This window comes from Streptomyces sp. NPDC005202 (assembly GCF_040608235.1).
Lineage (GTDB): Bacteria > Actinomycetota > Actinomycetes > Streptomycetales > Streptomycetaceae > Streptomyces.
This window is the reverse complement of record NZ_JBEXHW010000001.1, coordinates 252,372-308,415: the sequence shown is the minus strand read 5'-3', so window position 1 is coordinate 308,415 and position 56,044 is coordinate 252,372. Positions and strand designations below refer to the sequence as shown.

Here is a 56,044-nt window from a genome sequence, read left to right as displayed (position 1 = left end):
GGCTACGACCTGCTGCCCGCGGCGAGCTGGCTGCTGCTGCGGATCAAGAAGTACGGCGAGGTGGAGCCGGCCGTGCTGGCCGAGCGCAGCTCCGTCCCGCTGCACGTCATCATCGAGGCCGCCCGCCAGGTCGAGGAGCGTCGGCTGGCCGAGCGCCAGGGCCTCGACCTCGTCCTGACGGACCGGGGCCGCGAGGTCGCCGAGCGGCTGGCGCAGGCCCGCGAGGAGTCGCTGGCCGAACTGCTCGGCGACTGGTGGGGACCGGACCGGCCGACCGACCTGGTCCAGCTGGTGAAGGAGCTGACCGACGAGCTGTGCGGGTCCGACTCCGAACGGCCGCACGACGAGCGGGCGGTGACGCGGCTGCCCTGAACCGGGACCTACCCGACGTACAGCCGAACCGTCCCGTCCCCGACAGCCTCCACCCGCACCTGCGTCAGGTCGCGCACCACCACGTCCGGCCCGTGGAATCCGGCGCGCGGGCCGACGCCCACCACCCGCATCCCCGCGGCGCGCCCCGCCGCGATCCCCGCCCCGGAGTCCTCGAAGACCACGCAGTCGGCGGGCGTGACGCCCAGTTCGGCGGCGCCCTTCAGGAAGCCTTCGGGGTCGGGCTTGCTCGCGCCGACGGACTCGGCGGTGATGCGCACGTCGGGCAGGGGGAGACCTGCGGCGGCCATACGGGCCGTGGACAGGGCGACGTCGGCGGAGGTCACGAGCGCGTGCGGCACGCCCCACAGCGAGGCGAGGAACTCCGGCGCCCCGGGAACGGGGACCACGCCGTCCATGTCCGAGGTCTCCTCGGCGAGCATGCGCGCGTTGTCGGCGAGGTTCTGCTCCACGGGCCTGTCCGGCAGCAGCAGCGCCATCGAGGCGTGCCCCTGACGCCCGTGCACGACCTTCATCACCTCGTCGCCGTCCAGCCCGTGGCGGTCGGCCCAGCGGCGCCAGACCCGCTCGACGACGGCGTCCGAGTTGACGAGGGTGCCGTCCATGTCCAGCAGGAGGGCACGGGCGGTGAGCACGGCGGTGGCCGTCATCGGCAGCTCCAAGGCATGGCGAGGGGGCGTACGGGCGGACCCCCGGAGGGACAAGGCGGCCCCGCCCGCCGGTCAGGGAAAGCGGGCGGGAGCCACTTTGTTCCTCCACGGTACAAAACAACTCCGGCCCCCGCCACCGCCGTTCGCAAGCCTTCACCTTCCGTTCAGCTCAGCCCGCCACGGCCTCCCACAGGCTCCACACCCCGAGCGCCAGCATCAGCAGGGCCGCGATCTTGGTGATCAGCCCCAGCGGCACCCGCCTCATCAGCGCCTTTCCGCCGACGATGCCGAGCCCGGCCACCGCCCACAGTCCCAGCACCGCGCCCAGGCCCACCGACAGCGGGTCGTCGTAGCGGGCCGCGAGGTTCGCCGTCATGATCTGGGTGAGGTCGCCGAACTCGGCGACGAGGATGAGCGTGAACCCGGTCCCGGCGACCTTCAGGAAGGACTGGTCCTCGGGCCTGCGGACCTCCTCCTCACCGTCGCCCTTGTGCAGCAGCAGCATCACCGCGCCGGCCAGGAAGAGCACGCCCGTCAGCGCGTGCACGATCCGCTGCGGCAGGAGCGTCAGCACACTCCCGGCCGCCACGGCGAGCACCACGTGCACCAGGAAGGCGGCGGCGACGCCGGCGAAGACGTACGAGGCGCGGTAGCGGGTGCCCAGGACGAGCCCGGTGAGCGCTGTCTTGTCCGGCAACTCGGACAGGAAGATGACGCCGAACGTGAGCGCCAGGACGCTGAAGCTGATCACGATCCCTCAATCGGTCGGGGCCGCCCCGCCGAGAGTGCTGTAACAAGCGATGAGACACCTCGGCACGGCAGCACACGGGTCACCCGGTGCCGTACGGCACGGGCGTGCACTGCTTGCCGAAGGTCTCGCTGGCCGACCTCGTGATCGAGGTCCGCCTCCGGGCGCCGGCTCAGGCGAGCTGAGCAGTATGTCGACGGTCCGGCGAAGAGCTACTCCCCTTCTGCGCCCCCCATGGTACGGGACAGCCCGGGCGACCCCGCCGGGGCCGAAAGTCCCGTCGCACCCCTTGTTGTGTCATGCACGCGTCATTAGCTTCTAACCGAACGCACACCTCCCCGCAACGCGGCGCCACGAGCATTCCCCTGCTCGCGCCCAACACCCCACACCCTCACGGGAGTTCGCATGCCGAAGCTCTACGCGCGTCGACGGCTCAGCATACTGGCGGCGCTCACCGGACTCATAGCCTCCGTCGGGCTGTTCAACGGCCCGACCGCCTCCGCCGCCCTCCCCACCCCGGTCAGCGCGGCCACCGCCCGCAGCTACCTCGCCTCCCTCACGGTGGCGACCGAGAACCGCACCGGCTACAGCCGCGACCTGTTCCCGACGTGGATCACGATCAGCGGCACGTGCAACACGCGCGAGTACATCCTCAAGCGCGACGGCACGAACGTCGTCACCGACTCCTCCTGCGCGGCGACCAGCGGCAGTTGGTACTCCCCCTACGACGGTGCGACCTGGAACGCCGCCTCCGACGTCGACATCGACCACCTCGTCCCGCTGGCCGAGGCCTGGGACTCCGGCGCGAGCCAGTGGACCACCTCGCAGCGCCAGGCCTTCGCCAACGACGTCACCCGCCCGCAGCTGCTCGCCGTCACCGACAACGTCAACCAGGCCAAGGGCGACCAGGACCCGGCCACCTGGGTGCCGTCCCGGTCGGCGTACGTGTGCACGTACGTACGCGCCTGGGTGCAGGTGAAGTACTACTACAACCTCTCGGTCGACTCGGCGGAGAAGAGCGCGCTGCAGAGCTACCTCGCGAACTGCTGACCGCCGGGACCTCCCCGCTGACCTCCGTCGTTCCGTACCGTACGGGGCGACGGAGGAGGGGATCACCATGGCCGGACTGCGCCTGGGACCACTGCTGAGGTACACCGACGGCGCGTCCGCGACCGTCTGGATCGAGGCGAGCCGCCCGTGCACGGCCGAGGTGCGCTGCTCCGACGGTGCCCGGGGCGAGGCCCGCACCTTCCAGATCGAGGGCCACCACTACGCGCTGGTGCCGGTGACCGGCCTGACGCCCGGCACGGCAGCCTCGTACGAGGTCCTCCTCGACGGTGCCCGGGTGTGGCCACTCCCCGACTCCCGATTCCCGCCCTCCGTCATCCGCACGCCCGCCGACGGCGACGGCCTCCGCGTCGCCTTCGGCTCCTGCCGCTGGGCCGCCCCTGCGGCCGACGGCCACGACCCGGTGGGACCCGACGCCCTGGACACGCTGGCCGCCCGGATCGCCGCCGACCCCGAGGGCGAACGCCCCGACGTGCTGCTGCTGTTGGGCGACCAGGTGTACGCCGACGAGACCTCCGACGCGACCCGCCGCTGGCTCGCCGCCCGCCGCGGTCCGACCGGCCCTTCGCCACGTTCTCGCCTCCGCTCGAACAGGGAAGACCCCATCGGCAGCGAGGTCGCGGACTACGAGGAGTACACCCGGCTCTACTACGAGTCCTGGCTCGACCCGGAGGTGCGCTGGCTGCTGTCCACCGTGCCCAGCTGCATGATCTTCGACGACCACGACGTCGTCGACGACTGGAACACCTCCGCCGCCTGGCTCACCGACATGCGGGCCACCGACTGGTGGCAGCATCGGCTGCTGAGCGGCCTGATGTCGTACTGGGTGCACCAGCACCTGGGAAACCTCTCGCCGGACGAGCTGGCCGCCGACCCCCTGTTCGCCGCCGTGCGGGCCACCTGCGACGGCACCGAAGTGCTGCGCGCCTTCGCCGCCGAGGCCGACGCCGACCCCGCCGCGGCACACTGGAGCTACCGGCGCGACTTCGGCCGCGTCCGTGTGCTGATGGTGGACTCCCGGGCCGCCCGCGTCCTGGACGAGGACAGCCGGGCGATGCTGCACCCGGGTGCCGCCAAGTGGTTGCGCGAGCAGGCGCTGGACGGGCCCGGCTCCTACGACCACCTCCTCATCGGCACCTCGCTGCCCTGGCTGCTGCCACACCTGGTACACGACGCCGAAACGTGGAACGCGGCGCTGTGCCGGGGCGAGAAGGGCGCGCGCTGGGCGCGGTTCGGGGAGGACATGCGGCGGCGGGCCGACCTGGAGCACTGGGCGGCGTTCCCGGCGTCCTTCGAGGCGCTGGCCGAGCTGATCGCCGAGGCCGGCTCGGGGCCGGGGGCACCGGCGACGGTGTGCGTGCTGTCCGGGGACGTGCACCACGCCTACATCGCCGAGGCGGAGTGGCCGTCCCCGGCGGGACGCGGCTCCCCCGACGCCCGCGTCCTGCAGCTGACCTGCTCCCCCGTCCACAACTCCGTGCCCCTGTCGATGCGGCTCGGCTTCCGCTTCGGCTGGAGCGCGGCGGCCCGCGCGCTCGGCCGCCGGTTCGCCCGGCACGGGCGCTGCCCGCGGCCGCCGGTCAACTGGCGCAGGGCGGGCGGGCCGTGGTTCGGCAACCAGCTCATGACGCTGACACTGCACGGGCGTTCGGCCCGGCTCCGGCTGGAGCAGGCGGTGCGGGGCGGGCGGCCACGGCTGAGGACGGTCGTGGAGTCGGAGCTCGCCCCGTGATCCACCTGGTGCGGCCGGCCGACGGAACCGCAAACGGAACCGGCATCGTGGCCAAATGTTGAACTTGCAAGCATCAATGAGGGTCATCACCTAACCTGGGGCACTCGTTCGGATCCGCCCCCAGACCGGTCCGCCCGGACCGGCCCGACCGAAGGAGACCCCCCGCATGACCGGCTTGACCGGACGCCTCAACTCCGCGCAGCCGTACGCCCTCGGCCTGTTCCGCATCGTCGTGGGCCTGCTCTTCGCCTGCCACGGCGCCGCCTCCCTTTTCGGCGTGCTCGGCGGTGCGATGGGCACCCACGGCGGCACGATCCCGGCCGGCACCTGGCCGGGCTGGTACGCGGCAGTGATCCAGCTGGTCGGCGGCGCCCTCGTCCTGCTGGGCCTCGGCACCCGGGCCGCCGCGTTCATCGCCTCGGGCTCCATGGCGTACGCGTACTTCGACGTCCACCAGCAGGCGGCCCTGTGGCCGATCCAGAACGGCGGCGAGCTGTCGGTCCTGTTCTGCTGGTCCTTCCTGCTGCTGGTCTTCACCGGCTCCGGCGCGTTCGGCGTGGACGGGCTGCTGGCGAAGCGCTCGACACAGGACTCGACACAGGAGAAGCAGCCGGCGGCCGAGCGGGCGCCGGTGGCGGCCTGACGGCACACGGAACAGCGCCCTCTTCGGCGATACGCCGGAGAGGGCGCCGCCGTGCCGGACGTACCGCGACGTCGGCCCTGGTCGCCCAACCCGGACTACCCGGCCAAGGGGCTGAGCCGAACACCTGAGCCCCCGTGAAACTCCTGTCACACCCCCGGCGTACGCTGTATGGCTGTCACAGGCCGCCCCTGCCGCTCCCCCGCGACATCGCGGCACGGTCCGGTCCACGGGGGACACGGGGAGTTTCGGTGCTGGAGAATCTGGCGAGGGTGGGGTCGCTCACCGGCACTCCGTGGATCTACGTCGTGGTGGCTTTGTCCGTCCTGCTCGACGTCTTCCTGCCGCTGCTGCCCAGCGGTGTCCTGATCATCACGGCGGCCACGGCGGCGGCCGCGGGCTCGGGCGCGGCAACAGGCCACGTCCCGCACGGCGTCCCCGGCATCCTGGCCCTGACCCTCTGTGCGGCCACGGCGTCGGTGCTGGGCGACCTCGTGGCGTACCGCCTGGCCCGGCGCGGCGGCGAGCGTCTGGACCGCGCGATCTCCCGCTCGCGCCGCCTGAGCACGGCGCAGGAACGACTCGGCGCGGCCCTGTCCCAGGGCGGCGGCGCCCTGGTCGTCCTCGCCCGTTTCGCCCCGGCCGGCCGCTCGGTCGTCTCCTTCAGCGCCGGCGCCACGCACCGCCGCGTCCGCGAGTTCCTCCCCTGGTCCGCCCTCGCCGGCCTCTCCTGGGCCACCTACAGCGTCGCCCTCGGCTACTTCGGCACCCGCTGGCTGGGCGCAGCCTGGCTGGCGACGGGGGTGTCGGTGGCGGTCCTGTTCGCGGCGGGCGCGGTGGCGGCGTACCTGATGCGGAGGGCACCGGAGCCGGCGGAGACTCCGTAGGGTCGCTCCGCGGCGGCTCCTGTCGAGCGTGTTGAGCAGGTGGCCGGGTTGGGGGTCTACCCGGCCTTTCGGCCCCCCCGCACCTCCAATCCGGCCAACAGCTCCGCCGTAGCCCCCGCAATCACCTCGACGGCGTGATCGAAAACCTCCCGGTTGTGGGCAGCAGGCGCCCGGAACCCGGAAACCTTCCGCACGAACTGCAAAGCAGCCGCCCGGATCTCCTCCTCCGTCGCCTCCTCGGGCAACGCAGGCGGACGCAGTGTCTTGATACTCCGGCACATACCCCCAGTCTCCCCCCGGCGGGAATACCCCCGCCCCTCCTCCACTTGCACGCGTGAACCCCCGTGCGAAACTCGCCACCCCAAATCGAACAGGCGTAGCATTGTGCCGTGGCTAAGACCTATGACTTTCCGAGTGACCTCCTCGCCGGTCAGGAGGAGCTGCATCAGGTCCGGGCCGAGCTGTCGGCCCTGCTCAAGCGGCTCCCCTGGTCGGTCGAGCCGCTGGACGGCTTCAGCGACGACAACGGCTGGCGCAAGGTGGAGCGCCCCGCCTCCCCGGGCTGGACGGCCGACGAACAGGCCGAGGTGGAAAAGCTCCGCCGGCGGGAGCGCGAGCTCGCCGTCTTCGTCAGCACCCACCGCTACTGGTCGGAGCTCAGCGGCCCGGACCGGATCGACGCCCGCACCCGGCTGAAGCACGCCCACGAGGCGCCGGAGACGGAGGAGGCCTGACGAGCCCGGAACACCGCACACACGACGAAGACCCCGGCGGGAATCCGCCGAGGTCTTCCCCGTTTGCAGGCTTACCAGAACACGACGAGGTAGCCGTTGCCGCCGTTGGTGCCGGGGCCGCCCGAACCGCCGGGCGAGGTGCCGCCTGTGCCGCCGACGCCGCCGTTGCCGCCCTTGCTGCTGTTCGTCGGGGGCAGCTGGACGATGCCGTCGACCGCTTCTCCGCCCTCGCCGCCCTGCGCGCCGCTCTCACCGGTCTCACCCGTGCGGTTCACGGCGGTGAGGCTGTTGCAGGTGCCGGTGCCGCCGGCGCCGCCGGCGCCGTTGGTGCCGGGGGTTGCGCTGCCGCCGCCACCGGCGCCACCGCCCGCGCCGCCCGTGGCGGTGAGCTGGACCCCGTAGCTCGGGGCGGACAGCATCGTCGCGGTCCCGGCCACACCGTTGGTACCGGCCGCTCCGGGGTTGCCGCCAATGGCACCGCCGGCACCACCGTTACCGCCGCCACCGCTGACGCCCAGGGTCACCGGGTAGCTCCGGCCGGGCTGGACCGGGATGACACACCAGGTGAAGCCACCGGAGCCGCCGCCACCGCCGGTGCCGCCGGGGCCCGTCCGCGGAGCACTGGCGCCGCCGCCACCGCCGCCGCCACCGCCGCCCGCGCCCCAGGCCTGGACGTGCACCGAGGTGACGCCCGGCGGGGGCGTGAAGGTCCCGTTCGTGGTGAAGTCCCGCACACCGTGGATCACGGAGGGCGGCTTGGGATGGTGGGTCGCGCTGCTGTCGTCCGCCTGAGCGGGCGACAGGGTCAGCAACTGGCTGGAGAGGGCCGCCGCTGCCGCGACGGAGGTGAAGAGGGCCCGGCGACGCGTTCGGGATCGCCGAGGAGTGATGCTCTGATTGTTCACGTCCTGGTTTCCTTCCCCGCGGCGGGCCCACAGCTGTCGCGGAGTGCGATGGGATATGAACTACGGATCGGCCCGCGACCTCATCGCACCGTCGGTCGCCGAGGCCCGCACTCGGAGGAGGCGAAGGGTGGTCCGCGCAGGTGATCAACTTGGTCCGCACAGGTGATCGACTGGGCCGGCCGAGGGAAAGACCAAGGCCCAGGCCGCCGGGCAACACCCGCTGGCCTGGGCCTCGATCACGTCCTGAGACTGGTGGGCGCGGACGGTTTCGAACCGCCGACATCCTGCTTGTAAGGCAGGCGCTCTACCCCTGAGCTACGCACCCGAGACGAGTCGACAGCCTACCTTGCCCGGGGCGCTGTTCTGCAAACGCCTGTCGCGGGTCGGTCCCGGACGACCGGTTGCGGGGGTTTTCCCCACCCCCGGTCCGGGAGTGCTCCGGATTCTCCCCCGGGGCGCGCGCCCCTACGGTCGACAGGAGAGCCGAAGGGGCTCGTCGTCCGTTCAGGGGGAGACCGTCATGACCCGTATCGTTCCCGTCCGCGCCACCGCCGTCGCCGGCGTCGTCGTGGCCCTCGTCGCCACGGCCACCGCATGCGGTGCCTCCGCCGGGGACGACAAGGATCCCGATCACCGGTCCTACGCGCTGCACGGACACACCCTCACCGTGGACTCCGACGACTCGGCGCTGGAGATCGTCGCCGCGGACGCGAACAAGGCGGGGACCGTCGAGGTGACCCGGTGGTTCCAGGGCTCCGTGGTCGTCGGCGGCGACCCCCGGGTGACCTGGTCCATGAAGGACGACCGGCTTGTGCTGCGGATGAAGTGCTCCGGGATCGTCGCCGACTGCGCCGCCAGGCACCGCATCGAGGTGCCCCGCGGGGTCACCGTCAAGGTCGAGGACGGGGACGGAAGCGTACGGGCACGGGGGTTCAGGGATGCCCTGAGCATTCGTACGGCCGACGGGTCCGTCCACGTCACCGACTCCTCCGGGCCCCTGGAGCTGCGCTCCAGCGACGGCTCCGTGCGCGCGGAGGTCTCCTCGCGCCAGGTGCGGGCCGGCACCGACGACGGCTCGATCCACCTCGAACTCCGCGCCGTACCGGACCTGGTGGACTCGCGCTCCAGCGACGGCTCCGTCACCGTCGCGCTGCCCCGCGCCACGTACCGGGTGACGACAAAGACCGGCGACGGCTCCGTCGACGTCTCCGTGCCCCGGGACGACTCCAGCTCGCATGTGGTGTCCGCCCGCACCGCCGACGGGAAAGTAACGGTGTACACGGCGAACTGACCGGCTCGTGTGTTCGTCCTCCACGGGTGGGAGAATGACTCCACGCAGGGCGAATCACAGCACGGGAGAGGGATGTGACGGCGACACCGGCGACACCTTCGCGGCCGTACTCGCCGTGTCCACGGCCCCGGCACCTCTCCGCAGCCGTCCGTGGCGTCCTCACCCTCGTCGGCCTGCCCGTCCTGGCCGCCCTCGCCCTACCCGCCGCCTTCGCCGGCGGCGGCACCCGGCGCTGGTTCGGCGGCCGGGCCGAGAGCCAGCGGGCCGAGGCACAGGCCGCGAAGGACGACGCCGCGGCCGCGTTCTACGAGCTGGACACCGCCCAGCGCGACCTGCGGATCTCGATAGAGACGATCACGGCCGTCGACGACTCCCCCGCGGCCCGCCGCGCGGTCGCCGACTTCGAGGCGATCGGCAGGCGCATCGACGAGGCCAGCCGGCGCTACATCCAGGCCGTCGACGCGCACGACCTCGACCGGGACGACCTCGAGGCCTCCGTCGCCGCCCGGGCGCGCACCGAGCTGATCGCCGCCAAGGACGAGCTGGTCCGGGTCAAACAGGAGCTGGACCGTTTCGGCAGCAGTCTCGGGCCGCTGCTCGGCAAGGCCGAGACCCAGCTGGCCCGCCTCGCACCCGCCGTGGAGCGCGCCCGCCAGGCCCTGCTCGCCGCCAGCAACGCGCTGGACGCCGTGCGCGTCTCGGGGCTCAAGGCGGACGTCCTCGCCGCCCGGCTCGCCGCCCTCTCCCCCGAGCTGACGAAGCTGAACCAGGGCGCGGGGCAGCACGGCGTGGCGCAGACGCTGGAGCGCGCCGAGCGGGTCGCCCGGGAGGCGGAGGCGATCCGGGCCGAGGCCGAGCGGCTGCCGGAGAAGGCCGCCGAGATCGACCGCCGGCTCGTCTCGCTGCGGACCCGGGCCGAGGCGCTGACCACGCGCGCCGGGCAGGTCGAGCCGGTGCTGAGCGAGCTGCGGCGCCGGTTCGCGGCCGCCTGCTGGCAGGACCTGCAGCACGTGCCGGACCTGGCGGTGGAGAACGTGCGGCAGGCCGAGCTGAAGCTGAAGGAGGCGCAGGCCGCGCGGGACGCCCAGCGCTGGCCGGACGCGACCGCGCTGCTGTCGACCGTACGGGCGCTGCTGAACACCGCCGACGAGGCCGTGTCGGCCGCCGGGGACCGCCTCAGGCGGCTGAACGCCGTGCAGAAGGACCCGCAGCAGGAGATCGAGCGGACCCGGTTCGCGATCCGGGACGCGCAGCGGCTGGCCATGACGGGACGGACGACGCCCGACCCGCGGCACGCCCGCCCGCTGGACGACTCCGTGGCCCGGCTGGAGCGGGCGATCGCCACGCTGGAGGGCCGGCACCCCGACTACTGGCACTTCCTGACGGAGACCGAGGCGGTACGGCAGACGGTGGCCCGGGTGGTGGCGCAGATACGGGAGGAGCGGGGAGCCGGTCACTGAGTCCCGGCTCCCGCCCCGGAAGGACACCGCTCAGGTGCGGTAGGCGTAGTACGCCGCGTTCGGGTACGACGCGATGATGCTTGCCACCGACCTGTTGTAGGTGTTGGTGGAGTGGTACGTCAGGTACGGCACGCCCTGGGCGCTCCGGGACGTGACGATCATCGTGTGGTCCTTGGACCCGTCCTTGTTGAAGTCCATCTGCAGCACGTCACCGACGTCCAGCTGGTAGACGTTGGCGAGGCTGGTGACCCGCTTGGAGGACAGGGCGAACCAGGAGAACTCGTTGACTCCGACGAACGAGTCCGACTGGATCTCGGAGTTGCCGAACCACTTGTGGAAGTCCGACGTATAGCCGGGGACATGCTTCCAGCCGCCCGCCTTCAGGGACTGGCTGACGAAGTTGGTGCAGTCGCCGCCGGCGCCCTGCCCGTTGAAGTTCGGGTAGTCCGGGTTGTAGTTGTTCCAGTATTTCTTCGCGTACGCCGCCATGGCCTGGTAGTCGTAGCCGGAGGCGGAGAAGTTCTTCGGCTTGGCCGGCGCGGGCCACGTGGTGGCGGAGCGGGTCGCCTCGGGCGGGTTGTCGTCGGCGGCGGTGTCCGGTGCGGCGACGGGCGGCTTGGCGACCTGGTTGACCGCGACGCCGTCGTCGGTGTCACGGATACCGGTCAGCTGCCAGTTGCCCTGCCGGTCGGCCTGGAACGTCAGCTCGTGGTGGGCCTGGAAACCGGTGGTCTTCGGCTCGGTGCCCTTGACCTTCTCGTACGTCAGGGTCGTGGTCTCGGTGACGTCGACCTTGGCGTGCCGGCCCTTCACCCGCGTGGCGTCCAGCGTGACGCTGGTGCTGGCCGCGCTGTACTTCTCGCCCAGCTTCGCGAGGCGGGACTTGCGGCCGCGCAGCTCGTTCAGCGCGGAGCTCTCCTCGCGCGACTGCGTGCCGGACAGACGCACCTTGCCGGAGAAGCCGGACGTGCGCTGCTGGTGCCCCCCCTTCTTCCCGCTCTTGGCGTCGTCCACCAGAGCCTGCGTGCGGTCGGTGAAGACCGCGTCGGCCAGCCGCTGGAAGGTGGCCTTGGTCGCCGGGTCCACCGTCGGGTCGCCGGTGACCGCCGCGCCCGCGCTCCAGTTGGGCACCAGGGCCACACCGGCGACCACCGAGGCGGCCGCCGCCGAGACTATGGTGGCGCGACGCCGCTTACGGCTCAATCTTCTTGATTTCAATGCTGTTCCCCTCTACGCCGGTACACCTACCGGGCGACGGCATCTTCGCACGGCGTGTGTGTCGGTTGTGAAGGGGGATGCACAAGTGGAATCAGCAGGCTGCGGGCGTCACTTCACCACCGTCGACCAGTCCGGCGACTGCGCCGGATCCAGGCTGCGCAGCCGCTGCAGCGTCTCGGGCTTCTGCACGTCGAGCCAGTCGGCGAGTTCCTTGAAGGACACGCACTTGACGCCCTTCTTGGTGCACACGTTCTTGACGACCTGGTCGATGGCCTTCATGTAGACGCCGCCGTTCCAGTCCTCGAAGTGGTTGCCGATGAACAGCGGTGCCCGGCTGCCGTAGTAGACGCGGTTGAAGCCGTCCATGTAGGAGTCGACCGCCTGCTGTTCCCACTCGGGATACTTGGCCGGGTCGCCCTTGGTCTCGCCGTCGGACTGGTTGTAGAGGAAGTTGAAGTCCATCGACAGGCCCTGGTACTTGCCGTTCTCGTACGGCAGCATCTGCAGCGGGAAGTCCCATATGCCGTTCTTCTTCGTGGGCCATATCTGGAAGTCGCCCGGCGAACTGGCGTCGTAGCGCCAGCCGTAGCTCTTGATGGCCTTCAGCAGGTTCGGCTGGCCCTCCAGGCAGGGCGCGCGGCCGCCGGTGACCTCCTTCCTGAAGTCGAAGGGCAGCGGGGGGATGTCCGTGAAGCCGGTGTTGGTCTTCCACTTCTCCACGAAGTCGTAGAACTGGTCGATCTCGCTCTTCCACTCCTCGACACTCCAGTCGCCGCCGCCCTTGGCGCCGCAGAAGTGGCCGTTGAAGTGGGTGCCGATCTCGTTGCCCTCGTCGTACGCCTTGCGCAGCTGCTCCAGCGTGGTGCGGATGTGGTCGTCGGTGGCGTAGTCGATCGCCGCGGCGCCCGCCGGATGCTGCGGCGGGTGGTAGAGGTCCTTCTTGCTCTTGGGCAGCAGGTAGATGCCCGTGAGGAAGAAGGTCATGTGGGCGTCGTACTCCTTGGCCAGCTCCCGGTAGTGCGAGAAGAGGTGGTCGCTGCCCTCCAGGGCGCCGTCCCAGGAGAAGACGACGAACTGGGGCGGCTTCTCACCCGGTTTGAGCGGCTCCGGCTTCAACTCGCCCTTCTGCGGCCCGGTGTACGAGGTCGAGCCGTCCCCCAGCACCTTGGTTCTGCCGTCCCACCGGGGCTCCTTGCTCGCCTTCGACGAGGCGGAGCCGCCCTTGCCGCCGGCGGACGCGGTCGGCGCGGTGCTGTCCGGACGGGTCAGTGCCAGGAAGCCCGCCACGACCGACGCGACGACCAGGAGGGCCGCCAGGGTCACGAACTCGGGGCGGGCGGTGCGGCGGGGCGCGCGGGCCTTGCGGCGGCGGCCGGGTGTCGACTTCATGGGCGGCTCAATCTGCGAGGGGGCTTCGGTGCGGGTGCGGTGCGGCCGGGACCGCCGGGGTCAGCCGAGCGGACTCATGGCGCCGGCCCAGATGCCGTACGGGACACTGTCGGCGGAGGTGCCGGCGAGGCCCTTCAGCGGCAGCGGTTCGAGGCTCTTGGCCAGATCCATCCGGTAGACGACGACCGCGGTCGACACGGACTTCGCGGTGCCGACGTACCAGGCGGCGGTGTCGTCCGCGGTGGTGCCGGCCTTCCCGGCCACCGCGGCCGTGGCGGGGGCCGCGGTCGGGTGGGCGCCGTGGAAGGAGTCGCTGAGCGCCTGGGTGACCTCCTCGGCCACGCGGGCCCCGACCGCCCGGCGCGCGGCCGGGATGTCCAGCTTCACGGCAGAGCCGTTCAGCGTGATCCTGCGCACCGAGTACGGCTCGGTGTGCTCGCCCGCGGCGGCGAAGGTGGCGTAGCCGCTGGCCATGCGGATCGCGCTCGGCGTGGAGCTGCCCAGCGACAGCGCGGGCACCTGCGGGCCCATGCTGGAGGGCAGCAGGCCGACCGCCTCGGAGGTCTGCCGCACGTTGTCCAGGCCGGTGTCCATGCCGAGTTGCATGAAGGGCGTGTTCACCGACTCCGCGAGCGCCTTGCGCAGGCTGATCCGCCCCCAGGACTTCTTCCCGTCGTTGTGGGCGACGACCTTCCGGCCGCTGCGGTCCCAGTAGGGCCCCTCGGGCGTGATGACGGGCACGCCGTCGTCGCCGTTGTAGACGGACTCCGGAAAGACCTGCTGCCGGGGCGCGCCGCGCTCCTTGGTGACGCCGTGCTCGAGGCCGGCCGCGTACACGAACGGCAGGAAGGCCGAGCCGGCCGGCACGGTAGTGGCGTTGGACTCGTTGAAGCCCTGCGTACGGTGGTCGGGGCCGCCGTAGACGGCGAGGATCCGGCCGTCGGTGGCCACCGATGCGGCGCCGTAGTGCGCGGTCCTCGCCGTGCCGGGGTCGGCTTCCTTCGCCTTCTTGCGGGCCTTGGTGACGGCGTCGGTGAGCGCGGACTCCCGCTTGCGGTCGAAGGTCGTGTAGATCTGGTAGCCGCCCAGGTCGAACTGCTGGTCCGAGATGTGCGCGGCCTTCTTGGCGTACTGCGCGGCCAGCTCCACCAGGTAGTCGCTCTGCTCGCCGGTGTCGTAGAGCGGGTTCCGCTTGAGCGGCTCGGGGAACGTGTTGTACGTGGCCCGCTCGGACGGCGACAGTTTGCCGATCTTGACCATGCGGTCGAGGATCCAGTTCCAGCGCTCGACGGCCCGGTCGTGGTTGGCCTTGCTCAGGGTGGGGTCGTAGAGTCCGGCGCCCTTGAGCAGGGAGGCGAGGAAGGCGGCCTCGCCGGCGTCGAGTTTGCTGACGTCCTTGCCGTAGTAGGCCTGGGCGGCGCGCTGGATGCCATAGGTGCCGCGGCCGAACCAGCTGGTGTTCAGGTAGCCCTCGAGGATCTTGTCCTTGCTCATCCTGTTGTCGAGCTTGAGGGCGATCATCGCCTCGGTGAATTTGCGGCTGATCGTCTGGTTCTGCGTCAGGTAGACGTTCTTCACGTACTGCTGGGTGATGGTGGAGCCGCCCTCGGTGTCCCCCTGACCGACCGTCCGCCACAGGGCGCGGGTGATGCCCTTGACGGAAATGCCGGGGTCGGAGTAGAAGCTCTCGTTCTCCGCCGCCAGCACGGCCCAGCGGACGTCCTCGGGTATGTCCTTCAGCGGCATCGCCTGCCGCTGCACCCAGCCGGTGCGGGCCATGGGCGTGCCGTCGGACCAGAAGTAGACGTTGTCCTGCTGGGTGGCGTACGTGTTCAGGTTCTCCGGTATGTCCGTGGCGGCGTAGGCGACGACCAGGAACAGGCCGGTCAGGCCCACGGCACTGAGCGACGCGCCCAGCCACTGCCGCCAGGAGGGCACCCAGCGGCGCCAGCCGGTGCGGCCGGGGCGCGGGTACACCGGCTTGAGGCGACGGGCGTACGGCGCCAGGCGGCGGGCGTAGGGGGCGAGGCCCTCGGCGAGCGGCGCGAGGCGCTGAGCGGCAGCGGCGGTGACACGAGCAACAGGCGGGGGCAGGGAGGGTTTTCGGCGCGGTCTGCGTCGGTCGGCACGCCGGCCGCACGCCTCCGGCCTGACCACCCGCAGTTGCATGGTGGCGTCCGGCTTCAGGGCATCTGCCTTCTGTTGCGTGGTGGCGTGCGGCTTCAGGGCGTCCACCTTCAGCTGCATGGTGACGTCCGACGCCAGGGCGTCCACCCTCAGCTGCATGGTGACGTCCGACTCCAGGGGCGCCTCCGCCCCGACGTCACCCCCGCCCTCCGTACCGCGGCGCCTGGATCCTTCCGGCGCGGCCCGACGGCCACGCGGCTGCCGGCCCTCCTCCGGAATGCCGGCCCCCTGCCCTGCCTGGGTCACAACTGCGTCTCCCTCCGCACTCGGTGTTGCTCGCGCGGGTAGACACGGCCGCCGCAGACGCGACTGCGAGCCCCCCTTTGTCCCCGGCCTTGCGGCTCTTCGCGGCGCTCACAAATTATCAGCGATCTTTTCAATTTCTCCGCACGAGAACTGGACAGAACCCAACACATAAGAAACACAGAAGCCTGTGTGTCCGGTCACGCCCGTTAACCTGTGCTCATGCCACGCTATGAGTACCGCTGCCGGAGCTGCGGCGACACCTTCGAGCTGAGCCGTCCCATGGCGGAGTCCTCCGCCCCGGCGACCTGCCCCGCCGGGCACGACGACACGGTCAAGCTGCTGTCCACGGTAGCCGTGGGCGGCTCCGCGACCGCCCCCGCACCCGCTCCCCGGGCAGGCGGCGGCGGGTGCTGCGGCGGGGGCTGCTGCGGCGGCTGACGCGGTCCCGCGCTAGCGCCGGCGCGCCAGCGTCAGCCCGGCGGTCGCCGGCAGCGGCACGCTGTCCACGCGGTCGTCGGCCGCCGCGTGTTCGGGCAGCTCCCCGGCGGCGGCGTCGACGACGAGCAGCCCGCCCTGCCGGGTCCTCGGCACCAACTCGTCCCAGGACGCGACGAGATCGTCCCCGTCCGCGCCGATGACCACCAGGTCGAGGTGCGGCTCCTGCGGCAGGCCCCGGAGCGTCTCCAGCGTGTCGGGGCCGGCGCAGGACAGCAGCGTGCCGTCGGGCGGCAGCACCTGTGCCCGGGACAGGGGCGGAAGTCCAGCCAGGGTCCCGACCTCGACGATCCGCCGCGCCCCCGTCAGCCGTGCCAGGAACGCCAGCAGCCGCCCCCGCTCCTCGGCGGCCCGCGGACCCGGGAACAGCGGCCAGGGCGTGTGCGTCGCGTCGTCGAGCATCCGCTGCGCGGGGTCGGCGGGCGAGGTCCGGCCCAGCGTGTACGCGATGAGCTCGTCCGTCAGCTGCGTGCTGTCACCCTTGATCACGTGGCCCCCTTCTCGTCGCGGTCCGGCACCACCGTAGACCGCAGCCCGCGTCAAGCGTTGACCAACGCCTGAGAATCCTCGGCGTGCGCCTCAGGCCGGCCCCCGGCGCGACGCCCGCAGGAACTCACGGACGATCCGCTCCCCGGCCAGCACCCCGCGCTCCGGAAGGGCGTTGATCCCGGGAGCCGTCCAGCCCGTGTCGGCCAGTTCGCCGTGGCCCGGCCGCCAGCCCCGGTCCACGCCGAGCAGCAGGTCGGCGTCGAGGAGGGAGTCGCCCGCGCCGAGGACGAGGTCGGCGCCGGTGCGGCGGGCCACCTCGCGGACGGCGGCGCTCTTGGTGAGCGGCTTGGGGACGGCGTAGATCTTGCGGCCCTGCAGGGACACTGTCCAGCCACGGTTCTCCGCCCACACGGCGAGCTCCTTCACCCAGTCCTCGGGGAGCAGTTCGCGCTCCACGACGAGGTAGGTGAACAGGTCCTCGGCGACGCGGTGCTTGCGCACCCAGACCGGGTCGGCGGCGGTCAGCAGGTGCTCCTGCACCTCGGCCAGGGGGGCGCACTCGCCGGCCAGCCGCTCGGTCACCCGCGCGTGCCAGTCGGGGTCGGAGACCCCGTCCACCAGCAGGTGGCCGCCGTTCGCACAGATCGCGTACGTAGACGCCGGGCCGGGCAGGTTGATGCGCAGGTACTGCTTGCGGGTGCGGGTCGTGGTCGGCACGAACACCGCCGTGTCGGCGAGCTCGGCCAGCAACTGGGCCGCCGTCTCGGTCATGTAGGACAGGGGCCTGCTCTCGTGCACCTCGACGCACAGCAACCGGGGCGCCCGGGCGTCCGGCATGGTCAGCGCGAGGGCCGCGGAGGAGTAGATGAGCGTACGGTCGAGGTCGCTCGCCACCAGCACCGGCATCAGACCGCCACCGCCCTGCCGTCGGCGCCGGTCGCACCGCGCGTGTACTTCGGGTGGATCAACCCCACACAGGTGTACGGCAGTTCGTCGACCTCCTCGACGGGGACCCCGCGCTGCTCGGCCAGCAGGCGTACGTGGTCCAGGTCCGCGCCCGCCCCGGCCCGCGCCAGGATCTTCCACGGCACCCGGCGCAGCAGCACGCGCGTGGTCTCGCCGACGCCCGGCTTGACGAGGTTCACGTCGTGGATGCCGTACTCCTCGCTGATGCGCTCGACCGCCGCCCAGCCCTCCCAGGTCGGGGTGCGGTCGCCGGACAGCAGCTCCTTGACCTCGGCGTCGACGGTGTCCACGACCTCCGCAAAGCGCCCGGAGACGGTGTCGAGGAAGACCGACGACACGTCGGAGCCGGCGAGTTCGCGGTAGAACTTCGCTCCGTGGAAGTCGTGCGGGCCGACCAGATCCGCACGCAGCACGGTACGCGATATGAGGCCCGACACCGTCGAGTTGAGGCAGGCGGAGGGGATGAGGAAGTCCTCGCGGGTGCCGTACGTCCGCACGCACGAGCCCGGGTCGGCCAGCACCGCGATCTCCGGGTCGAAACCGGTGATGCCGTCGGTCTGCTCGAACTCCCTGACCGCGTCGGCGAGTTCGCGGGTGATGGCGCCCTTGCCGGTCCAGCCGTCGACGAAGACGACGTCGGAGGGGTCGTACCGGCCGGCCAGCCAGCGCAGCGCGTTGGCGTCGATGCCGCGGCCGCGCACGATCGACACGGCGTAGTGCGGCAGGTCCAAACCGTGCCGGTACTGGGCCCAGCGGCGCATCAGGACGCCGACCGGGGTGCCCGCACGGGCGAGCGAGACCAGGACGGGGCTCGGTGACCGCTCGGCGAGGACCGCCTCGGTGACCACGCCCACGGCCTGGGCGAGGCGGGCCGCCGAGGACTCCAGGGCCGCATGGAACAGCTCCTGGTACTGCTCGCTCGGCTGGTACTCCACCGGCAGCGACTCGGCATAGTGCGCGCCGCCGCTCTGGATCGCCTCCTCGCGCTCCTCGGTCGGCGCCTCCAGCGTCACGTCCGAGAGGTCCTGCAGCAGCCAGCCGACCTCCTCGGGCGCGTACGAGGAGAAGGCGGGGCCGCGGAGGGGCTCAGGCAGCATGGCGGGCCTTTCGGGGGCGTGCGGGGCTTGCGGGCCGGTGGCCCCGGGGACGTACGACGGCACGACCGCGAGCAGGACGTGCGGGGTGTGCGCGGCGAGCCGGTCCAGCAGGCCGTCGGGCGCGTGCAGTTCGGGGGTGTCGGCGACCGAGTCGACGACGGCGACGACGGCGTCGAAGCCGGCGCCGGCGACGTTGTAGGCGTAGCGCTCGCCGGGGCCGTCGGCCGGATCGTCGTGCGCGGGGAAGACCAGACGGGTGCGGATCGCGTAGCCCGGGTCGTCGACCGCGAGGACGGGCGAGCGGGTGGTGGTGGAGTAGCGCACCTCGGCGCCGACGATCTGCTCCAGCTCGCGCGCGAGCCGCAGCGGCACGTACATCAGCTCCTCGAACCCGAGCACGAGCACCCGCCGGGCGTCACCGGGCAGCGCCTCGGCGACCCGCGCGGCCATGGCGGGCAGGGCACGCTCCAGACGGTCGCGGTGGGCGGGCGTGAAGCCGTGCCGCCCGCCGTCGGGGAGCCCTCGGGGCCAGTGCAGCTCGACGCGGGTGATCCGGCCGCGGGTGCGCTGGCCGGGGACGGCCACCGACTCCCGCCGGGCGGGCGCGCCGGGCGCCGGCACCCGCGTCGACTCGTACCGGGCGACCAGTTCCTGGCCCTTTTCCAGGACGCCCTCCGGGAGACGTACCGTTCCGGAGGCGGCCGCCACCAGGTCCACGCGGGCGCCGATCTCGCGGGCGAAATGCTCCAGGCGGCCGGTGTCGGCGGCCGAGCGCATGTCGACCAGGGCGACCACGACGTACCGTTTCCGCGGGTAGCGCGCGTGCAGGTCGCGGATGGTGTTCAGGACCGTGTTGCCGGTGGAGAACTCGTCGTCGACCAGCACGAGCGGACCGTCCCCGGCCAGCAGGTCCGGATCCTCCGGCAGCAGCAGGTGGCTGGTGGCGTGCGAGTGGGACTCCTCGAAGCCGCCCGCCGGGGCGACGCCGGGTACCGGGCGGCGGGTGGAGTGCAGGTACGGGGCGACACCCAGACCGTCGGCGACCGAGTGGCCCAGGCCGGTGGCGGTCTCCGCGTAGCCCAGGACCACCGCCGTGCCCGCCTCCTCGGCGCCCAGCAGGTCGCGCACCCGCCGGCCGAGGGCGAACCCGTGGCCGTACACCACGGACGGCGACTGCGGTACGTGCTTGCCGAGCACGTTGGACACGAGCAGGTGCGCCCGCTTGGGGTTGCGGCGCAGCGCGAGCCCCAGCAGGCCCGTCAGCTCGTCGTCGCCCACGAGTTCGACCCCGAGCCGCTCGGCGACCCAAGTGCCGGACCAGACCCCGTCGTTCACTGCCTTGTTCATGCGTTCCTTGTGGTGAGCCCTCGTGGTGAGGGGGTCAGCCGGGGATCCCGGCGGCGAGCAGCTCCACGAAGCCGACGTCCTCCTTGGCGACGCCGAAGACCTCGGCGCGCAGCAGGGTCCGCTCGGCCCAGGCGCGGTGCGGCTTCACCTCGTTCATCTTGTTCGTGTACGCCGACCTCAGCACACCCCCGCCGCAGCGCTCCGGCCGCAGGATGTCCTGGGCGTCGCTGAACTCCTCGTGACTGACGACCGACAGCGCGTGCACGGGCAGGACGTGCGAGGGGTGGATGCAGGTCTTGCCCAGCAGTCCGTTGGCCTGGTCCAGGGAGATCTCCCGCAGCAGCCCGTCCATCGCGTGCTCGATCAGTTTCTCGCGCAGCTCGACCGCCTGCACCTCCAGGAAGGGGCTCTGCCGCAGCTGCGGCTTGAACATGCGCTCCTGGACCCGGAAGTACTCCCACACCGGCCCGGTCACCGTGAACCCGGTGCCGTCGGCCCGCCCCAGCATGTTCACCACGTCGGCGATCACGGACGCGACGACCTGGACGTCGTAGGCGGTCATGTCGGAGGCTCTGCGCAGCCCGTAGGAGGAGCAGAAGTCGGTCACGCCGAGACGCAGCGCCAGCACCCTGTCCCGGTACTTGTCGACCGCGCGGAAGATGCCCTCCAGGGTCTCCACACGGGACTCCCGGTACAGCAGCTCGGGCGACTCCAGCACCGGCATGGCGAACAGCCGCCGCCCGCTCACCGCCTCGGCGCTCTCCACCGCCTCCAGGAAGGGGATGCCGCGCTCCTCGGTGAACTTCGGCAGCACGAAACCGGACAGCAGCCGTACGGCGGGGCCGAGGCGTCGGACCAGGTCGGGGATCTGCTCGGGGACGCGGACCCGTATGAACAGCAGCGGCAGGTCCGCTCCGGGGCGTGCGGCCAGGTCGGCGAACTGCCGGACGAGGTTCTCCTCGCCCTCCGCGACGTCCGCGTCGTCGATCGAGTCCTCCAGGCACAGCACCATCGAGACCACGCCGCGTCCGGCCTGCTTGACGATGTCGTCGGCGAGCCGCGGCCGCGTGGCAGGGCTGTACAGCGTGGCGCCCAGGGCCACGGAGAGCAGCCGGGCCGGGGAATCGGCGGTGAACTCGCACGGCTCCTGGTGGAAGAGGCGCTGACGCACCTCAGGGGCGATGTGCCCGAAATGACGCATAAAGCTCCCCCGCAGCGACGAAAAGCGGCCTGTGAAGAGTGCCAAAAGGTGGCCGGTAATAGTACGTAGGGATCCATGTCCGGAGTTCCCGCCGGGCATGAATTTCTGGTAACTGGGCCATGTCGACGCCTGTTCGGAGCGTCGTGGACCCGGCCGGGGGCCACCCACCCCCGCTTTGTCGTGACCAGGACCGAGAGGGCAGGATGACCGCATGACGCACGCGATGCTGAAAGGGTCGAACGTCCCGCTGGAAGCCACCACGGTGCGCGCCGTGCTGCGCTGGACGCCCGGGCAGGGGGTCCCGGATGTCGACGCCTCGGCGCTGCTCCTCGGCCCCGACGGTCGTGTGCGCTCCGACGAGGACTTCGTCTTCTACAACCAGCCCCGGCACCCCTCCGGGAAGGTCTGGCGGCTCGGCAAGAAGCGGGTCGCCGAGGGCCTCACCGACACGATCCAGACAGATCTCGCCGGCGTCGAGTCCGGAGTCGGCCAGATTCTGCTGGTCGCCTCGGCGGACGGGGTCACGTTCGACCGGGTGCCGTCGCTGTGCATCCTGCTGTACGACGCGGCCGTCGCCGACGGGGAGCCGCTGGCCTACTTCGACATCAGGCCGGAGACCGGGCAGGAGACCGCGCTGATCTGCGGCGAGCTGTACCGGCGGGGCGAGGGCTGGAAGTTCCGGGCGCTCGGCGAGGGCTACTCGAACGGGCTCAAGGGCCTCGCAACCGACTTCGGCATCTCGGTGGACGAGTCGGAGGAGCTGGGGCAGCCGGCGCCGGCCGTTCAGCCGACGGCACAGCCGCTGCCGCCCGAGCAGCCGACGTACGGGTATCCGCAGCCGGCCGGCCAGCCTGCGTACGGGTACCCGCAGCAGCCCGTCGTGGCCGCGGCCACGGGTGCGCCGTCCGGGTACGGGTATCCGCCGCCGGTGACGGCTGTCCCCGACCCGGAGTTCCGGTTGCCGCCGCAGGGGCCGCAGTTCATCGGACGTTAGGGGAGCGCCCCGAAGGGGCGCGGGGAACGGCGCGACCAGCCACGAACGGCCTGCAGCCGCCACCGTACGCGAGCCCCCGAGATGGGCGAACGGCTACCGCTCCACCTTGGTCTTGTAGCCCCTCCCCCACTGCAACCCCCACCCGTACAACCGGTCCAGCTCCGCCTGGAACCCGTACACGAACTTCACCTCGCGCCGGACGACGAGCTCCCCCTTGACGTTCTCGATCAACACCACCGCGCAGGACCGCGCCTGCGGATGGCGCTCGTCGAGACCTATCTCGATCCGCGGGCCGTTGCTCGGATACAGCGTGACGATCGCGTGCGTACGGTCGAACGCCGGCGTCTGGTCGTAGATGTACACGAAAACCAGCAGCCGCTTGATGTTGTCGCGGTGGTCGAGGTTGACGTAGATCGTCTCACCGGACGCCGACCCGAACCGGTCGTCGCCGCTGAGCTTGACGTACGGCGGTGAGTTCACGTCCCCCAAGAAGCCGCCGAGCGGCTGGACGACCCCTTTGGTGCCGTCGGCCAGCTCGTACAGGCACCCGAGGTCCAGGTCGACGTTGACCATGCTCTGGCTGTGCCCCATGACCTCCGGCGGCTTGAGCGCCTTGAAGGGGTGCCGCAGCAGACTCTGCCGCGTGGAACCGCCGATGTCGGAGGTCCGCATCCGCCAGGTCAGGTTGATGCGCAGATGCCCGGTGGCCGCTCCCTGCTTGGTCAGCGACACCTGATGGTGCCGTTTGGTCAGCTCGATGGCGTTGGTCGCCGCGCTGCCCGAGTCGAAGTCGGCCGCGCGTCCGCCCAGTAGACCGTCGAAGAGCCCCATGTCCCGCCCCCACGTTCACCAGCCACACACTGCCCCGCACAGAGCGTTCCTCACCTGGGCCCGGTTCACACCCGCCAGAACAGCCACTGACGAGTGAGCCGAAGGGGCGCGCCAGAGACGAGAGCCCGATCGTGCTCGGCCCTTGGGGCCTTCGGGTGTTCGGTCTCTCGACACCGGCTGTAGCGCCCCAAAGACGCACCGAGCCCTTGAAAAGGCGCGTCACACCCGGGTCGAGACCTCAGTCTTCTCGTCCGAGCCCGCCGCCTTTCCCTCGGCCGCCGCGAGCGCGCGGTTGCGGCGCACGGAGGACCAGAAGGACCAGGCGATCAGGACGACGCCGACGAGGCCGGTGATCACCTCGTTGATCTGGTACTGGATGGTGACCATGAGGAGCACGGCCAGCGCGCCGATCGCGTAGTGGGCGCCGTGCTCCAGGTAGACGTAGTCGTCGAGGGTGCCCTGGCGGACCAGGTAGACCGTGAGCGACCGGACGTACATCGCGCCGATGCCGAGGCCGAGGGCCATCAGGACGATGTCGTTGGTGATGGCGAAGGCGCCGATCACGCCGTCGAAGGAGAAGGACGCGTCCAGGACCTCGAGGTAGAGGAACATGAAGAACGCGGCTTTGCCGGCGAGGACGACCGCCGAGCGCTGCATGCCGCTGCGCGCGGCCTCTTCCTCCTCCTGGTGCTCGCGTTCCTCCTCTTCCTCGAGCCTGTCCTCGAAGTAGCCGGAGAGGCCGCCGACGACCATGTACGTGATCAGACCGGCGATGCCGGCGATCAGGACCGTCTGCGCCTTGTCGGCGTGCACCCCGCCGTGCTGGTGGGCGTGGGTGGCGAAGGTGAAGGAGGTGATCAGCAAAACGATCAGGGAGATGCAGACCGACAGCATGTCGACCTTGCCGAGCTTGGCCAGGGGCCGCTCGATCCAGCGCAGCCACTGGATGTCCCGGCCCTCGAAGATGAAGTCGAGGAAGATCATCAGCAGGAACATGCCACCGAAGGCGGCGATCGCCGGGTGGGCGTCGGTCACCAGCTCCTGGTAGCGGTCCTTGTTGTTCAGGGCCAGGTCGACGGCCTCGATGGGGCCCATCTTGGCGCTGATGGCGACGATGACGACGGGGAAGACCAGCCGCATACCGAAGACGGCGATCAGCACGCCGACCGTGAGGAAGATCTTCTGCCAGAAGGCACTCATCTTCTTCAGGATTCCGGCGTTGACCACCGCGTTGTCGAACGACAGCGAGATCTCGAGGACGGAGAGGATCGCCACGATGCCGAAGGCGGTCCACCCCCCGTAGAAGACCGCCGCGACCAGGCCGAGCGCGGTGACCGCGAACGACCAACCGAAGGTTTTGAGAAGCACTGGCTACCCCATCGTGTGTTGGGGGGTCCCTCCCAGACGGAGTCTGGGAGGGACCTCCCCCGCGCCGCACTCGGCTTTACGAAACGTTGACTCCGAAGTCTAGAGCGATGCCCCGCAGCCCCGACGCGTACCCCTGTCCCACGGCCCGGAACTTCCATTCGCCCTGGTAGCGGTAGAGCTCGCCGAAGATCATGGCCGTTTCCGTGCTGGCGTCCTCGCTCAGGTCGTAGCGCGCGAGCTCCTGGCCGTCGGCCTGATTGACGACGCGGATGAAGGCGTTGCTGACCTGGCCGAAGGTCTGGCCGCGCTCGTCGGCCATGTGGATCGAGACCGGAAAGATGATCTTTTCGCACTGGGGCGGCACCTTGGAGAGGTCCACCAGGATCGACTCGTCGTCGCCCTCGCCCTCACCGGTGAGGTTGTCGCCGGTGTGCTCCACCGACCCGTCGGGGCTCTTGAGCTGGTTGTAGAAGACGAACCACTCGTCGCCCAGCACCCTGTTGTCGGCACCACACAGCAGCGCGCTGGCGTCCAGGTCGAAGGGCGCTCCGGTGGTGGAGCGCGCGTCCCAGCCGAGCCCGACCATGACGTTCGTCAGGTTGGGTGCGGCCTTGGAAAGGGAGACGTTGCCTCCCTTGGCGAGCGTGACGCCCATGATGCTGGTCCTCCCCGAGATGGTGCTTCTTTGGTTGTCCTGCACGTCCGGCGCCGCACGCAAACGGTGCGACGCCGGCCGGTGAAGCGTTCAGGTCTCAGATGTGCGCGTCTCAGACGTTCACGCCGAAGTCCTGGGCGATGCCGCGCAGGCCCGAGGCGTACCCCTGGCCGATGGCGCGGAACTTCCATTCCGCGCCCTGGCGGTAGAGCTCGCCGAAGACCATCGCCGTCTCGGTGGAGGCGTCCTCACTCAGGTCGTACCGCGCGATCTCCTGCTGGTTGCCCTGGTTGACCACGCGGATGAACGCGTTGCGCACCTGGCCGAAGGACTGCTGGCGGTTCTCGGCGTCGTAGATGGAGACCGGGAAGACGATCTTTTCGATGTCGGCGGGGACCGCCGCGAGGTTGACCTTGATCTGCTCGTCGTCGCCCTCGCCCTCACCGGTGATGTTGTCGCCGGTGTGCTCGACGGAGCCGTCGGGGCTCTTGAGGTTGTTGAAGAAGACGAAGTGCTGGTCGCTGACGACCTTGCCGGACGAGTTCAGCAGCAGGGCGCTGGCGTCCAGGTCGAAGTCGGTGCCGGTCGTGGTGCGGACGTCCCACCCCAGACCGACGATGACGGCGGTCAGGCCCGGGGCCTCCTTCGTCAGCGATACGTTGCCGCCCTTGCTGAGGCTGACTCCCACGAGTCCTCCATTGGTGTCCAGGGGCGGGGAGCCCCGTCGTGCATCGGATATGGGATCAACGAGTCGATCCTAGTGACGGGTTCCCGCCCCCCGCAGGCCCTGGACTCGAAGAATCACAGGGTGTCGAGCGCCTTCACGTACTCGTTCAGGTCGCGCGCGTCCGGCAGTCCGTTGACCACGGTCCACCGCACGACGCCCTCCTTGTCGATGATGAAGGTCCCGCGGACGGCGCAACCCTTGTCCTCGTCGAAGACGCCGTAGGCGCGCGAAGTGTTGCCGTGCGGCCAGAAGTCGCTCAGCAGGGGGTACTCCAGACCCTCCTGCTCGGCGAAGACGCGCAGGGTGTGGATGGAGTCGTTGGAGACGGCGAGCAGCTGGGTGTCGTCGTTGACGAACTTGGGCAGGTTGTCGCGCAGCGCACACAGCTCGCCGGTGCACACGCCGGTGAAGGCGAACGGGTAGAAGAGCAGGACCACGTTCTTCTCGCCGCGGAAGTCGGAGAGCTTCACGGCGCGGCCGTGGTTGTCCTTGAGCTCGAAGTCGGGTGCCTTGTCGCCGACCTGGATCGCCATCGTCCTGGGTTCCCTTCGGTGGGGCTGTTCGGGTGAGACCACCCTACGCAGCGTTCACCGCACGCCGTCGGACGGGCCGACTAAGTCGGCCCGTCCGGCGGTGCCGGGGTTACCTCTTCGACTTCGCCACCTTCGGCGTCGCCAGCCGGCTGCCGCTCCAGTCCTTGCCCACGCTGACGCTCTTGCTGGCCGTCAGACCCGCGGTCGTCGCGGCTTCAGAGATGTCGCTCGGCTCCACGTACCCCGCACGGCCGGTCTTCGGCGTGAGGAGCAGGATCGCGCCGCCCTCTTCGATGTACGTGGTGGCGTCCACCAGCGCATCCGTCAGGTCGCCGTCCTCGTCGCGGAACCACAGCACCACGGCGTCGGCCACGTCGTCGTAGTCCTCGTCGACGAGCTCACTGCCGACGGCCTCCTCGATGGCCTCGCGGAGCTCCTCGTCGACGTCGTCGTCGTAGCCGATCTCCTGGACCACCTGCCCGGGCTGGAACCCCAGCCTGACGGCTGGGTTCGTCCGCTCCTCCGCGTGGTCCGCGGTCGCGCTCACGGATTGCCTCCTGATGGTGTTGCGATATTAGGTCTTCAGCCACGCGCGTGCGCGAAGCATTGGCCGTAGTCCACACGGGCGGGACGGATCGCGCAAGTACCCGGCGGTTCAGACCGCCGAAACGGTGACGATCCCGGCTGTGTCGCCGCAACTCCTGACACGGTATCGCGACCAGGGGTGACACACACCACACCCTTCTGCCCGGTTTGCGCGTTTGAGAACCTTGCGTGAGCAGGAGATCGGGGAGGAGTCGGCCGATTACCCCTCGGTAGAGATGACGTTTCCCTCCCGCGAGGTACACGATGGGGAACGGTGCAGGCACAGACAGAAAAACCCAGAAAGTCGCCCTCTGACAGGTAAGGAACAGCGTGGCTTCCGGATCCGATCGCAACCCGATCATCATTGGCGGCCTTCCAAGTCAGGTTCCTGACTTCGATCCCGAAGAGACCCAGGAGTGGCTCGACTCGCTCGACGCCGCCGTCGACGAGCGAGGCCGGGAACGGGCCCGCTACCTCATGCTCCGGCTGATCGAGCGCGCCCGCGAGAAGCGCGTGGCCGTGCCGGAGATGCGCAGCACGGACTACGTCAACACCATCCCCACCAAGAGCGAGCCGTTCTTCCCCGGCAACGAGGAGATCGAGCGCAAGATCCTCAACGCGACCCGCTGGAACGCCGCGGTGATGGTCTCCCGGGCCCAGCGGCCCGGCATCGGCGTCGGCGGCCACATCGCCACCTTCGCCTCCTCCGCCTCGCTCTACGACGTCGGCTTCAACCACTTCTTCCGCGGCAAGGACGAGGGCGACGGCGGCGACCAGGTCTTCTTCCAGGGACACGCCTCGCCGGGCATCTACGCGCGCGCGTACCTGCTGGACCGGCTCACCGAAAAGCACCTGGATGGCTTCCGCCAAGAGAAGTCCAAGGCCCCGTACGGCCTCTCCAGCTACCCGCATCCGCGCTCGATGCCAGACTTCTGGGAGTTCCCGACGGTCTCCATGGGCCTCGGCCCGATCGGCGCAATCTACCAGGCCCGGATGAACCGCTACATGCACGCGCGCGGCATCGCGGACACCTCCCGCTGCCATGTGTGGGCGTTCCTGGGCGACGGCGAGATGGACGAGCCCGAGTCGCTCGGCCAGCTGTCCCTCGCCGCCCGTGAGGGCCTGGACAACCTGACCTTCGTCGTCAACTGCAACCTGCAGCGCCTGGACGGCCCGGTGCGCGGCAACGGCAAGATCATCCAGGAGCTGGAATCGGTCTTCCGGGGCGCCGGCTGGAACGTGATCAAGCTGATCTGGGACCGCTCCTGGGACCCGCTGCTGGCGCAGGACCGGGACGGAATCCTGGTCAACAAGATGAACACCACGCCGGACGGCCAGTTCCAGACGTACGCCACCGAGTCCGGCGCCTACATCCGCGAGCACTTCTTCGGCGACGACCACCGGCTGCGCGCGATGGTCGAGAACATGACCGACGACCAGATCCTGCACCTGGGCCGCGGCGGTCACGACCACCGCAAGATCTACGCGGCCTACAAGGCGGCCGTCGAGCACAAGGGCCAGCCGACGGTGATCCTGGCCAAGACCATCAAGGGCTGGACGCTCGGCCCGAACTTCGAGGGCCGCAACGCGACCCACCAGATGAAGAAGCTGACGGTCGCCGACCTCAAGCACTTCCGCGACCGCCTGCACCTGCCGATCCCGGACAAGGACCTGGAGTCCGGCCTGCCGCCGTACTACCACCCGGGCCGGGACTCGGAGGAGATCCAGTACATGCACGACCGGCGCAAGTCGCTCGGCGGGTACGTGCCGACCCGCGTCGTGCGCTCCAAGCCGCTGCGGCTGCCGGACGACAAGACGTACGCGTCCGTGAAGAAGGGCTCCGGTCAGCAGTCCATCGCGACGACGATGGCCTTCGTCCGGCTCCTGAAGGACCTCATGCGGGACAAGGAGATCGGCAGGCGGTTCGTGCTGATCGCGCCGGACGAGTACCGCACGTTCGGCATGGACTCCTTCTTCCCGAGCGCGAAGATCTACAACCCGCTCGGCCAGCAGTACGAGTCGGTCGACCGCGACCTGCTGCTCGCCTACAAGGAGTCGCCGACCGGGCAGATGCTGCACGACGGCATCTCCGAGGCGGGCTGCATGGCCTCGCTGATCGCCGCGGGTTCGGCGTACGCCACGCACGGCGAGCCGCTCATCCCGGTGTACGTCTTCTACTCGATGTTCGGTTTCCAGCGCACCGGCGACCAGTTCTGGCAGATGGCCGACCAGCTGTCGCGCGGTTTCGCACTGGGCGCGACCGCCGGCCGTACGACCCTGACCGGCGAGGGGCTGCAGCACGCCGACGGCCACTCGCAGCTGCTCGCCTCGACCAACCCGGCGTGCGTGGCCTACGACCCGGCATACGCGTACGAGATCGCGCACATCGTGCAGGACGCTCTGCGCCGGATGTACGGCAGCTCCGAGGAGCACCCGCACGGCGAGGACGTCTTCTACTACCTCACCCTCTACAACGAGCCCATCCAGCAGCCGGCCGAGCCGGAGAACGTGGACGTCGAGGGCATCCTCAAGGGCATCCACCGCCTGAGCGAGGGCACCTCGGGCGCGATCCCGGCGCAGATCATGGCGTCCGGTGTCGCGGTGCCGTGGGCGCTCGAGGCACAGAAGATCCTCGCCGAGGAGTGGAACGTACGAGCGGACGTCTGGTCGGCGACCTCCTGGAACGAGCTGCGCCGCGAGGCCGTGGCGTGCGAGGAGCACAACCTGCTGCACCCGGAGGAGGAGCAGCGGGTGCCGTACGTGACGCGGAAGCTGAGCGGGGCCGAGGGGCCGTTCGTGGCCGTGTCCGACTGGATGCGGTCGGTGCCGGACCAGATCGCGCGGTGGGTGCCGGGGACGTACCAGTCGCTGGGCGCCGACGGCTTCGGCTTCGCGGACACCCGCGGGGCGGCCCGGCGGTTCTTCCACATCGACGCGCAGTCGATCGTGGTGGCCGTACTGACCGAGCTGGCGCGCGAGGGGAAGATCGACCGGTCCGTCCTCAAGCAGGCCATCGACCGCTACCAGCTGCTCGACGTGACAGCGGCCGGCCCCGGCACGGTCGGCGGCGACGCGTAGCACGCAGCGGGCGGGTCGCCCGAAGGGCGGTGGGGCCGACGGCTCCACCGCCCTTGTCCTTGCCCGTTTCCTTACGATGCGACCATGGACGAACACTCGGCGCAGGCCCGCTGGGAACGGCGCACCCAGCGGCCCCTGCTGGCGCTCGCCGTGGCATTCGCCGCCGCCTACGCCGTGCCGATCGTGAACAGCTCCGCGAGCCGGTCCGCGACGGTCGCGTGCACGGCGGCGGAGTGGGCGGTGTGGGGGTCGTTCGCAGCCGACTATCTCATGCGGCTGGGCCTCGCCCGGCGGCGCAAGGAGTTCGTCCGTACGCACTGGCTGGACCTGTGTGCGGTGGTGCTGCCGATTCTCCAGCCGCTGCGGCTGCTGCGGCTGGTGTCCACGCTCATGCTGGTGGGGCGGAGGGCGCGGATGGCCGACCAGATCCGGCTGACGACCTACGTCGCCGGGGCCGTGGTGGGGCTGCTGATGTTCGGGTCGCTGGCCGTGCTGTCGGTGGAGCGGGAGTCGCCCAACGGGAACATCAAGACGCTGGGTGACGCGGTGTGGTGGTCGTTCACGACGATGACGACCGTGGGATATGGGGACCACGCGCCGACCACCGGGCTGGGGCGGATGCTGGCCGTCGGGCTGATGCTGGCCGGGATCGCGTTGCTGGGTGTGGTCACCGCGAACATCGCCGCGTGGTTCATTGCGCACTTCGAGCGGGACGACGTGGAGGAACGGCGGCAGACGGAGGCGATCGAGGCGCTGGCCGAGGAGGTGCGGACGCTGCGGGCGGAGGTGGCCGCACTGACCACAAAGGTGGGCCCCCGGCCAGCCACCGGGGGCCCTTCCCTCACTGCTCCCGGTTCAGAACATGCCGCCGCCCGGGGCGGCCGCTCCGGCGAGCCAGATGACTGCCAGGAGCGTGTCGATGGCGCCCAGGACCAGGGCGACCAGGGCCGGGACCGGGCGGCTGCCCGCGCAGGTGCGGCCCATACCGAGCCAACCGCAGACGACCGCCACCGGGCCGAGAATGATGCCCAGCACGAAGAATCCGGCGATCGCGCAGATGACTCCGATGATTCCGAGCGTCGCCCGATCCGGCCTGTTCCGTGACCACGTCCGGCTACGTGAACGGGGGTACCCGCGCGTGCCGTGTCCGAAGCCCGCCATCATCAACTCCCTGAACCCCTCTTCGAGTTGGAGTTCCGTTGGGGTTCGTATGAGCGGGTACCCCGGTTAAGCCTTCTACTTTTTTCGCGGTTTTCGCGGTGCCCGCAGTTTTCGCGGTGCCCGCAGTTTTCGCGGTGCCCGCGGTTTTCGCGGTGCCCGCGGTTTTCGCGGTGCCCGCGGTTTTCGCGGTGCCCGCGGTTTTCGCGATATCCGCGGTGTCCGCGCGTCCCCCGCTGCCTGCGCGCTGCCCCCTCCAGCAGCGCGCCGCAGCCGGTCGCCCCCCATCCCCTGCGGAGGACGTGACCCACTGTGACCTGCGGCGCGTGCCGGGAGCGAGCGATCTTCGGCTGAGTCACCCCGATAGGCGAACCCGGGCGATCCGCCGCTCAGATGTGGCCGACGCCCGCGCCCGCCTCGGCGTTCTGCCCCCGCTTGGTGAGCAGCGCGACCAGGACGGCGACGGCCGCGACCCCGGCGGCGACGAGGGACGCGAGGCTCATGCCGGAGATGAACGTGTCGTGCGCGACGGACGTGATCTTCGCGGCGATCGCCTCCGGCGTGCCCTTCGGCACCGGGGCGACTCCCTGCTGGACGGCCTGCGAGGCCTGGTCCAGCTGGGCCGGGGTGAGCTGCGGGAGTCCCGCGTGCGTCCAGTTGCCCGGGAGGTCGTTGTCCACCTTGGAGGCCATCACGGCACCCAGCACGGCCGTACCCAGGCTGCCGCCGATCTGCATCGCGGCCTGCTGGAGACCGCCGGCCACACCGGAGAGCTCCATGGGCGCGTTGCCGACGATGACCTCCGTGGCACCGACCATGACGGGGGCGAGGCCGAGGCCCAGCAGGGCGAACCAGAGCGACATGATGCCGCTGCCCGTGCCCGCCTCGAGCGTGGACATGCCGTACATGGCGACCGCGGTGGCCAGCATGCCGCCCGCCAGCGGGATGCGCGGACCCAGCTTGGTGATCAGCGCGCCCGCGAGCGGGGAGCCGACGATCATCATGCCGGTGAGCGGCAGCAGGTGCAGGCCGGCGTCGACCGGGCTCATGCCGTGCACGTTCTGCAGATAGAAGGTGACGAAGAACAGGCCACCCATGAAGGCGATGGCCATCAGAACCATCAGTACGACACCGGCCGACAGCGGGACCGAGCGGAACAGCGCCAGCGGAATCAGCGGCTCCTTCACCCTCGTCTCCCAGAAGGAGAACACGGCGAAGCCCACCACGGAGGCGCCGATGAAGATCCACGTCCTGCCGTCGCCCCAGCCCCACGTCGGGGCCTTGATCAGCGCCCAGACCAGGCAGAACATGGCGCCCGACAGCAGGGCGATGCCGAGCAGGTCGAAGGAGCGCGGGGCGTTCTGCGCGCGGTGGTCGGTGAGGATCAGCAGGCCCAGAACCAGGGCGAGGGCGCCGACCGGCACGTTGATGAAGAAGACGGACTGCCAGCTGACGTGCTGCACCAGCAGGCCGCCGAGGATCGGGCCGCCCGCGGTGGAGGCGCCGATGACCATGCCCCAGATGCCGATCGCCATGTTGAGCTTCTCGGCCGGGAAGGTGGCCCGCAGCAGACCGAGCGCGGCCGGCATCAGCAGTGCGCCGAAGAGGCCCTGGAAGACGCGGAAGGTGACGACCAGGGCGATGCTGTCGGACAGGCCGATGGCGCCCGAGGCGGCGGCGAAGCCGGTCACGCCGATGAGGAAGGTCTGCCGGTGCCCGAAGCGGTCGCCGAGCTTGCCCGCGGTGATCAGCGAGACCGCGAGGGCGAGGAAGTAGGCGTTGGTGATCCACTGGACGTCCGCGAAGCTGGCGCCCAGGTCCTTGGCGATGGCCGGGTTGGCGATGGCCACGATGGTGCCGTCGAGGGCCACCATCATGACCCCTACGGCGACGGTGACGAGGGTGAACCACGGGTGCCCGCGCAGCCCCTTGGCCGGCGCGGCGTCCGACGGGGCTGTCGGCGCCTCGCCCCCCGGCCCTGTCGTGTCGATGGTGGTCTGACCAGTCATACATTCGAGGTTAGTGACAGCGACTGACAGTTGACAAACCAATTCACAAGTCGGTAACTGACACGTCACCCCCCTATAGTCTGAACTGGGGGGACAGTGCGCAGGAGAGGGCCGGAGAGAGCCATGGAGACGGCGGGGATCGCCGGGGCGGCGCCACGGCCGGGGCTGCGCGAGCGCAAGAAGCAGCGCACCCGGGACGCGCTGCTGCGGGCCGCGCTCGAACTGTTCACCACCAAGGGGTACGAGCGGACGACGGTCGACGAGATCGCGGAGGCCGTCGACGTCTCGCAGCGCACCTTCTTCCGCTACTTCGCCGGCAAGGAGGATGCCGCCTTCGCCGTCCAGGACATGGTGGAGGCGCACTTCGTGGAGTCGCTGCGCGGGCGCCCGCCCGAGGAGGCCCCGCTGGAGGCGCTGCGCCGGGCGGTCCTGGAGGGCTGGGACACGATCAGCGACGCCATCGTGACGGTCGTCCCCGTCGAGCTGTACCTGCGCATGTTCCGGGTGATCGAGTCGACGCCCGTCCTGCTGGCCGCGCACCTGCGCCGCTCCGTGGAGACCGAGGAGCAGATCGCGCGCCTGCTCGCCGAGCGGGAGGGCCTCGACGTGGACGCGGACCCGCGGCCGCGGCTGGCGGTGGCCGTCTTCGGGGCGGTCATGCGGGTGACGGGCCGCCTGTGGAGCACGGGCGAGGACTTCAGCCTGGAGGCGATCCGGGCACTGACGGCCGCGTACCTCGATCAGGTGGGGCCCGCCCTGACCGGGAACTGGCGTACGAATCACTGATCGCGAACTGACGTACGAACCGAGGCCGTTGGCGCATCCGTCGAAACGTGATCCCTGTCACTTGGTTAACGCGAGACCCTCTCGTTCTCCTAGTGTGTCCTCCCAGTGACTTCCTTCGACACCTCCCCGCAACTCAACGTCTGGCGCGCGCTGCTCGCGCTGGCCGTGGTCTTCGTGATGCTGGCGACCACCGGCTGGACGGCCGTGCGCAGCCACCGGGGGACCACCGCTCTCCAGGCCTCCCTGTCCGCATGGGAGCACGGGCACCTGCACGGGCACCGGCTGCCGGCCCCGGACGCGGCCCCCGCCCGGCTCACCCGTTTCTTCGCCTCGCTCACCCCCCAGGAGCGCAGCCGGCTGGCCCACCGCTATCCGCTCGCGGTCGGCAACATGAACGGTGCCCCCGTGGGGCTCCGCTACCAGGCCAACCGCATCGCGCTGAGCAAGGCCCGCAAGATTGAGCTGCAACGCATGCGCGACAGCCGGCTCACGCCCGCCGGGCAGCAGGCAGCGGGCCGCCGTATGCACCGCTTCACCGCGCTGATGCAGCGGGGCCGCCAGATCCTCGCCTTCGACCCCGAGGGCTCCGGCCGGGTCGCCGAGGTGTTCGGCGACCTCACGAAGGCCGAGCGGGTGTCCGTCGTCGTCCCCGGTGTCGACACCGACCTGCTCACCTTCCAGAAGACCTACCGCCCGTACTCGGCGCCCGTCGGCATGGCGAAGTCGCTCTACGCGGCCGAGCGCACGGCGAGCCCCGCCACGCGTACGGCCGTGATCGCCTGGGCCGACTACACCGCGCCCAGCGGCCTCGGCATGGACGCGGCCACCGCGATGCGCGCCGAGGAGGGCGCCGTCCGGCTGAACGCGCTGCTGCGGGGCCTGCCCGGCAACTCACCCGTCTCGCTGTTCTGCCACAGCTACGGCTCGGTGGTGTGCGGTGTCGCCGCGCCGTCGCTGCCGCGCCGGGTGGCCGACATAGCGGTGGCCGCGAGCCCCGGCATGCGCGTACAGAAGGCCTCGAACCTGCACACCTCCGCCCGTGTGTGGGCGATGCGGGACGCCACCGACTGGATCCAGGACGTGCCGTACCTGGAGCTCGGCGGCCTCGGTCACGGCGCCGACCCGGTCTCCTCGGGCTTCGGGGCGCGGGTGCTGTCCGCGCAGGGGGCACAGGGGCACGCCGGCTACTTCGAGCCGGGCACCGACAGCCTGACCAACTTCGCCGAGATCGGGGTTGGCGCATACGACACGGTGCGGTGCGCCCACGACGACGACATGTGCCGGGAGGGTTTGTCCGGCACGGTGACGGCCGGACGCGCGTAGAGACAGCAGGAACTGCGGTGTGCGCGGGGAGGGGACGAAGGAGCTCGTGCCGCCTACGATGAGCCGCATGGGTGACGTACTGGCCGGATTTCATGCTGCCTGGGAGTTCGAGTCCGATTCCGTGCTCATCCGCTACGAACGGGGGATTCGAACACCCAAGCTCTTCCAGGCGCTCGGTGAACGCCGGATCCCACTGGCGGCGCTTGCGGACGTGACGCTCACCCCCGGCAAACGCGGGACCGTGGTCCTGCGGGCCGAGCCCAGGCCCGGCGCCGATCCGCTGATGGATGCGGCCGCGGGGCAGCTCAGGGAGGGCTGCGACCCCTACCGGCTGGTGCTGCCCGCCGAGCGGGAGACGCTCGCCGAGTACTACGCCGACGAGCTGCGCGCACGGCTGCCCGAGACCGGGCCGGCCGAACGTCACCTCGTGGCCGCGCCCGAGGCGCCGTTGCAGTTCAAGGCGTACGACGCGAAGGCGTCCTTCGACGGTACGGCGGTGCGGTTCCGGTGGTCCTGGACCGGGGCGTCGTCGGCGAAGTGGAAGGCCGGCGACCAGAGCTTTCCGGTCACCGACCTGGGCGGGGTGGAGTGGCGTTCTCCCGAGGTGTTCGAGGGGTATCTGCGACTGCTGCCCCGTGATCCGGGCGCCGCGCAGCCACCGCAGCCGGACCAGGATCCGGCTGCGGTGGTGTTCGGGCTCGGATACGGGCCGGTGCACGAGTCGCTGCCGTTCGCCGCTGCGGTCCTGGCCGCGGTGCGGGCGAGCGGGCCGTCCACGGCGACGCCGGTACCGGTTGCCGCGGCGCGCCGCGACCCGGCCGACATCGCCGAGCGGATCCGTCACCTCGGGGAGCTGCACCAGGCGGGCCTGGTGACGGACGAGGAGTTCTCGACGAAGAAGGCGGAACTGCTGGCGGAGCTGTAGAGCGGCCGGCAGGTCAACCCCTCCCTACTCCCGGCCCGCCGACGCGAACGACATGTCCGGGTAGCGCGCGCCGGCCACCTTCGCCGCGATCGGCTCCAGCAGCTCCAGCTCCTCGTCGGTCAGCACGATCCGTGTCGCCGCCACGTTCTCCTCCACCCGGTGCGGCTTGCGCGTGCCGGGGATCTGGACGACCGGGAGGCCGTGGACGGACGACCGCTGCTGCACCCACGCCAGCGCGATCTGCGCGAGTGAGGCGCCGTGGGCCTCGGCGACGGCGCGGACCGGCTTCAGCAACGCAGCGTTGGACGCGGCGTTCTCGCCCTGGAAGCGGGGCATCGTGCGGCGGAAGTCGTCGCCCGTCAGGTCCTTCTCGGCGTTGGCGAAAAGGCCCGCGAGGAAACCGCGGCCGAGCGGAGAGTACGGCACCAGCGCCACGCCCAGCTCGCGGGCCGCCGGTACGACGCGTGCCTCGATGTCCCGGCTGAACAGCGACCACTCCGACTGCACGGCGGCGATGGGGTGCACGGCGTGCGCGGCCCGCAGCTCGTCGGCCGTGACCTCGCTCAGCCCCAGGTGCTTGACCTTGCCCTCGCGCACCAGCTCGGCCATGGTCCCGACGGTCTCCTCGATCGGGACGTTCGCGTCCCGGCGGTGCATGTAGTAGAGGTCGATGACGTCGACGTCCAGGCGCTTCAGGCTCGCCTCGACGGCCTGCCGGATGTACGGCGGGTCGTTGCGGATGATCCGCTTCGTCGGATCGTCCGGCGGGATCGACAGGGCGAACTTGGTGGCGATCACGACCTCGTCCCGGTGCGCCTTGAAGAACGGCGAGAGGAACCGCTCGTTCTCCCCCGCGCCGTAGGCGTCCGCCGTGTCGTAGAGCGTCACGCCCAGCTCCAGGGCCCGCTCCAGGGTGGCCCGCGACTCGTCGGCGTCCGAGGGGCCGTAGGCGAAGCTCATGCCCATGCAGCCGAGGCCCTGTACACCGACCTCGGGGCCGCCGTCGCCGAGCCGAACCGCCGGGATCCTGCTGTCCGTCATCGCGTCCTCTCCGCTGGGCTGCCGCGCCCGGCGTCCGCGTAGAAACTGATCTTCCGGTTCAGTACCGCAAGCGTGTCCTGCAGTTCGGCGATCCGGGCCAGGACGTCCCGACGGGTCGCCTCGAGCAGCTCGTACCGCTCGCCGTACGTACTCTCGCCCGCGCGCACCAGCTCCGCGTACCGGACCATGTCGGCGACCGGCATGCCGGTCAGCCGCAGCTTGCCGACGAGGTTGAGCCAGTCCAGATCGCGGTTGGTGTAGCGGCGCTGGCCGGTGTGCGAGCGGTCGACGTGGGCCATCAGGCCGATCCGCTCGTACCAGCGCAGGGTGTGGGCCGTCAGGCCGGTGAAGGCGACGACCTCGCTGATCGTGTAGCTGTCCTGCCCGTCGGGACGCGGGTGCCGCCGGGGCGGGGCGGAGCAGATGTCCGGTCGGCCTGTGGCTGGTTCTGCCGCTTCCTCGGTCTCCGCGACGGCCGCGGCCGTGGTCTGCATCACCGTCATGCCCCCACGCTAGGACCTTGGAGTGCACTCCAAGCAAGCCGAACCGGTAAGAAATACGTGCGACGCGGCACAGGCGTGATGGCTAGCGTGCGGGTCATGAGTCTTGTACGACGTGCCGAGCCCGAGGACGCCGAGGAAGTACTGCGGCTGCGCCAGGTGATGATCGACTCGATGTTCGCAGCCGACACCTCCACCGACTGGCACGCGGAGTCCCTGCCCACTCTGCGCGCCAGACTGGCCGAGCCGGACGGGGGCTTCGTGGCGTTCGTCGTGGATCATCCCGAGCGGCCGGGGGCGCTGGCCGCGCTGGTGGCCGGAACGATCGACTACCGGATCGGCCGGGCGGGCAATCCGCGCGGGATCGTCGGCTACGTCTTCAGTGTGGCCACCGACCCGGGCACGGCCGGCGCGGGTACGCGCGCGCGTGCATGGATACGTTGCTGGAGTGGTTCCGTGAGCGCGGTGCCCACCGCGTCCAGCTCACCGCGTCGGCGGAGGCCGCGCCGCTGTACGCCTCCCTCGGCTTCCTGCCCAAGCCCGACCCGTTGCTGGAGCTGAAGCTCTGAGCGCATAGGCTCGACGGCATGTCGTTGAACAGCTTGGCGTTGATCGAGAACTGGCCGGTTCCCACCGCTGCGGCGGGTGTCGTACGCGCGGACGGCACGGTCCTGGGAACCCACGGCCCGGTCGGGCAGCGTTTCCCGCTGGCCTCGGTCACCAAGCCGCTCGCGGCGTACGCGGTCCTCGTCGCGTACGAGGAGGGGGCGATCGAGCTCGACGAGCCGGCCGGGCCGCCCGGTGCGACGGTCCGTCATCTGCTCGCGCACACCTCGGGCCTGGCCTTCGACGAGCACCGGGTGACCGCCCCGCCCGGTGAGCGGCGGCTGTACTCCAACGCCGGGTTCGAACAGCTCGGGGACCATGTCGCCAAGGCGACGGACATCCCCTTCGCCGACTACGTGCGCCAGGCGGTGCTGGAGCCGCTCGGGATGACGGCGACCACGCTCGACGGCTCCCCGGCGAAGGACGGGATGTCGACGGTCGAGGACCTGCTCCGCTTCGCCGCCGAGGTCCAGGCGCCGCGCCTGCTGGACCCCCGTACGGTCGCCGAGGCGATGACGGTCCAGTTCCCCGGCACCAAGGGTGTCCTGCCGGGCTACGGGCACCAGAACCCCAACGACTGGGGGCTCGGCTTCGAGATCCGGAACTCCAAGTCGCCGCACTGGACGGGTTCTTCGTCCTCGCCGCGCACCTTCGGCCACTTCGGCCAGTCCGGTACGTTCCTGTGGATCGACCCGGACGCCGGGCGGGCGGGCGGGAACAGCACAGGCGCGGCCTGCGTGGCCCTGACGGACCGGGCGTTCGGCCCGTGGGCGATCGACGCGTGGCCGGCGTTCACGGACGCGGTGCTGGCGGAGCTGCGCTAGACCGACACCTCCGGCATCTCCCACAGCAGCAGCTCGGCGTCCGTCACGCCCACCGCTTCCATATCCTCGGCGCCGGTGATCCGCGCCGCGTCGCCCGGCCCCAACGCCTCGCCGTCCAGCCGTACTCGGCCGCGTACGACGTGGACGTACACGTACGCCGCGTCCGGAACCGCCGTCCGCTCCCCCGCCGCGAGGCGGCGCACGTGGAGCATGGCGCCCGCCTCCGGGACCGCGTACGGGGTGGAGTCGGCGATGCCGTGGACGATCTCGTAGGAGGGGTCGCCACCGGGCTCCAGCGGGGCCAGCCACATCTGCACGAAGGTCAGCGGGACCGTGCCGTCGTTGCGCTCCACGTGGCGGACGCCGCCCGCCGCGCTCAGGCGCTGCACGTCGCCGGGGCGGACCACCGTCTCGTGGCCCGCCGAGTCCCGGTGGGTCAGCTCGCCCTCGACCACCCACGTGACGATCTCGGTGTGGCTGTGCGGGTGCTCGTCGAAGCCGGCGCCGGGGGCGAGGCGTTCCTCGTTGCAGGCGATCACCGCGCCGAAGCGGAGGTTGTCGGGGTCGTAGTGCGGGCCGAAGGAGAAGGCGTGCCAGGACTCGATCCCGGCCGCCGGGTCTCCGCCCCGGTAGCGCTCTTCCGCGCGCCGTACGTCCATCACGGACACCACCGTAGACCTCGGCCGCAGAGCGCAGCCGTGACCCGGCGGCACGCACTGGAGTCCGGATAAGGCAGTCTTGTCCCCGTGCCCGAACCCGAATCCCGCAAGCCCGAAGCCGCAGCGCACGGCATCCATCCGCACGCCGCGACCCTGAAGCGGCTGGAGAAGTCGTCAGGATCTCTCGCCGCCCAGGCCATCGCGCGCATGGACGAGACGCTGCCGTGGTACCGGGCCATGCCCCCGGAGAACCGGTCCTGGATCGGGCTGGTCGCCCAGGCGGGCATCGCCGCCTTCACCGAGTGGTTCCGGCACCCCGACGCCCCGCAGGCCATCTCCACCGACGTCTTCGGCACGGCTCCCCGCGAGCTGACCCGGGCCATCACCCTGCGGCAGACCGTCGAGATGGTGCGCACCACCATCGAGGTCATGGAGTCCGCCATCGACGAGGTGGCGGCACCCGGGGACGAGTCGGTGCTGCGGGAGGCGCTGCTGGTCTACGCCCGTGAGATCGCCTTCGCCACCGCCCAGGTGTACGCCCAGGCCGCCGAGGCACGCGGTGCCTGGGATGCCCGGCTGGAGTCCCTCGTGGTCAACGCCGTGCTCAGCGGCGAGGCCGACGAGGGTGCCGTCTCACGCGCCGCCGCCCTCGGCTGGAACTCGCCGGAGCACGTGTGCGTGGTGCTGGGAACCGCCCCCGACGGTGACTCCGAGCTGACCGTGGAGGCGATCCGCCGCGCTGCCCGGCACGCCAAGCTACAGGTCCTCACCGGGGTGCTCGGGGACCGGCTGGTCGTCATCGCCGGCGGCAGCGACAACCCGCTCGCCGTCGCCAAGTCGCTCATCGGGCCGTTCGCGGCCGGGCCCGTCGTCGCCGGGCCGATCGTGCCCGATCTACTGGCCGCGACCCGGTCCGCGCAGGCCGCGGCGGCCGGGCTCAAGGCGTGTTCTGCCTGGCAGGACGCACCGCGGCCGGTGCTGGCGGACGATCTGCTGCCGGAGCGCGCCATCGCCGGTGATCCGGGTGCCCGCGAGCAGTTGGTGGAGGAGATCTACAGACCGCTGGAGGAGGCCGGGTCCGCTCTCCTGGAGACGCTCAGCGTCTATCTGGAGCAGGCGAGCAGCCTCGAAGGCGCCGCGCGGATGCTCTTCGTTCACCCGAACACCGTGCGCTACCGGCTCCGACGTGTGACTGACGTCACCGGTTGGTCGCCATCCGATGTACGATCCGCGTTCACGCTGCGGATCGCGCTGATCCTGGGCCGTCTGGCCGATGGAGATCCCCAGGCCTAGGCTTTTGTCGGGGGACTACAAAACCCCCTCGTGTTCTTCGTCCCTGTCCCCACGGGCGGCCGTGGCCGTCCCCAAGAGAGAGTGTGAGAGTGCTCGTACTCGTCGCTCCCGGCCAGGGCGCCCAGACGCCCGGCTTCCTGACTCCATGGCTCGAACTGCCCGGTGCCGCCGACCGTGTCGCCGCCTGGTCGGACGCCATCGGACTGGACCTCGCCCACTACGGCACCAAGGCCGACGCGGACGAGATCCGCGACACCGCGGTGGCCCAGCCGCTGCTGGTGGCCGCCGGGATCCTGTCGGCCGCGGCACTCGGAATCGACACGGTGGCCCGAAGGGCCTCGGTCGAGGGTGGTGAGCGACGCAAGGGCATGCTGCCGGGCGTGGTCGCGGGCCACAGCGTCGGCGAGATCACCGCCGCCTCCTTCGCGGGTGTCCTCGACGACACCGCCGCGCTGACCCTGGTCCGCAAGCGGGGCCTGGCCATGGCCGAGGCCGCCGCGATCACCAAGACCGGCATGGCGGCGCTGCTGGGCGGCGACCCCGAGGTCACCGTCCCGCACCTGGAGAAGCTGGGCCTGACCCCGGCGAACGTCAACGGCGCGGGCCAGATCGTGGCCGCCGGCACCGTCGAGCAGCTCGCCGCGCTGAACGAGAACAAGCCCGAAGGCGTGCGCAAGGTCATCCCGCTGAAGGTGGCCGGCGCCTTCCACACCCACCACATGGCCCCAGCGGTCGACCAGCTGGCCGAGGCCGCCAAGAGGCTCTCGCCCGTCGACCCCAAGGTCCCCTACGTCTCCAACAAGGACGGCCGGGCCGTCGCCTCCGGCGCCGAGATCATCGAGCGGCTGGTCGGCCAGGTGGCCAACCCGGTCCGCTGGGACCTGTGCATGGAGACCTTCAAGGAGCTCGGCGCCACCGCGCTCCTCGAGGTGTGCCCCGGCGGCACGCTGACCGGTCTCGCCAAGCGCGCACTGCCCGGCGTCAGGACGCTGGCGCTGAAGACCCCCGACGACCTCGACGCTGCCCGCGAGCTCGTCGCCGAGCACGCCCACGCCTGACGCCCTAAGGAGCCGACCGATCATGTCGAAGATCAAGCCCAGCAAGGGCGCCCCGTACGCGCGCATCCTCGGCGTGGGCGGTTACCGGCCCACGCGGGTGGTGCCCAACGAGGTGATCCTCGAGAAGATCGACTCGTCCGACGAGTGGATCCGTTCGCGCTCCGGCATCGAGACCCGGCACTGGGCGTCGCCGGAGGAGACCATCGCGGCGATGTCCATCGAGGCCTCCGGCAAGGCGATCGCGGACGCCGGGATCGACGCCGAGCAGATCGGCGCCGTGGTCGTCTCGACCGTCTCGCACTTCAGCCAGACCCCGGCCATCGCCACCGAGATCGCCGACAAGCTGGGCACCAACAAGGCCGCCGCCTTCGACATCTCCGCGGGCTGCGCAGGCTTCGGCTACGGCCTCACCCTTGCCAAGGGCATGATCGTCGAGGGCTCCGCGGAGTACGTCCTCGTCATCGGCGTCGAGCGGCTGAGCGACCTGACCGACCTGGAGGACCGGGCCACGGCCTTCCTGTTCGGCGACGGCGCGGGCGCGGTCGTGGTCGGCCCGTCCCAGGAGCCCGCGATCGGCCCCACCATCTGGGGCTCCGAGGGCGACAAGGCGGAGACGATCAAGCAGACCGTGCCGTGGGACCGGTTCCGCGTCGGTGATCTGTCCGCGCTGCCCCTGGACAGCGAGGGCAACGTCAAGTTCCCTGCGATCACGCAGGAGGGCCAGGCGGTGTTCCGCTGGGCCGTGTTCGAGATGGCGAAGGTCGCCCAGCAGGCGCTGGACGCGGCCGGAATCAGCCCGGACGACCTGGACGTCTTCATCCCGCACCAGGCCAATGTGCGGATCATCGACTCGATGGTGAAGACGCTGAAACTGCCGGAGCACGTCACGGTCGCCCGTGACATCCGCACCACCGGCAACACCTCGGCCGCCTCGATCCCGCTCGCGATGGAGCGGCTCCTGGCGACCGGCGAGGCGAAGAGCGGCGACACCGCGCTCGTCATCGGCTTCGGGGCGGGTCTCGTCTACGCCGCGACGGTCGTTACCCTCCCCTAGGCACTCCGTGCCGGATCATGCGGTCCGGTGCGGGAACTGCAGACACCTGCCGCTGACGCGGCGGGCGCCACACCCTCTGGATATCTACGAAGGAGCGCCGACATGGCCGCCACTCAGGAAGAGATCGTCGCCGGTCTCGCGGAGATCGTGAACGAGATCGCCGGGATCCCGGTTGAGGACGTCCAGCTGGACAAGTCCTTCACCGACGACCTGGACGTCGACTCGCTGTCCATGGTCGAGGTCGTCGTCGCCGCCGAAGAGCGCTTCGACGTCAAGATCCCGGACGAGGACGTCAAGAACCTCAAGACGGTCGGCGACGCGACCGACTACATCCTCAAGCACCAGGCCTGATCGACCGATCCCTGGGCTGAGGCCCGGGCCCGGCCGACCGGTCGGCGCTCTGGGCCACTGCCCCGCCACCCGGCGGTGGCGCCGCTGAATCCTCGTATCCGTTGGAGAAAGAATTCCCGTGAGCCCGACCAATCGCACCGTGGTCGTCACCGGTATCGGCGCAACCACACCGCTGGGTGGCGACGCGGCCTCCACCTGGGAGGGCCTGGTCGCCGGACGTTCCGGCGTCAAGGCCCTGGAACAGGACTGGGCCGCCGAGCAGGCCGTCCGCATCGCCGCGCCGATCGCCGTGGAACCGACCGAGGTCATCCCGCGGCCGCAGGCGCGCCGCCTGGACCGCTCCGCGCAGTTCGCGCTGATCGCCGCCCAGGAGGCCTGGGCCGACGCCGGCTTCACCGCCAGGGCCGGGGAGGACGGCAGCATCGACCCGGACCGGCTCGGTGCCGTCATCGCCTCCGGCATCGGCGGCGTAACGACCCTGCTCGACCAGTACGACGTGCTCAAGGAGAAGGGCGTCCGCCGCGTCTCCCCGCACACCGTCCCCATGCTGATGCCGAACAGCCCCTCCGCGAACGTGGGTCTGGCCGTGGGCGCCCGGGCGGGCGTGCACACGCCGGTCTCCGCCTGCGCGTCGGGCGCCGAGGCCATCGGCTACGCCATCGAGATGATCCGCACCGGCCGCGCCGACGTCGTCGTCGCGGGTGGCACGGAGGCGGCGATCCACCCGCTGCCCATCGCCGCGTTCGGCAACATGATGGCGATGTCCAAGAACAACGAGAACCCGCAGGGTGCCTCGCGTCCCTACGACGTCGACCGGGACGGCTTCGTCCTCGGCGAGGGCGCCGGCGTGATCGTCCTGGAGTCCGCCGAGCACGCCGCCAAGCGCGGTGCCCGCGTCTACGCGGAGGCGGTCGGCCAGGGCATCTCCGCCGACAGCCACGACATCGTGCAGCCGGAGCCCGAGGGCCGCGGCATCTCGCACGCCCTGCAGAACCTGCTGGAGCGCACCGACCTGAACCCGGCCGAGATCGTGCACGTCAACGCGCACGCCACCTCGACGCCGGCTGGTGACATTGCAGAGCTGAAGGCGCTGCGCAAGGTTTTCGGCGATGACGCCGACCACATGGCGGTCTCCGCGACCAAGTCGATGACCGGTCACCTGCTCGGTGGCGCGGGCGGCGTCGAGTCCGTGGCGACCGTGCTGGCCCTGTACCACCGGCTGGCCCCGCCGACCATCAACGTCGAGAACATCGACCCCGAGGCCGAGGCCAACGCCGACATCGTCCGCGGCGAGGCGCGCAAGCTCCCCGTCGAGGGCCGCATCGCCGCGCTGAACGACTCGTTCGGCTTCGGCGGGCACAACGTGGTGCTGGCGTTCCGCTCGGTCTGAGCATCACCGGTACGTACGTGACGAAGGGCCCCACCGGCTGGTGGGGCCCTTCGTGGTGTTCGACGGTCCGTCAGACCACCTGGTGCAGCCAGCGCACCGGCGCGCCCTCACCCGCGTACCGGAACGGCTCCAGTTCGTCGTCCCACGGCTTGCCAAGGAGTTTGGCGAGTTCGGCCTCCAGATCGGTCTCGCCACGTTGGGAGCGGACCAGGGCGGCGCGCAGCCGGTCCTCGGGGATGAGGATGTCGCCGTGGATGCCGGTGACGGCGTGGAAGATGCCGAGGTCGGGGGTGCAGCTGTAGCGCTCCCCCTCGGCGGAGGGGCAGGGCTCGGCGGTCACCTCGAAGCGCAGCAGGTGCCAGCCGCGCAGCGCGGAGGCGAGTTGGGAGGCGGTGCCTGCCTCCCCCTGCCAGGAGAACTCCGAGCGCCACGTGCCGGGGGCGGCGGGCTGCCGGATCCAGTCAAGGTTGACGCGCGTACCGAGCACCCCGGCGACGGCCCACTCGACGTGCGGGCACAGCGCGCGCGGCGCGGAGTGCACGTACAGAACTCCACGTGTCGTCACCGGGACCTCCGGGCAGAGCGGGACATTGTGCAGGCTGGCGGACGGCAGTGGCGCGACGGCCACGTTGATGGCGAGGCTATCGTGCGACGGCGCAAGGAGTGTGACGTACCGTCGGTCCCGGGGGCAGGAAACGCCGCCATTCACCCAGGGGGACGCTTGTACGGGTGCGCGCCGTTGCATCGGGCCGGGGCGGGAACCCTCACGCGTTGTTATGGGGCGAAGCACTGCACGACGACCGAGGGGATCACCAGGGGATGCGGAAGCGACGCCACCGTACGCGGGTCCGGGTCGCCGTCCTGACGGCGGCCGTGCTGGCCATCGCGGGGTGCGACGCCGTCGGTGGCAACGGCTCCGGTCCCCAGGACGCCGGAGCGAGAGCGTCCCGTCCGTCGCCGACGCCGACCCCGGCGTGGGACCGCAGTCCGGACTCGATCGCCGCGGTCGGCGACTCCATCACCCGCGGCTTCGACGCGTGCACGGTGCTGTCCGACTGCCCCGAGGTGTCGTGGGCCACGGGCAGCGACGCCAAGGTCGACAGCCTGGCCGTACGGCTGCTGGGGGTGACCGGCGCGGCGGAGCGCAGCTGGAACTACGCGGTGACCGGGGCCCGAATGGCCGACCTGCCCGGGCAGATCGCCCAGGCCGTGCTGAAGAAGCCGCAGCTGGTGACGGTGATGGTCGGCGCCAACGACGCCTGCCGCGCCTCCACCGCCGCGATGACCTCCGTCGAGGACTTCCGCGCCGAGTTCCAGGACGCGATGGACGCCCTGCGCCAGGCGCTGCCGAAGACGCAGGTGTACGTCTCCAGCGTGCCCAACCTGAAGCGGCTGTGGTCCGAGGGCCGTACGAACCCGCTGGGCAAGCAGGTGTGGAAGCTGGGCATCTGCCCGTCGATGCTGGGCGACGCGGACGCGCTCGACGCGGCGGCGAACGAGCGGCGCGACGAGGTGCAGGCCCGGGTGGAGGCGTACAACGAGGTGCTGAAGGAGGTCTGCGCGAAGGACCGCCGGTGCCGCTTCGACAACAACGCGGTCTACGACTACCGCTTCGGCACGGATCAGCTCAGTCAGTGGGACTGGTTCCATCCCAGCCGCAACGGCCAGGCGCGGCTCGCCGAGATCGCCTACCGCACCGTCACGGCGAAGGACCCGGAGACGTGACCGGCACACTTTCCGACGGCACCCCGGTCCATCGCTGGACGCTGGAGCGGGGCGGGGTGCGGGTACGGGTGCTGTCGTACGGCGGGATCGTGCAGTCGGTCGAGGTCCCGGACCGGGACGGGGGCACGGCGGACGTCGTGCTGGGCTTCCCGGACCTCGCCGGCTACCTGGGCAACCCCGAGCCGTACCTCGGTGCCCTGATCGGCCGGTACGCCAACCGGATCGCCGGCGCCCGCTTCCCGCTGGACGGCCGGACGTACGCTCTCGCGCAGAACAACGGGCCCAACTCGCTGCACGGCGGCGAGTGCGGCTTCGACCGGCGCGTGTGGGACGTGACGCCGGTCGAGCACGGCGTGCGCCTGACCCGGGTCAGCCCGCACGGCGAGGAGGGCTTCCCCGGCCGGCTGAAGGCCACCGCGACCTGCACGCTGGACGAGACGGGCGCGCTGCGCATCGCCTACGAGGCGGTCACGGACGCGCCGACCGTCATCAACCTGACCAATTACACGTACTGGAACCTGAGCGGCTCGGGCGACGCCGGCGGCCACGAACTGCGGCTCGCCGCCTCCCGGTACACGCCGGTCGACGCGGACCTGATCCCGACCGGTGCCCTGGAGGACGTGGCGGGGACACGCTTCGACTTCCGGCAGCCGCGCAAGGTCGGCTCCGGTTACGACCACAACTTCGTCCTCGACAAGGGCGTCACGGACACGCCCGTGGAGATCGCCGAGCTGCACGACCCGGCGTCGGGGCGGGTGCTGACCGTGGCCACCACCGAGCCCGGCATCCAGGTGTACACCGCGGACCACCTCACCGACCCCTTCGCACCCGGCGGCGGGCTCGCCCTGGAGATCCAGCACTTCCCGGACTCCCCCAACCGGCCGGAGTTCCCGAGCACCGAGCTGCGGCCGGGCGAGGTGTTCCGGTCGGAGACGGTGTACGGCTTCTCGGCGCGCTAGCCGCTCTCGCCGCGCATCCGCGCGGCCGCCTTGCCGAGCAGGGCCATCGCGCCCGCGCAGACCAGCAGGACCGCACCGCCGACGACGGTCGGTGGGAGTTCGCCGCCCTTGATGCCCTCACCGGTCACGGTGGTGGCCAGCACGAAGATGATCGAGTACAGACTCCGGCCGACCTTGGCGCCGGCCGGAATCACCTGGAGCAGCTGCGGGATCGTGCTCGCGGCGGCGATGCCCATGCCGAACGGGACGGAGGCGCTGAGCATCAGGGCGCCGAAGCCGAAGGAGTTGCCGTACGCGCCCCAGCCGGCGCCCTTCACCAGCAGGTAGCCCGTGGCGGCGAAGGACAGCAGGACCAGGAGCCCGTTGATGTACGCGGCCTGCGTGGCGGCCTTGCGGGCGCCGGGCAGGTGCGCAGCCGGGGAGCGCCAGGCGTCCGGGGTGATCAGGCGCAGCTGCCGCTTGAGGGCCTGCATCTGGGCCAGCGCGAGCCCGCCCACGACCACCAGGACCAGCCCGACGGCCGTACCGGCGAAGCCGATCGGGCTGCGCGTGATGCCGTAGTGCGCGCCGCCGAAGGTGAGCGGCACGCCGAGCACGAAGCCGTACGCCAGGATCTTCGCCTTCTGCTGGATCTTCAGCACCAGCGCCCGCTGGTCCGGGGTGAGGTTCGGGTCGAGCCGCATGCGGCCCTCACCGAGGTTCTGTTGAGGGACGTGCGGCTGCTGGGGGAGGGTAGGGCTGGTACGGCTGCTGCGGAGGCGGGTACGAGGGCGGCTGTCCCTGGTACGGCCCCTGCTGGTACGGCTGCTGCGGCGGGTACGGCCCCTGCTGGTACGGCCCCTGCTGCCCGTACGGCCCCGGCTGCTGCTGACCCGGATACATGTGCGTCGCCCCCCGAACCGGCGTGTTCCGGCGTTTCCGGGCCGGGAGTCTGCCACATCCGCCTCCGAGGCCACTAGCCCCGGTCCAGGGTCAGGTCCCGGACCGGGGCTGCTCGTGGGGAGACGCGTCCCGGATCAGACGTTAATCGCCGTGGTGACACGGCAGTCGGCGATCGAGCGGCCCGCGGCAACCTCGTACGAACCCTTCACAAACAGCCTGCAGTACCAGTGGCTCCTGGGACCCCGAGTCGGTCGACATGCCCGGGGCGTTCCAGGACTTCGTGCGACTGCTGGGCTGGGACGTGACCTGACGGCCCGTCAAGCAAGGCCGTCCCGACGAGTGGACCGCCAAGCAGGGGTACGTCGCCGCCGGGCTCGGCGTGACCCTGGTCCCGGCGCCGGCCGCCGGGTCCGTACGCCCGGACGTCGTCCTGCTGCCGGTGCGCGACGAGGGCGCCCCGGCGCGTGCGGTGTACGCGGCGTGCGGTACGCGGGCGGTCGATGCCACCGGCCGCCGAGGCGTTCCTCGGCGTGCTGCGGGAGGCGGCGGCGCGGGTTCCCGAAGGGGCCTCGACGACCCTCATCTGAGCCACGCACCGTGGCGTACGTCACTTCTGTCACGTGATACTGCGCCCGTCCGGCAGTACGCACCCCACGGCGACGGAAGGACCCGAAGCCCCTTGAACCCCCTACGCGTTCGGATCGGCGTTCTCGGCCTGGCCCTGATGGCGGGCCTCTCGACTCCCACGGCGACCGCGGCCGCCGCCGATCCGGCTCCCGCGCCGACCGTCGAGGAACAGCGGCTCGACCAGGCCGTCCCCCAGGAGATCCTCAGGCGCTCCGGATTCGACTCGGCGGCCTCCGGGTTCGCCCGTGACCTGGCGCGCGTCCACTCCTACGCGCAGGCCCGCCGCGTCGTCGTACGCGACGCAGCCGCGCTGTGGCGGCGGGCGGTCGACCGGGCCCAGGGGCGCGGGCCGGCAGGCGAGGGCATCAGCCGGGACGACGACCGGCCGCTGTACTGGGCGCGGCTGGGGATGACGCGGGAGGTGCGGACCTGGGAGCCGGAGTTCGGAGACACAACGGGCTTCGCTGATCGACGAGTTGGAGCGGACATCGCGCGGCCAGAGTGACATCCGCTACCCGCACGACAAGGGCGTGAAGCGGATCCTGGTCACCGGCTTCGACCCGTTCACGCTGGACCGGGACATCCGGATCTCCAACCCCTCCGGGGCCACCGCGCTCGCCCTCGACGGCACGGTGATCGAGACGGCGGACGGTCCGGCGCGGGTCGAGACCGCCGTGTTCCCGGTGCGCTGGCGGGATTTCGCGGACGGGACGGTGGAGCGGACGCTGCGGCCGTACCTGCCGAAGGTGGACCTGTTCACCACCGTGAGCCAGGGCCGGGTCGGGCGGTTCGACGTCGAGCGCACCAACGGGGCGTGGCGCGGAGGCTTCCCCGACAACGAGAACGTCAGCAGGACCGAGTCCGTCCCGGTCACCGACCCGGCCTCGCAGCCGCAGTGGACGACGACGACCCTGCCGTACCAGGACATCGTGGCCGCACACACCGGGCGCTTCCCCGTGTACGACCACACGGAAGTGACCGAGATCCCGGCGGGAGGCACCGATCCCGTCGTACGACCGGACGGCCCGACCCCCGGCTCGACGGCCCGCGCCGGAGGCGGCGGCAACTACCTCTCCAACGAGATCGCCTACCGCGCGACCCTCCTCAGGGACCGCCTGGGCCTGCACGGCACGCTGCCGGGCGGCCATGTGCACACGCCGGTGCTGCAGTTCGGGACCGGCAACACCGACCCGGCGACGGGCACGGTCACGGACCCGGATTTCGTGCGGAACCGGCTGGACATCATCGCGCAGGTGCGGGCGATTCTGACGGTGGCGGTGACTGCGGTGTCGAGGTGACCGTCTCCTCGTCCAGCAGGTCGCGGGCCAGCAGTGTCGCGCCCGCGACCGCGCCCGGCATCAGGAAGACCGCGACGAACGGGATCAGGTAGGCCAGGGCCAAGGGGGTGCCGAAGCCCCAGACGAGGGTTTTGCGGGAGCGGAGGAGGGCGAGGCGGGCGCGGAGTTCGATGCCGCGGCGCTGGAGGGCGACGGCGGTGAGTTCCTCGGTGAGGAAGAATCCCGTGGCGAAGAAGCCGATCACGGGGACGACCGTCTGGCCGACGAACGGGAGGAAGCCGAGGGCGAACAGGAGGATGCCCCACAGTACGGCGCGGACGACGACACGGAGGCTGTCGCGGGCCGAGATCCACAGCTCGCGCCAGAGCGGAAGGCCGGACTCCGGTGCCGAGCCGTCGGGGGACACATCGCGGTCGACCTCCTCGGAGAGGTTCTCGTAGAAGGGCTGGCCTATCAGGAGGGTGACCGCGGTGAAGGTGAGGACGGCGAGGAGGAGGGCGAGCGCGAAGAGGACGGCGGTGAGGAAGCCGCGGAAGAGGCCGCCCCAGGGGCTCGGCCAGTCGTCGGCGAAGGGCGTGGCCCAGGTGACGAGGTCTTCGCCCCACAGGGCGAGGGCGGTCAGCGCCGCCGCGTACAGGACGAGGGTGATCAGCCCGGGGAGCAGGCCGAAGCCGTACGACCTGCCGTGCCGGGCCATCCAGCGTTGGCCCTTCAGGAGATAGCCGAAACCCAGCCCAAGACCGCGCATGGGGGAACTGTATCCGGCGGTGTCATGTCGGCGTCACGGCGACCACAACCCCCTGCTCCGCCGCCGGACTCACCGCCGCCGACACCCTGATCGCCGCCGTCCTCGCCACGCGGCCCGCGCGCGAGGCCGTGGCCAGGAGCAGGGGCTGGAGTTGTTCCAGTCCGGCCACCAGCAGTTCCTCTCCGGCCAGCAGGACCGGGCGGGCCGCCTTCGTCATCGCCGCCGCTGCCTCCGTCAGGTCGGCCACGGGCGGCAGGGCGACGCGGACCACGTTGGCGCCGGCGGCCGCCGCGCGTTCCGCCAGCGCTACCTGGAGGGGCAGCAGCGGCGCCAGTGCCGCCGTCAACGCGTCGGCGATGCGACGCAGTTCGGAGGTCGAGTCGCGCAGCACCTCGGCCGCGGCACGGAGCACCGGGGCGAAAGCCAGCAGGGTGCCCGCGGCCAGGCCGGCCGCCGCGGGTAGCAGCGGCGACATCGCCTCGACCAGTTCGCCGAGCACCGCCGCGAACTCCTCGATCGCCGGTTCCACCGCGTCCAGCACCGGCAGCAGGCTGTCACCGAGCGCCGTCAGCAGCGCCTGCGCGGGCCGGCTCACCGGGTGCACGGCCAGCGGCGCCCCGCTGGTGCCGAGCCGGGTGAGCGTGTCGACGATGCGGTAGAAGGCCTCCTGGGCCTGGGGTGAGGCGCTGGCCTCCGCCAGCTCCGCCGTCGTCCGGCGCAGCACCCGCAGCACCCGCAGCACCTCGGCGCCCGAACCGTCCCACGGGTCGAAGGTGTTGAGCGCGATCCTGGTGATGTTCCCGGCCGTGTCGAGGAGTTGGCCGGTGATGTCGGTCGTGTTGCGTGCTATGCGCAGCACGTCGTCCCTGCTGGGGAGCGAAGGAATCGTCGCCATGGGCCCTCTCCTCGCCACACGCGCACCCGGTGCCGGTCCCGGCTTGCCGGCCCTCCTCGCACCGGCGCCCGCACCCAGCATGCCCGCTTCGGCCCTCCCGGCATGCGCCATCCGGGACATCGGTGACGGCAACGCACTCTCGGCGCGGTTGAGTCGAACGGGTGCACCTTGCCGTACCGATCTGCGGAACTCCCCGGCGGACGGCATGCTCCAGGATCATCCGATGAGGGAATTCCCGCAGATCGCACGAGCCTTGTTCACAGTGTGACCAGCGAGCAGCGGTCAGGTTGAGGAGAGCGGATGACCCAGGAGATCCACGGCACCGTCGCCGACGGCTACGAGCCGGTGCGCGAGGAGTTCGCCGCGATCGTCGCGGAGGAACGGCCCGACTACGAGGGGCAGTTGTGCGCATACGTCCACGGCCGGCCGGTGGTCGACCTGTGGGCCGGGGCGGACGACGACGGCTCGTCCCTGTACGGGGTGTACTCCTCGACGAAGGGCGCCGCCCACCTCGTGGTCGCCCTGCTGGTGCAGGACGGCACACTGGAACTGGACCGCAAAGTGACCTACTACTGGCCGGAGTTCGCGGCCGAGGGCAAGGGCGCGGTGACTCTGCGCGACCTGCTCGCGCACCGGGCCGGCCTGGTCGGAACCGACACCGGTTTCACGCTCGCCGAGCTGGCAGACGACCGGGCGATCGCCGAACGCCTCGCCGACCAGCGGCCGTTCTGGCGCCCCGGCACCGCCTTCGGCTACCACGCCCTCGTCATCGGCGCCCTCACCGGCGAGATCGTACGGCGCGCCACCGGCCGGACGATCCAGGAACTGCACGAGGAGCGGGTCCGCGCCCCCTACGGCCTGGACTTCTTCCTCGGGCTGCCCGCCTCCCAGGAGCCCCGCTTCCGCACCGCGCAGCCAATGGCGCCGACCCCCGAGCAGCAGGTGCTCCTGGACGCGCTGCCCAGCGGCCCGCACACCCTCGCCTCCATCGCCTTCAACCGCCACGGCGTCGAACCGACCGACCTGGAGACCCTGCCGAACGAGCGCGTGGTCCGCGCCAAGGGGCCGGCCTCGGTCGGCGGGGTCGCCTCGGCGCGCGGGCTCGCCGGGCTGTACGCGGCGGCGATCAGTGAGGTCGACGGGAAGGCGCCGCTGCTCAAGCCGGACACGGTGGCGGAGTTCGGCCAGTTCCACTCCGCCGGGTACGACCTGGTGGCCCGGGGCCACAAGTCGTACGGGCTGGGCTTCCAGGCGACCGCGGACACCTGGCATCCGTTCCTGGGTGCCGGGACGATCGGGCACAGCGGCGCGGCCGGCTCCCAGGCCTTCGCCGACCCGCGCAGCGGCCTCGCCTACGGCTACACCCGGCGCCGGTTCGCCTTCCCGGGCGGGGCGGCGCCGGAGAACGACCGGCTGGTACGGGCGGTGCACAAGGCGGCGCTGGCGAGCTGACGTACGGACGGGCCCCGGCGCCGGCACGGCCACGGCGCCGGCACAAGCGACGGCCCGGCACGGGCGACAGCCCCGGTACGAGTGTGGGCCCCGGCACGGGCCACGGCCACGGCCACGGCCACGGCCACGGCCACGGCCACGGTACGAGCGTCGGCCCGGCACGGGCGGAGGCCGCACCCCACGTCCAAGGGTGCGGCCTCCTGCGTACGCAACGACCGGGTCAGGCCAGCGTCACGGTGATGTCGCCGCGGGTGGCCTTCGAGTAGGGGCACACCTGGTGCGCCTTCTCGACCAGGCTCTTCGCGGTCCGGTCGTCGACGTTCGGGATGTGGGCCGAGATCTCGACGATGATCCCGAACCCGTCCTCGTTCTTGCCGATGCCGACCTTCGCGGTGACGGTCGAGCCGGAGATGTCGGCGCCCTCCTGGCGGGCGACGACGCCGAGGGCGCCCTGGAAGCAGGCGCTGTACCCGGCGGCGAACAGTTGCTCCGGGTTGGTGCCGGCGCCGCTGCCGCCCATCTCCTTGGGCGGGTTCACGACGACGTCGAGCTTGCCGTCGTCGGTGGCGACCCGGCCGTCGCGGCCGTTCTCGGCGGTGGCGACGGCGGTGTACAGGACGTCGGACTGCTGGATGGGCATACGGTGCGTTCCTCCTCGGTCCGCCGCGACTCGCGCCCACGATCGCGGTGGTTTCGGAAAGAAGTTACCGCGTACCGGAAACCCGGCAACAGCCCCTGCGATCCGGTCAGAGCTTGACGATCATCTTCCCGGTGTTGTCGCCACGCAGCACGCCGAGGAAGGCCTCCAGGGTGTTCTCGACGCCCTCGACGACGGTCTCCCGGTACTTCAGCTGCCCGGAGCGCACCCACGGGCCGACCTCCTGGACGAACTGGGGCTGCAGATCGTAGTGGTCCCCGACGAGGAAGCCCTCGATGCGGCCACGGGTTTGGATCAGGCGGGAGAGGTTCCTCGGTCCGGGGGCGGGCTCGGTGTTGTTGTAGACCGAGATCATGCCGCAGATGGCGATCCGGCCGCCCCGGTTCAGGGAGCCGATGGCGGCCTCGAGGTGGTCGCCGCCGACGTTGTCGAAGTAGACGTCGATGCCGTCGGGAGCGGCGGCGCGCAGCTGCTCGCTCACGGGGCCGTTCTTGTAGTTGAAGGCGGCGTCGAAGCCGTACTCCTCGATCAGCAGCTTGACCTTCTCGTCGGAGCCGGCCGAGCCGATCACGCGCGAGGCGCCCTTGAGCTTGGCGATCTGCCCGACCTGGCTGCCGACGGCGCCCGCCGCGCCCGAGACGAAGACGATGTCGCCCTCCTTGAAGGAGGCGGTGCGCAGCAGGCCCGCGTAGGCGGTCAGGCCGGTCATGCCGAGCACGCCGAGGTACGCCGACAGGGGCGCGGCCTCGGGGTCGACCTTGACGGCGTGCTGGGCGTCCACGGCGGCGTACTCGCGCCAGCCGCCGAAGTGCAGGACGTGGTCGCCGACGGCGATGCCCTCGGCGTTGGAGGCGACGACCTCGCCGACCGCGCCGCCCTGCATGGGCTTGTTCAGCTCGTACGGCGCCACGTACGACTTCGCCGCACTCATCCGGCCGCGCATGTACGGGTCGACGGAGAGGTACTCGTTGCGTACGAGGACCTGGCCCTCGCGCGGCTGCGGGACCCCCGCCTCGACCAGGGCGAAGTTCTCGGGCTTCGGCCAGCCGACCGGGCGGCTGAGCAGGTGCCATTCACGACTGACGGCGGGGAGGGTGGGGGTGTCGGACATGGTGGCGCCTTTCCTCCGTGTGGGCGGCGAGTATTTCAGTACCTGAAATAATTATGCTCCTGAATATTTCAGGATGTCAAGTAAAGGGGTACGCTGGAGACCATGGCCACTCCACACAACACCCGCCGCCCCGACGCGCTGACCATGGAGGTCGTCGAGCTCATCGGGGACGTCGTGGCCCGGTTCTACGAGGACTACGAGACCGCGGCCGGGGAGCACGCGCTGACCGGGGCGCAGGCGCGGCTGCTGAGTCTGCTGTCACTGGAGCCGTTGCCGATGCGGAAACTGGCCCAGAAGCTGAAGTGCGAGCCGTCCAACGTGACCGGGATCGTGGACCGGCTGGAGGCGCGGGGGCTGGTGGAGCGGCGGCCGGACTCCGCGGACCGGCGGGTGAAGCTGGCGGCGGCGACGGAGGAGGGGCAGCGCGTGGCTCGGGAGCTGCGCGAGGGGTTGCGCTTTGCGCGCGAGCCGCTGGCCGGGCTGTCCGACGAGGAGCGGCTGGCGTTGCGCGATTTGCTGCGGCGGATGCTGAACCGGGGTTGACCGGCCGGGGCCGGCTGCGACCCGCGCGGGGTGGGCGCAGCTGGGCAGGACGGCTCACGTGCACCACCTATGACTCAGGTGCACCACCAACGGCCCACGTGCACCACCTATGACTCAGGTGCACCACCAACGGCCCACGTGCACCACCTATTGGCTCAGGGAGCACCACCAACGGCCCACGTGCACCACCTATGACTCAGGTGCACCACCAACGGCCCACGTGCACCACCTATTGGCTCAGGGAGCACCACCAACGGC

General features: G+C 71.0%; 52 protein-coding genes, 1 tRNA gene and 4 pseudogenes (1 of these 57 running past the window's edge). 28 read left to right on the top strand and 29 right to left on the bottom strand.

Translation table 11 applies throughout. The annotated features are described in order from the left end of the window. On the top strand, positions 1-372 hold the final stretch of the coding sequence (locus ABZV31_RS01390) for an MFS transporter (RefSeq protein ID WP_355886516.1). The gene continues 1,749 nt to the left of window position 1, outside the view; the window shows 372 of its 2,121 coding nt (coding positions 1,750-2,121); the start codon falls outside the window, past its left edge; the stop codon is at positions 370-372. Between the two features lie 8 nt (positions 373-380). Here the strand turns inward: ABZV31_RS01390 and ABZV31_RS01385 are convergent, their stop codons facing one another. Together ABZV31_RS01385 and ABZV31_RS01380 are read right to left on the bottom strand one after the other, a co-directional pair. Beyond that, positions 381-1,040 (bottom strand): HAD-IA family hydrolase, encoded by a 660-nt coding sequence (locus ABZV31_RS01385; RefSeq protein ID WP_355886514.1) that lies wholly within the window; start codon positions 1,038-1,040, stop codon positions 381-383. A gap of 169 nt (positions 1,041-1,209) precedes the next feature. Then, positions 1,210-1,791 carry a TMEM165/GDT1 family protein gene (locus tag ABZV31_RS01380; protein WP_355886512.1) on the bottom strand — a complete coding sequence of 194 codons (582 nt, stop codon included), beginning with the start codon at positions 1,789-1,791 and terminating at the stop codon, positions 1,210-1,212. A 402-nt stretch (positions 1,792-2,193) separates the two neighbouring features. Here ABZV31_RS01380 and ABZV31_RS01375 point away from each other — a divergent pair, with 402 nt between their 5' ends. The 4 genes from ABZV31_RS01375 (at position 2,194) to ABZV31_RS01360 (ending at position 6,115) form a co-directional block, all read left to right on the top strand. Further along, entirely contained in the window at positions 2,194-2,838 is a 645-nt protein-coding gene (locus ABZV31_RS01375) for an HNH endonuclease family protein (RefSeq protein WP_355886509.1), read from the top strand. A gap of 67 nt (positions 2,839-2,905) precedes the next feature. Continuing rightward, positions 2,906-4,588 carry an alkaline phosphatase D family protein gene (locus ABZV31_RS01370; RefSeq protein WP_355886507.1) on the top strand — a complete coding sequence of 561 codons (1,683 nt, stop codon included), beginning with the start codon at positions 2,906-2,908 and terminating at the stop codon, positions 4,586-4,588. Between the two features lie 175 nt (positions 4,589-4,763). After that, the gene (locus ABZV31_RS01365; protein WP_355887543.1) at positions 4,764-5,231 is read left to right on the top strand and encodes a DoxX family protein; all 468 of its coding nucleotides are present in this window, start codon (positions 4,764-4,766) and stop codon (positions 5,229-5,231) included. Between the two features lie 248 nt (positions 5,232-5,479). Then, complete coding sequence (locus ABZV31_RS01360; RefSeq protein ID WP_355886505.1) at positions 5,480-6,115, top strand: VTT domain-containing protein; 636 nt, start codon at positions 5,480-5,482, stop codon at positions 6,113-6,115. A gap of 56 nt (positions 6,116-6,171) precedes the next feature. Here the strand turns inward: ABZV31_RS01360 and ABZV31_RS01355 are convergent, their stop codons facing one another. Next, the gene (locus ABZV31_RS01355; protein ID WP_355886502.1) at positions 6,172-6,396 is read right to left on the bottom strand and encodes a DUF2277 domain-containing protein; all 225 of its coding nucleotides are present in this window, start codon (positions 6,394-6,396) and stop codon (positions 6,172-6,174) included. Between the two features lie 108 nt (positions 6,397-6,504). Between ABZV31_RS01355 and ABZV31_RS01350 the strand changes: the two genes are divergently transcribed. Beyond that, positions 6,505-6,849, top strand: coding sequence for a hypothetical protein (locus ABZV31_RS01350; RefSeq protein WP_355886500.1), 345 nt, complete (start codon positions 6,505-6,507; stop codon positions 6,847-6,849). 71 nt (positions 6,850-6,920) lie between these two features. Here the strand turns inward: ABZV31_RS01350 and ABZV31_RS01345 are convergent, their stop codons facing one another. Continuing rightward, complete coding sequence (locus ABZV31_RS01345; protein ID WP_355886498.1) at positions 6,921-7,754, bottom strand: hypothetical protein; 834 nt, start codon at positions 7,752-7,754, stop codon at positions 6,921-6,923. A 250-nt stretch (positions 7,755-8,004) separates the two neighbouring features. Continuing rightward, a tRNA-Val gene (locus tag ABZV31_RS01340) sits at positions 8,005-8,079 on the bottom strand. A 195-nt stretch (positions 8,080-8,274) separates the two neighbouring features. On the opposite strand from ABZV31_RS01340, the gene ABZV31_RS01335 reads away from it, so the two are divergent. Together ABZV31_RS01335 and ABZV31_RS01330 are read left to right on the top strand one after the other, a co-directional pair. Then, the gene (locus tag ABZV31_RS01335) at positions 8,275-9,045 is read left to right on the top strand and encodes a DUF4097 family beta strand repeat-containing protein (protein ID WP_355886495.1); all 771 of its coding nucleotides are present in this window, start codon (positions 8,275-8,277) and stop codon (positions 9,043-9,045) included. 74 nt (positions 9,046-9,119) lie between these two features. Then, on the top strand, positions 9,120-10,505 hold the full coding sequence (locus tag ABZV31_RS01330) for a hypothetical protein (RefSeq protein ID WP_355886492.1): 1,386 nt from the start codon (positions 9,120-9,122) through the stop codon (positions 10,503-10,505). Positions 10,506-10,535: 30 nt separating this feature from the next. On the opposite strand, the gene ABZV31_RS01325 is transcribed toward ABZV31_RS01330, so the two are convergent. The 3 genes from ABZV31_RS01325 to ABZV31_RS01315 form a co-directional block, all read right to left on the bottom strand. Continuing rightward, positions 10,536-11,657 (bottom strand): amidase domain-containing protein, encoded by a 1,122-nt coding sequence (locus ABZV31_RS01325; protein WP_355887541.1) that lies wholly within the window; start codon positions 11,655-11,657, stop codon positions 10,536-10,538. Between the two features lie 174 nt (positions 11,658-11,831). After that, complete coding sequence (locus tag ABZV31_RS01320; protein WP_355886490.1) at positions 11,832-13,112, bottom strand: hypothetical protein; 1,281 nt, start codon at positions 13,110-13,112, stop codon at positions 11,832-11,834. Between the two features lie 60 nt (positions 13,113-13,172). Then, complete coding sequence (locus ABZV31_RS01315) at positions 13,173-15,398, bottom strand: transglycosylase domain-containing protein (RefSeq protein ID WP_355887538.1); 2,226 nt, start codon at positions 15,396-15,398, stop codon at positions 13,173-13,175. Positions 15,399-15,764: 366 nt separating this feature from the next. Here ABZV31_RS01315 and ABZV31_RS01310 point away from each other — a divergent pair, with 366 nt between their 5' ends. Further along, positions 15,765-15,983 (top strand): zinc ribbon domain-containing protein, encoded by a 219-nt coding sequence (locus tag ABZV31_RS01310; RefSeq protein WP_355886487.1) that lies wholly within the window; start codon positions 15,765-15,767, stop codon positions 15,981-15,983. A 12-nt stretch (positions 15,984-15,995) separates the two neighbouring features. On the opposite strand, the gene ABZV31_RS01305 is transcribed toward ABZV31_RS01310, so the two are convergent. From ABZV31_RS01305 to ABZV31_RS01290, 4 genes are all read right to left on the bottom strand, one after another. Further along, positions 15,996-16,529 (bottom strand): O-methyltransferase, encoded by a 534-nt coding sequence (locus ABZV31_RS01305; RefSeq protein WP_355886485.1) that lies wholly within the window; start codon positions 16,527-16,529, stop codon positions 15,996-15,998. A gap of 90 nt (positions 16,530-16,619) precedes the next feature. Beyond that, positions 16,620-17,435: an HAD family hydrolase gene (locus ABZV31_RS01300; protein WP_355886482.1), complete on the bottom strand. Its 816-nt coding sequence runs from the start codon at positions 17,433-17,435 to the stop codon at positions 16,620-16,622. Next, on the bottom strand, positions 17,435-19,939 hold the full coding sequence (locus ABZV31_RS01295; protein ID WP_355886481.1) for a phosphoribosyltransferase: 2,505 nt from the start codon (positions 19,937-19,939) through the stop codon (positions 17,435-17,437). Before ABZV31_RS01295 ends, ABZV31_RS01300 begins: the two co-directional genes overlap by 1 nt. A gap of 34 nt (positions 19,940-19,973) precedes the next feature. Further along, entirely contained in the window at positions 19,974-21,140 is a 1,167-nt protein-coding gene (locus ABZV31_RS01290) for an HpcH/HpaI aldolase/citrate lyase family protein (protein WP_355886478.1), read from the bottom strand. 211 nt (positions 21,141-21,351) lie between these two features. On the opposite strand from ABZV31_RS01290, the gene ABZV31_RS01285 reads away from it, so the two are divergent. Then, a complete protein-coding gene (locus ABZV31_RS01285; protein WP_355886475.1) occupies positions 21,352-22,134 on the top strand; it encodes a TerD family protein in 783 nt (260 codons plus the stop codon). Between the two features lie 93 nt (positions 22,135-22,227). Here ABZV31_RS01285 and ABZV31_RS01280 read toward each other — a convergent pair whose 3' ends face one another. From ABZV31_RS01280 to ABZV31_RS01255, 6 genes are all read right to left on the bottom strand, one after another. After that, complete coding sequence (locus tag ABZV31_RS01280; protein ID WP_355886472.1) at positions 22,228-22,965, bottom strand: Tellurium resistance; 738 nt, start codon at positions 22,963-22,965, stop codon at positions 22,228-22,230. A gap of 219 nt (positions 22,966-23,184) precedes the next feature. Beyond that, positions 23,185-24,333: a DUF475 domain-containing protein gene (locus tag ABZV31_RS01275; RefSeq protein WP_355886469.1), complete on the bottom strand. Its 1,149-nt coding sequence runs from the start codon at positions 24,331-24,333 to the stop codon at positions 23,185-23,187. 76 nt (positions 24,334-24,409) lie between these two features. Continuing rightward, positions 24,410-24,988 carry a TerD family protein gene (locus ABZV31_RS01270; protein ID WP_355886465.1) on the bottom strand — a complete coding sequence of 193 codons (579 nt, stop codon included), beginning with the start codon at positions 24,986-24,988 and terminating at the stop codon, positions 24,410-24,412. 112 nt (positions 24,989-25,100) lie between these two features. After that, complete coding sequence (locus tag ABZV31_RS01265; protein ID WP_355886463.1) at positions 25,101-25,676, bottom strand: TerD family protein; 576 nt, start codon at positions 25,674-25,676, stop codon at positions 25,101-25,103. Between the two features lie 113 nt (positions 25,677-25,789). Next, positions 25,790-26,248 (bottom strand): peroxiredoxin, encoded by a 459-nt coding sequence (locus ABZV31_RS01260; protein ID WP_355886461.1) that lies wholly within the window; start codon positions 26,246-26,248, stop codon positions 25,790-25,792. A 109-nt stretch (positions 26,249-26,357) separates the two neighbouring features. Beyond that, the gene (locus ABZV31_RS01255) at positions 26,358-26,795 is read right to left on the bottom strand and encodes a DUF3052 domain-containing protein (RefSeq protein ID WP_355886458.1); all 438 of its coding nucleotides are present in this window, start codon (positions 26,793-26,795) and stop codon (positions 26,358-26,360) included. Positions 26,796-27,163: 368 nt separating this feature from the next. Here ABZV31_RS01255 and aceE point away from each other — a divergent pair, with 368 nt between their 5' ends. Together aceE and ABZV31_RS01245 are read left to right on the top strand one after the other, a co-directional pair. Then, on the top strand, positions 27,164-29,911 hold the full coding sequence (aceE, locus tag ABZV31_RS01250; RefSeq protein WP_355886455.1) for a pyruvate dehydrogenase (acetyl-transferring), homodimeric type: 2,748 nt from the start codon (positions 27,164-27,166) through the stop codon (positions 29,909-29,911). Positions 29,912-29,995: 84 nt separating this feature from the next. Beyond that, positions 29,996-30,712 (top strand): annotated as a pseudogene (locus ABZV31_RS01245) (potassium channel family protein); the annotation flags it as partial. Between the two features lie 54 nt (positions 30,713-30,766). Here ABZV31_RS01245 and ABZV31_RS01240 read toward each other — a convergent pair. Both ABZV31_RS01240 and ABZV31_RS01235 read right to left on the bottom strand, forming a co-directional pair. Next, positions 30,767-31,075: a small hydrophobic protein gene (locus tag ABZV31_RS01240; protein WP_355886453.1), complete on the bottom strand. Its 309-nt coding sequence runs from the start codon at positions 31,073-31,075 to the stop codon at positions 30,767-30,769. A 383-nt stretch (positions 31,076-31,458) separates the two neighbouring features. Beyond that, positions 31,459-33,078 carry an MFS transporter gene (locus ABZV31_RS01235; protein WP_355886451.1) on the bottom strand — a complete coding sequence of 540 codons (1,620 nt, stop codon included), beginning with the start codon at positions 33,076-33,078 and terminating at the stop codon, positions 31,459-31,461. Between the two features lie 123 nt (positions 33,079-33,201). On the opposite strand from ABZV31_RS01235, the gene ABZV31_RS01230 reads away from it, so the two are divergent. From ABZV31_RS01230 to ABZV31_RS01220, 3 genes are all read left to right on the top strand, one after another. Continuing rightward, entirely contained in the window at positions 33,202-33,864 is a 663-nt protein-coding gene (locus ABZV31_RS01230) for a TetR family transcriptional regulator (protein WP_355886448.1), read from the top strand. 105 nt (positions 33,865-33,969) lie between these two features. Next, entirely contained in the window at positions 33,970-35,187 is a 1,218-nt protein-coding gene (locus ABZV31_RS01225) for an alpha/beta hydrolase (RefSeq protein ID WP_355886445.1), read from the top strand. A 67-nt stretch (positions 35,188-35,254) separates the two neighbouring features. Continuing rightward, positions 35,255-36,112, top strand: coding sequence for a DUF4429 domain-containing protein (locus tag ABZV31_RS01220; RefSeq protein ID WP_355886444.1), 858 nt, complete (start codon positions 35,255-35,257; stop codon positions 36,110-36,112). Positions 36,113-36,136: 24 nt separating this feature from the next. On the opposite strand, the gene ABZV31_RS01215 is transcribed toward ABZV31_RS01220, so the two are convergent. Then, complete coding sequence (locus ABZV31_RS01215; protein ID WP_355886442.1) at positions 36,137-37,153, bottom strand: aldo/keto reductase; 1,017 nt, start codon at positions 37,151-37,153, stop codon at positions 36,137-36,139. After that, positions 37,150-37,656, bottom strand: coding sequence for a MerR family transcriptional regulator (locus ABZV31_RS01210; RefSeq protein WP_355886439.1), 507 nt, complete (start codon positions 37,654-37,656; stop codon positions 37,150-37,152). The genes ABZV31_RS01215 and ABZV31_RS01210 overlap by 4 nt, the downstream gene beginning before the upstream one ends. Before the next feature lie 96 nt (positions 37,657-37,752). Here ABZV31_RS01210 and ABZV31_RS01205 point away from each other — a divergent pair. Then, positions 37,753-38,222, top strand: a pseudogene (locus ABZV31_RS01205) (GNAT family N-acetyltransferase). A gap of 18 nt (positions 38,223-38,240) precedes the next feature. Further along, on the top strand, positions 38,241-39,083 hold the full coding sequence (locus ABZV31_RS01200) for a serine hydrolase domain-containing protein (RefSeq protein WP_355886437.1): 843 nt from the start codon (positions 38,241-38,243) through the stop codon (positions 39,081-39,083). Here ABZV31_RS01200 and ABZV31_RS01195 read toward each other — a convergent pair. Continuing rightward, a complete protein-coding gene (locus tag ABZV31_RS01195; protein ID WP_355887535.1) occupies positions 39,080-39,742 on the bottom strand; it encodes a pirin family protein in 663 nt (220 codons plus the stop codon). The two genes, ABZV31_RS01200 and ABZV31_RS01195, sit on opposite strands and share 4 nt — an antisense overlap. 87 nt (positions 39,743-39,829) lie before the next feature. Here ABZV31_RS01195 and fasR point away from each other — a divergent pair, with 87 nt between their 5' ends. The 5 genes from fasR to ABZV31_RS01170 all read left to right on the top strand — a co-directional run bounded on the left by fasR (position 39,830) and on the right by ABZV31_RS01170 (position 44,888). Continuing rightward, positions 39,830-41,035, top strand: a complete 1,206-nt coding sequence (fasR, locus tag ABZV31_RS01190) for a fatty acid biosynthesis transcriptional regulator FasR (RefSeq protein WP_355886434.1) — start codon at positions 39,830-39,832, stop codon at positions 41,033-41,035. An 89-nt stretch (positions 41,036-41,124) separates the two neighbouring features. Next, on the top strand, positions 41,125-42,093 hold the full coding sequence (locus ABZV31_RS01185) for an ACP S-malonyltransferase (protein WP_355886432.1): 969 nt from the start codon (positions 41,125-41,127) through the stop codon (positions 42,091-42,093). Positions 42,094-42,115: 22 nt separating this feature from the next. Next, positions 42,116-43,147, top strand: a complete 1,032-nt coding sequence (locus tag ABZV31_RS01180; protein WP_355886429.1) for a ketoacyl-ACP synthase III — start codon at positions 42,116-42,118, stop codon at positions 43,145-43,147. Between the two features lie 102 nt (positions 43,148-43,249). Continuing rightward, positions 43,250-43,498, top strand: a complete 249-nt coding sequence (locus ABZV31_RS01175) for an acyl carrier protein (protein ID WP_030341284.1) — start codon at positions 43,250-43,252, stop codon at positions 43,496-43,498. A gap of 118 nt (positions 43,499-43,616) precedes the next feature. After that, positions 43,617-44,888: a beta-ketoacyl-[acyl-carrier-protein] synthase family protein gene (locus ABZV31_RS01170; protein ID WP_355886424.1), complete on the top strand. Its 1,272-nt coding sequence runs from the start codon at positions 43,617-43,619 to the stop codon at positions 44,886-44,888. A 70-nt stretch (positions 44,889-44,958) separates the two neighbouring features. On the opposite strand, the gene ABZV31_RS01165 is transcribed toward ABZV31_RS01170, so the two are convergent. Beyond that, positions 44,959-45,453, bottom strand: a complete 495-nt coding sequence (locus tag ABZV31_RS01165) for a DUF3145 domain-containing protein (RefSeq protein ID WP_355886421.1) — start codon at positions 45,451-45,453, stop codon at positions 44,959-44,961. 254 nt (positions 45,454-45,707) lie between these two features. Between ABZV31_RS01165 and ABZV31_RS01160 the strand changes: the two genes are divergently transcribed. Together ABZV31_RS01160 and ABZV31_RS01155 are read left to right on the top strand one after the other, a co-directional pair. Then, positions 45,708-46,613 (top strand): SGNH/GDSL hydrolase family protein, encoded by a 906-nt coding sequence (locus ABZV31_RS01160; protein WP_355886418.1) that lies wholly within the window; start codon positions 45,708-45,710, stop codon positions 46,611-46,613. After that, positions 46,610-47,572, top strand: a complete 963-nt coding sequence (locus ABZV31_RS01155) for an aldose epimerase family protein (RefSeq protein ID WP_355886416.1) — start codon at positions 46,610-46,612, stop codon at positions 47,570-47,572. Before ABZV31_RS01160 ends, ABZV31_RS01155 begins: the two co-directional genes overlap by 4 nt. On the opposite strand, the gene ABZV31_RS01150 is transcribed toward ABZV31_RS01155, so the two are convergent. Beyond that, entirely contained in the window at positions 47,569-48,255 is a 687-nt protein-coding gene (locus ABZV31_RS01150; RefSeq protein WP_355886414.1) for a hypothetical protein, read from the bottom strand. The genes ABZV31_RS01155 and ABZV31_RS01150 overlap by 4 nt on opposite strands. Before the next feature lie 409 nt (positions 48,256-48,664). Between ABZV31_RS01150 and ABZV31_RS01145 the strand changes: the two are divergent. Together ABZV31_RS01145 and ABZV31_RS01140 are read left to right on the top strand one after the other, a co-directional pair. Beyond that, positions 48,665-48,764 (top strand): annotated as a pseudogene (locus ABZV31_RS01145) (TetR family transcriptional regulator); the annotation flags it as partial. Between the two features lie 369 nt (positions 48,765-49,133). Further along, positions 49,134-50,379, top strand: a pseudogene (locus ABZV31_RS01140) (pyroglutamyl peptidase). Here ABZV31_RS01140 and ABZV31_RS01135 read toward each other — a convergent pair. Together ABZV31_RS01135 and ABZV31_RS01130 are read right to left on the bottom strand one after the other, a co-directional pair. Beyond that, entirely contained in the window at positions 50,324-51,127 is an 804-nt protein-coding gene (locus ABZV31_RS01135; protein WP_355886411.1) for an EI24 domain-containing protein, read from the bottom strand. The pseudogene ABZV31_RS01140 and the gene ABZV31_RS01135 sit on opposite strands and share 56 nt — an antisense overlap. Before the next feature lie 22 nt (positions 51,128-51,149). Beyond that, a complete protein-coding gene (locus tag ABZV31_RS01130; RefSeq protein ID WP_355886409.1) occupies positions 51,150-52,022 on the bottom strand; it encodes a hypothetical protein in 873 nt (290 codons plus the stop codon). A 300-nt stretch (positions 52,023-52,322) separates the two neighbouring features. On the opposite strand from ABZV31_RS01130, the gene ABZV31_RS01125 reads away from it, so the two are divergent. After that, the gene (locus ABZV31_RS01125; protein ID WP_355886407.1) at positions 52,323-53,474 is read left to right on the top strand and encodes a serine hydrolase domain-containing protein; all 1,152 of its coding nucleotides are present in this window, start codon (positions 52,323-52,325) and stop codon (positions 53,472-53,474) included. A 220-nt stretch (positions 53,475-53,694) separates the two neighbouring features. Here ABZV31_RS01125 and ABZV31_RS01120 read toward each other — a convergent pair whose 3' ends face one another. Further along, a complete protein-coding gene (locus ABZV31_RS01120) occupies positions 53,695-54,114 on the bottom strand; it encodes an organic hydroperoxide resistance protein (RefSeq protein WP_355886405.1) in 420 nt (139 codons plus the stop codon). Positions 54,115-54,220: 106 nt separating this feature from the next. Continuing rightward, the gene (locus ABZV31_RS01115; RefSeq protein WP_355886402.1) at positions 54,221-55,243 is read right to left on the bottom strand and encodes an NADP-dependent oxidoreductase; all 1,023 of its coding nucleotides are present in this window, start codon (positions 55,241-55,243) and stop codon (positions 54,221-54,223) included. A 102-nt stretch (positions 55,244-55,345) separates the two neighbouring features. On the opposite strand from ABZV31_RS01115, the gene ABZV31_RS01110 reads away from it, so the two are divergent. Continuing rightward, on the top strand, positions 55,346-55,786 hold the full coding sequence (locus ABZV31_RS01110) for a MarR family transcriptional regulator (protein WP_355886400.1): 441 nt from the start codon (positions 55,346-55,348) through the stop codon (positions 55,784-55,786). The last annotated feature ends 258 nt before the right edge of the window (positions 55,787-56,044 follow it).

Coding starts and splice junctions, on each gene's coding strand:
- ABZV31_RS01220 (WP_355886444.1), top strand. CDS start 35,255: ATGGGTGACGTACTGGCCGGATTTCATGCTGCCTGGGAGTTCGAGTCC.
- ABZV31_RS01285 (WP_355886475.1), top strand. CDS start 21,352: ATGACGCACGCGATGCTGAAAGGGTCGAACGTCCCGCTGGAAGCCACC.
- ABZV31_RS01215 (WP_355886442.1), bottom strand. CDS start 37,153: ATGACGGACAGCAGGATCCCGGCGGTTCGGCTCGGCGACGGCGGCCCC.
- ABZV31_RS01385 (WP_355886514.1), bottom strand. CDS start 1,040: ATGACGGCCACCGCCGTGCTCACCGCCCGTGCCCTCCTGCTGGACATG.
- ABZV31_RS01280 (WP_355886472.1), bottom strand. CDS start 22,965: ATGGGGCTCTTCGACGGTCTACTGGGCGGACGCGCGGCCGACTTCGAC.
- ABZV31_RS01110 (WP_355886400.1), top strand. CDS start 55,346: ATGGCCACTCCACACAACACCCGCCGCCCCGACGCGCTGACCATGGAG.
- ABZV31_RS01200 (WP_355886437.1), top strand. CDS start 38,241: ATGTCGTTGAACAGCTTGGCGTTGATCGAGAACTGGCCGGTTCCCACC.
- ABZV31_RS01315 (WP_355887538.1), bottom strand. CDS start 15,398: ATGCAGCTGAGGGTGGACGCCCTGGCGTCGGACGTCACCATGCAGCTG.
- ABZV31_RS01320 (WP_355886490.1), bottom strand. CDS start 13,112: ATGAAGTCGACACCCGGCCGCCGCCGCAAGGCCCGCGCGCCCCGCCGC.
- ABZV31_RS01160 (WP_355886418.1), top strand. CDS start 45,708: ATGCGGAAGCGACGCCACCGTACGCGGGTCCGGGTCGCCGTCCTGACG.
- ABZV31_RS01135 (WP_355886411.1), bottom strand. CDS start 51,127: ATGCGCGGTCTTGGGCTGGGTTTCGGCTATCTCCTGAAGGGCCAACGC.
- ABZV31_RS01125 (WP_355886407.1), top strand. CDS start 52,323: ATGACCCAGGAGATCCACGGCACCGTCGCCGACGGCTACGAGCCGGTG.
- ABZV31_RS01375 (WP_355886509.1), top strand. CDS start 2,194: ATGCCGAAGCTCTACGCGCGTCGACGGCTCAGCATACTGGCGGCGCTC.
- ABZV31_RS01150 (WP_355886414.1), bottom strand. CDS start 48,255: ATGCGGCTCGACCCGAACCTCACCCCGGACCAGCGGGCGCTGGTGCTG.
- ABZV31_RS01290 (WP_355886478.1), bottom strand. CDS start 21,140: ATGCGTCATTTCGGGCACATCGCCCCTGAGGTGCGTCAGCGCCTCTTC.
- ABZV31_RS01115 (WP_355886402.1), bottom strand. CDS start 55,243: ATGTCCGACACCCCCACCCTCCCCGCCGTCAGTCGTGAATGGCACCTG.
- ABZV31_RS01295 (WP_355886481.1), bottom strand. CDS start 19,939: ATGAACAAGGCAGTGAACGACGGGGTCTGGTCCGGCACTTGGGTCGCC.
- ABZV31_RS01355 (WP_355886502.1), bottom strand. CDS start 6,396: ATGTGCCGGAGTATCAAGACACTGCGTCCGCCTGCGTTGCCCGAGGAG.
- ABZV31_RS01300 (WP_355886482.1), bottom strand. CDS start 17,435: ATGCCGGTGCTGGTGGCGAGCGACCTCGACCGTACGCTCATCTACTCC.
- ABZV31_RS01175 (WP_030341284.1), top strand. CDS start 43,250: ATGGCCGCCACTCAGGAAGAGATCGTCGCCGGTCTCGCGGAGATCGTG.
- ABZV31_RS01180 (WP_355886429.1), top strand. CDS start 42,116: ATGTCGAAGATCAAGCCCAGCAAGGGCGCCCCGTACGCGCGCATCCTC.
- ABZV31_RS01120 (WP_355886405.1), bottom strand. CDS start 54,114: ATGCCCATCCAGCAGTCCGACGTCCTGTACACCGCCGTCGCCACCGCC.
- ABZV31_RS01210 (WP_355886439.1), bottom strand. CDS start 37,656: ATGACGGTGATGCAGACCACGGCCGCGGCCGTCGCGGAGACCGAGGAA.
- ABZV31_RS01335 (WP_355886495.1), top strand. CDS start 8,275: ATGACCCGTATCGTTCCCGTCCGCGCCACCGCCGTCGCCGGCGTCGTC.
- ABZV31_RS01195 (WP_355887535.1), bottom strand. CDS start 39,742: ATGGACGTACGGCGCGCGGAAGAGCGCTACCGGGGCGGAGACCCGGCG.
- ABZV31_RS01230 (WP_355886448.1), top strand. CDS start 33,202: ATGGAGACGGCGGGGATCGCCGGGGCGGCGCCACGGCCGGGGCTGCGC.
- ABZV31_RS01130 (WP_355886409.1), bottom strand. CDS start 52,022: ATGGCGACGATTCCTTCGCTCCCCAGCAGGGACGACGTGCTGCGCATA.
- ABZV31_RS01240 (WP_355886453.1), bottom strand. CDS start 31,075: ATGATGGCGGGCTTCGGACACGGCACGCGCGGGTACCCCCGTTCACGT.
- ABZV31_RS01260 (WP_355886461.1), bottom strand. CDS start 26,248: ATGGCGATCCAGGTCGGCGACAAGGCACCCGACTTCGAGCTCAAGGAC.
- ABZV31_RS01310 (WP_355886487.1), top strand. CDS start 15,765: ATGCCACGCTATGAGTACCGCTGCCGGAGCTGCGGCGACACCTTCGAG.
- ABZV31_RS01235 (WP_355886451.1), bottom strand. CDS start 33,078: ATGACTGGTCAGACCACCATCGACACGACAGGGCCGGGGGGCGAGGCG.
- ABZV31_RS01370 (WP_355886507.1), top strand. CDS start 2,906: ATGGCCGGACTGCGCCTGGGACCACTGCTGAGGTACACCGACGGCGCG.
- ABZV31_RS01270 (WP_355886465.1), bottom strand. CDS start 24,988: ATGGGCGTCACGCTCGCCAAGGGAGGCAACGTCTCCCTTTCCAAGGCC.